The 51,147-nt window shown below is 64.3% G+C and carries 52 protein-coding genes, 1 other RNA gene and 1 riboswitch (1 of these 54 cut by a window edge); of the genes, 22 read left to right on the top strand and 31 right to left on the bottom strand.

Annotated elements, in window-relative coordinates:
• Together AC3A4Z_RS06220 and AC3A4Z_RS06215 are read right to left on the bottom strand one after the other, a co-directional pair.
• Positions 1-530, bottom strand: a 530-nt coding sequence (locus AC3A4Z_RS06220; protein WP_498710788.1) for a transposase, incomplete at its 3' end; no start/stop codon positions are given.
• A 105-nt stretch (positions 531-635) separates the two neighbouring features.
• Positions 636-1,358: a hypothetical protein gene (locus AC3A4Z_RS06215; RefSeq protein WP_498710771.1), complete on the bottom strand. Its 723-nt coding sequence runs from the start codon at positions 1,356-1,358 to the stop codon at positions 636-638.
• Positions 1,359-1,553: 195 nt separating this feature from the next.
• Here AC3A4Z_RS06215 and AC3A4Z_RS06210 point away from each other — a divergent pair, with 195 nt between their 5' ends.
• Both AC3A4Z_RS06210 and AC3A4Z_RS06205 read left to right on the top strand, forming a co-directional pair.
• Positions 1,554-2,597, top strand: coding sequence for a M4 family metallopeptidase (locus AC3A4Z_RS06210; protein WP_498710770.1), 1,044 nt, complete (start codon positions 1,554-1,556; stop codon positions 2,595-2,597).
• A 64-nt stretch (positions 2,598-2,661) separates the two neighbouring features.
• On the top strand, positions 2,662-2,964 hold the full coding sequence (locus AC3A4Z_RS06205; RefSeq protein ID WP_498710767.1) for a protealysin inhibitor emfourin: 303 nt from the start codon (positions 2,662-2,664) through the stop codon (positions 2,962-2,964).
• On the opposite strand, the gene AC3A4Z_RS06200 is transcribed toward AC3A4Z_RS06205, so the two are convergent.
• Positions 2,961-3,929 carry a GlxA family transcriptional regulator gene (locus tag AC3A4Z_RS06200; RefSeq protein ID WP_498710765.1) on the bottom strand — a complete coding sequence of 323 codons (969 nt, stop codon included), beginning with the start codon at positions 3,927-3,929 and terminating at the stop codon, positions 2,961-2,963. The genes AC3A4Z_RS06205 and AC3A4Z_RS06200 overlap by 4 nt on opposite strands.
• A gap of 81 nt (positions 3,930-4,010) precedes the next feature.
• Between AC3A4Z_RS06200 and AC3A4Z_RS06195 the strand changes: the two genes are divergently transcribed.
• Entirely contained in the window at positions 4,011-4,178 is a 168-nt protein-coding gene (locus AC3A4Z_RS06195) for a hypothetical protein (protein ID WP_493970076.1), read from the top strand.
• A 100-nt stretch (positions 4,179-4,278) separates the two neighbouring features.
• Positions 4,279-8,244 carry an ATP-dependent RNA helicase HrpA gene (hrpA, locus tag AC3A4Z_RS06190; RefSeq protein ID WP_498710762.1) on the top strand — a complete coding sequence of 1,322 codons (3,966 nt, stop codon included), beginning with the start codon at positions 4,279-4,281 and terminating at the stop codon, positions 8,242-8,244.
• A gap of 9 nt (positions 8,245-8,253) precedes the next feature.
• Here the strand turns inward: hrpA and AC3A4Z_RS06185 are convergent, their stop codons facing one another.
• The 3 genes from AC3A4Z_RS06185 to AC3A4Z_RS06175 are packed head-to-tail and all read right to left on the bottom strand — an operon-like array spanning position 8,254 to position 10,745.
• On the bottom strand, positions 8,254-8,679 hold the full coding sequence (locus tag AC3A4Z_RS06185) for an HIT domain-containing protein (RefSeq protein ID WP_493970074.1): 426 nt from the start codon (positions 8,677-8,679) through the stop codon (positions 8,254-8,256).
• Positions 8,676-9,869 (bottom strand): NAD(P)-dependent alcohol dehydrogenase, encoded by a 1,194-nt coding sequence (locus AC3A4Z_RS06180; protein WP_498710761.1) that lies wholly within the window; start codon positions 9,867-9,869, stop codon positions 8,676-8,678. The genes AC3A4Z_RS06185 and AC3A4Z_RS06180 overlap by 4 nt, the downstream gene beginning before the upstream one ends.
• A gap of 9 nt (positions 9,870-9,878) precedes the next feature.
• Positions 9,879-10,745, bottom strand: a complete 867-nt coding sequence (locus AC3A4Z_RS06175; RefSeq protein ID WP_498710760.1) for a sulfurtransferase — start codon at positions 10,743-10,745, stop codon at positions 9,879-9,881.
• A 73-nt stretch (positions 10,746-10,818) separates the two neighbouring features.
• Here AC3A4Z_RS06175 and AC3A4Z_RS06170 point away from each other — a divergent pair, with 73 nt between their 5' ends.
• Positions 10,819-11,910, top strand: a complete 1,092-nt coding sequence (locus AC3A4Z_RS06170; RefSeq protein ID WP_498710759.1) for a PLP-dependent cysteine synthase family protein — start codon at positions 10,819-10,821, stop codon at positions 11,908-11,910.
• Here the strand turns inward: AC3A4Z_RS06170 and AC3A4Z_RS06165 are convergent.
• Positions 11,907-12,563, bottom strand: a complete 657-nt coding sequence (locus AC3A4Z_RS06165) for an MBL fold metallo-hydrolase (protein WP_493970070.1) — start codon at positions 12,561-12,563, stop codon at positions 11,907-11,909. The genes AC3A4Z_RS06170 and AC3A4Z_RS06165 overlap by 4 nt on opposite strands.
• Before the next feature lie 93 nt (positions 12,564-12,656).
• Here AC3A4Z_RS06165 and AC3A4Z_RS06160 point away from each other — a divergent pair, with 93 nt between their 5' ends.
• Positions 12,657-13,187 (top strand): Fur family transcriptional regulator, encoded by a 531-nt coding sequence (locus tag AC3A4Z_RS06160; RefSeq protein WP_498710757.1) that lies wholly within the window; start codon positions 12,657-12,659, stop codon positions 13,185-13,187.
• A gap of 1 nt (position 13,188) precedes the next feature.
• Here the strand turns inward: AC3A4Z_RS06160 and AC3A4Z_RS06155 are convergent, their stop codons facing one another.
• The 5 genes from AC3A4Z_RS06155 to AC3A4Z_RS06135 all read right to left on the bottom strand — a co-directional run bounded on the left by AC3A4Z_RS06155 (position 13,189) and on the right by AC3A4Z_RS06135 (position 18,455).
• Positions 13,189-14,064 carry a metal ABC transporter permease gene (locus AC3A4Z_RS06155; protein ID WP_498710756.1) on the bottom strand — a complete coding sequence of 292 codons (876 nt, stop codon included), beginning with the start codon at positions 14,062-14,064 and terminating at the stop codon, positions 13,189-13,191.
• Positions 14,064-14,879 (bottom strand): metal ABC transporter ATP-binding protein, encoded by an 816-nt coding sequence (locus tag AC3A4Z_RS06150; RefSeq protein WP_498710755.1) that lies wholly within the window; start codon positions 14,877-14,879, stop codon positions 14,064-14,066. The genes AC3A4Z_RS06155 and AC3A4Z_RS06150 overlap by 1 nt, the downstream gene beginning before the upstream one ends.
• Complete coding sequence (locus AC3A4Z_RS06145; RefSeq protein ID WP_498710754.1) at positions 14,876-15,856, bottom strand: metal ABC transporter solute-binding protein, Zn/Mn family; 981 nt, start codon at positions 15,854-15,856, stop codon at positions 14,876-14,878. Before AC3A4Z_RS06145 ends, AC3A4Z_RS06150 begins: the two co-directional genes overlap by 4 nt.
• A gap of 179 nt (positions 15,857-16,035) precedes the next feature.
• Positions 16,036-17,106: a hemolysin family protein gene (locus AC3A4Z_RS06140; protein ID WP_498710751.1), complete on the bottom strand. Its 1,071-nt coding sequence runs from the start codon at positions 17,104-17,106 to the stop codon at positions 16,036-16,038.
• Positions 17,103-18,455: a hemolysin family protein gene (locus tag AC3A4Z_RS06135; protein ID WP_498710750.1), complete on the bottom strand. Its 1,353-nt coding sequence runs from the start codon at positions 18,453-18,455 to the stop codon at positions 17,103-17,105. Before AC3A4Z_RS06135 ends, AC3A4Z_RS06140 begins: the two co-directional genes overlap by 4 nt.
• Positions 18,456-18,992: 537 nt before the next feature.
• Between AC3A4Z_RS06135 and AC3A4Z_RS06130 the strand changes: the two genes are divergently transcribed.
• The 5 genes from AC3A4Z_RS06130 (at position 18,993) to AC3A4Z_RS06110 (ending at position 25,292) form a co-directional block, all read left to right on the top strand.
• The gene (locus AC3A4Z_RS06130; protein ID WP_498710747.1) at positions 18,993-22,802 is read left to right on the top strand and encodes a multifunctional oxoglutarate decarboxylase/oxoglutarate dehydrogenase thiamine pyrophosphate-binding subunit/dihydrolipoyllysine-residue succinyltransferase subunit; all 3,810 of its coding nucleotides are present in this window, start codon (positions 18,993-18,995) and stop codon (positions 22,800-22,802) included.
• Between the two features lie 140 nt (positions 22,803-22,942).
• The gene (locus AC3A4Z_RS06125; protein ID WP_493970062.1) at positions 22,943-23,542 is read left to right on the top strand and encodes a GDSL-type esterase/lipase family protein; all 600 of its coding nucleotides are present in this window, start codon (positions 22,943-22,945) and stop codon (positions 23,540-23,542) included.
• An 81-nt stretch (positions 23,543-23,623) separates the two neighbouring features.
• The gene (locus tag AC3A4Z_RS06120; RefSeq protein ID WP_498710746.1) at positions 23,624-24,484 is read left to right on the top strand and encodes a DUF4097 family beta strand repeat-containing protein; all 861 of its coding nucleotides are present in this window, start codon (positions 23,624-23,626) and stop codon (positions 24,482-24,484) included.
• A complete protein-coding gene (locus AC3A4Z_RS06115) occupies positions 24,484-25,098 on the top strand; it encodes a PadR family transcriptional regulator (protein ID WP_498710745.1) in 615 nt (204 codons plus the stop codon). The genes AC3A4Z_RS06120 and AC3A4Z_RS06115 overlap by 1 nt, the downstream gene beginning before the upstream one ends.
• A 119-nt stretch (positions 25,099-25,217) precedes the next feature.
• Complete coding sequence (locus AC3A4Z_RS06110; RefSeq protein ID WP_369299106.1) at positions 25,218-25,292, top strand: 50S ribosomal protein bL37; 75 nt, start codon at positions 25,218-25,220, stop codon at positions 25,290-25,292.
• 111 nt (positions 25,293-25,403) lie between these two features.
• On the opposite strand, the gene rsrA is transcribed toward AC3A4Z_RS06110, so the two are convergent.
• Entirely contained in the window at positions 25,404-25,664 is a 261-nt protein-coding gene (gene rsrA / locus AC3A4Z_RS06105) for a mycothiol system anti-sigma-R factor (RefSeq protein ID WP_050054586.1), read from the bottom strand.
• Positions 25,661-26,428, bottom strand: coding sequence for a sigma-70 family RNA polymerase sigma factor (locus AC3A4Z_RS06100; protein WP_498710743.1), 768 nt, complete (start codon positions 26,426-26,428; stop codon positions 25,661-25,663). Before AC3A4Z_RS06100 ends, rsrA begins: the two co-directional genes overlap by 4 nt.
• A 280-nt stretch (positions 26,429-26,708) precedes the next feature.
• Between AC3A4Z_RS06100 and AC3A4Z_RS06095 the strand changes: the two genes are divergently transcribed.
• From AC3A4Z_RS06095 to AC3A4Z_RS06050, 10 genes are all read left to right on the top strand, one after another.
• Positions 26,709-27,257 carry a DoxX family membrane protein gene (locus AC3A4Z_RS06095; RefSeq protein ID WP_493970058.1) on the top strand — a complete coding sequence of 183 codons (549 nt, stop codon included), beginning with the start codon at positions 26,709-26,711 and terminating at the stop codon, positions 27,255-27,257.
• Between the two features lie 7 nt (positions 27,258-27,264).
• A complete protein-coding gene (gene aroA / locus AC3A4Z_RS06090) occupies positions 27,265-28,656 on the top strand; it encodes a 3-phosphoshikimate 1-carboxyvinyltransferase (RefSeq protein ID WP_498710741.1) in 1,392 nt (463 codons plus the stop codon).
• Positions 28,640-29,755, top strand: coding sequence for a ribosome small subunit-dependent GTPase A (gene rsgA / locus AC3A4Z_RS06085; RefSeq protein WP_498710740.1), 1,116 nt, complete (start codon positions 28,640-28,642; stop codon positions 29,753-29,755). The genes aroA and rsgA overlap by 17 nt, the downstream gene beginning before the upstream one ends.
• A 48-nt stretch (positions 29,756-29,803) precedes the next feature.
• Positions 29,804-30,616: a histidinol-phosphatase gene (gene hisN, locus AC3A4Z_RS06080; protein ID WP_455834775.1), complete on the top strand. Its 813-nt coding sequence runs from the start codon at positions 29,804-29,806 to the stop codon at positions 30,614-30,616.
• A 160-nt stretch (positions 30,617-30,776) separates the two neighbouring features.
• Positions 30,777-30,890, top strand: a riboswitch (SAM riboswitch).
• Between the two features lie 37 nt (positions 30,891-30,927).
• Positions 30,928-32,355, top strand: coding sequence for an aminotransferase class V-fold PLP-dependent enzyme (locus tag AC3A4Z_RS06075; protein WP_498710738.1), 1,428 nt, complete (start codon positions 30,928-30,930; stop codon positions 32,353-32,355).
• A 55-nt stretch (positions 32,356-32,410) separates the two neighbouring features.
• Complete coding sequence (locus AC3A4Z_RS06070; protein WP_498710736.1) at positions 32,411-33,169, top strand: class I SAM-dependent methyltransferase; 759 nt, start codon at positions 32,411-32,413, stop codon at positions 33,167-33,169.
• Between the two features lie 31 nt (positions 33,170-33,200).
• On the top strand, positions 33,201-33,917 hold the full coding sequence (locus AC3A4Z_RS06065) for a metal-dependent transcriptional regulator (protein ID WP_498710734.1): 717 nt from the start codon (positions 33,201-33,203) through the stop codon (positions 33,915-33,917).
• 11 nt (positions 33,918-33,928) lie between these two features.
• On the top strand, positions 33,929-34,354 hold the full coding sequence (locus tag AC3A4Z_RS06060; RefSeq protein ID WP_498710733.1) for a fluoride efflux transporter FluC: 426 nt from the start codon (positions 33,929-33,931) through the stop codon (positions 34,352-34,354).
• Positions 34,351-34,770 (top strand): fluoride efflux transporter FluC, encoded by a 420-nt coding sequence (locus AC3A4Z_RS06055; RefSeq protein WP_498710731.1) that lies wholly within the window; start codon positions 34,351-34,353, stop codon positions 34,768-34,770. Before AC3A4Z_RS06060 ends, AC3A4Z_RS06055 begins: the two co-directional genes overlap by 4 nt.
• A 45-nt stretch (positions 34,771-34,815) precedes the next feature.
• Positions 34,816-35,184, top strand: coding sequence for a hypothetical protein (locus tag AC3A4Z_RS06050; protein WP_498710730.1), 369 nt, complete (start codon positions 34,816-34,818; stop codon positions 35,182-35,184).
• A 58-nt stretch (positions 35,185-35,242) separates the two neighbouring features.
• Here the strand turns inward: AC3A4Z_RS06050 and AC3A4Z_RS06045 are convergent, their stop codons facing one another.
• From AC3A4Z_RS06045 to AC3A4Z_RS05975, 15 genes are all read right to left on the bottom strand, one after another.
• A complete protein-coding gene (locus tag AC3A4Z_RS06045; protein ID WP_498710728.1) occupies positions 35,243-36,226 on the bottom strand; it encodes a S1C family serine protease in 984 nt (327 codons plus the stop codon).
• Positions 36,227-36,451: 225 nt separating this feature from the next.
• Positions 36,452-36,820, bottom strand: a transfer-messenger RNA (tmRNA) gene (ssrA, locus tag AC3A4Z_RS06040).
• Positions 36,821-36,897: 77 nt separating this feature from the next.
• Entirely contained in the window at positions 36,898-37,371 is a 474-nt protein-coding gene (smpB, locus tag AC3A4Z_RS06035) for an SsrA-binding protein SmpB (RefSeq protein ID WP_050054575.1), read from the bottom strand.
• A gap of 84 nt (positions 37,372-37,455) precedes the next feature.
• On the bottom strand, positions 37,456-38,883 hold the full coding sequence (locus tag AC3A4Z_RS06030) for a peptidoglycan DD-metalloendopeptidase family protein (protein WP_498710727.1): 1,428 nt from the start codon (positions 38,881-38,883) through the stop codon (positions 37,456-37,458).
• Between the two features lie 26 nt (positions 38,884-38,909).
• Positions 38,910-39,824 (bottom strand): permease-like cell division protein FtsX, encoded by a 915-nt coding sequence (ftsX, locus tag AC3A4Z_RS06025; RefSeq protein WP_050054573.1) that lies wholly within the window; start codon positions 39,822-39,824, stop codon positions 38,910-38,912.
• Positions 39,821-40,600, bottom strand: a complete 780-nt coding sequence (gene ftsE / locus AC3A4Z_RS06020; RefSeq protein WP_493970048.1) for a cell division ATP-binding protein FtsE — start codon at positions 40,598-40,600, stop codon at positions 39,821-39,823. The genes ftsX and ftsE overlap by 4 nt, the downstream gene beginning before the upstream one ends.
• A 171-nt stretch (positions 40,601-40,771) precedes the next feature.
• Entirely contained in the window at positions 40,772-41,887 is a 1,116-nt protein-coding gene (gene prfB / locus AC3A4Z_RS06015; protein ID WP_050054571.1) for a peptide chain release factor 2, read from the bottom strand.
• Positions 41,888-42,017: 130 nt separating this feature from the next.
• Positions 42,018-42,428, bottom strand: coding sequence for a pilus assembly protein TadG-related protein (locus AC3A4Z_RS06010; RefSeq protein ID WP_498710787.1), 411 nt, complete (start codon positions 42,426-42,428; stop codon positions 42,018-42,020).
• Positions 42,429-42,460: 32 nt separating this feature from the next.
• On the bottom strand, positions 42,461-42,973 hold the full coding sequence (locus AC3A4Z_RS06005; protein WP_498710725.1) for a hypothetical protein: 513 nt from the start codon (positions 42,971-42,973) through the stop codon (positions 42,461-42,463).
• Entirely contained in the window at positions 42,954-43,409 is a 456-nt protein-coding gene (locus AC3A4Z_RS06000) for a TadE family protein (protein ID WP_498710724.1), read from the bottom strand. The genes AC3A4Z_RS06005 and AC3A4Z_RS06000 overlap by 20 nt, the downstream gene beginning before the upstream one ends.
• Positions 43,410-43,412: 3 nt before the next feature.
• The gene (locus AC3A4Z_RS05995; protein ID WP_498710786.1) at positions 43,413-43,709 is read right to left on the bottom strand and encodes a hypothetical protein; all 297 of its coding nucleotides are present in this window, start codon (positions 43,707-43,709) and stop codon (positions 43,413-43,415) included.
• Positions 43,710-43,775: 66 nt separating this feature from the next.
• On the bottom strand, positions 43,776-44,714 hold the full coding sequence (locus AC3A4Z_RS05990) for a type II secretion system F family protein (RefSeq protein ID WP_498710723.1): 939 nt from the start codon (positions 44,712-44,714) through the stop codon (positions 43,776-43,778).
• Positions 44,714-45,571, bottom strand: a complete 858-nt coding sequence (locus AC3A4Z_RS05985; protein ID WP_498710720.1) for a type II secretion system F family protein — start codon at positions 45,569-45,571, stop codon at positions 44,714-44,716. Before AC3A4Z_RS05985 ends, AC3A4Z_RS05990 begins: the two co-directional genes overlap by 1 nt.
• Positions 45,568-46,791, bottom strand: a complete 1,224-nt coding sequence (locus AC3A4Z_RS05980) for a TadA family conjugal transfer-associated ATPase (RefSeq protein WP_498710718.1) — start codon at positions 46,789-46,791, stop codon at positions 45,568-45,570. The genes AC3A4Z_RS05985 and AC3A4Z_RS05980 overlap by 4 nt, the downstream gene beginning before the upstream one ends.
• Positions 46,792-47,092: 301 nt before the next feature.
• On the bottom strand, positions 47,093-47,359 hold the full coding sequence (locus tag AC3A4Z_RS05975; protein ID WP_498710717.1) for a hypothetical protein: 267 nt from the start codon (positions 47,357-47,359) through the stop codon (positions 47,093-47,095).
• A gap of 112 nt (positions 47,360-47,471) precedes the next feature.
• Here AC3A4Z_RS05975 and AC3A4Z_RS05970 point away from each other — a divergent pair, with 112 nt between their 5' ends.
• Entirely contained in the window at positions 47,472-49,517 is a 2,046-nt protein-coding gene (locus tag AC3A4Z_RS05970; RefSeq protein WP_498710715.1) for a lysozyme, read from the top strand.
• Positions 49,518-49,776: 259 nt separating this feature from the next.
• Here the strand turns inward: AC3A4Z_RS05970 and AC3A4Z_RS05965 are convergent, their stop codons facing one another.
• Positions 49,777-51,021 carry a lipopolysaccharide biosynthesis protein gene (locus AC3A4Z_RS05965; protein ID WP_498710785.1) on the bottom strand — a complete coding sequence of 415 codons (1,245 nt, stop codon included), beginning with the start codon at positions 51,019-51,021 and terminating at the stop codon, positions 49,777-49,779.
• A 14-nt stretch (positions 51,022-51,035) separates the two neighbouring features.
• Positions 51,036-51,147, bottom strand: partial view of a glycosyltransferase gene (locus AC3A4Z_RS05960; RefSeq protein WP_493970040.1) — the 3' portion only. 1,010 nt of this gene lie beyond the right edge of the window; only the last 112 of its 1,122 coding nucleotides appear in the window; the start codon falls outside the window, past its right edge; the stop codon is at positions 51,036-51,038.

The raw sequence follows: 51,147 nt of genomic DNA, 5'->3' as shown, positions 1-51,147 counted from the left end.
TTGATGACGATGGCATCCAGGTAGAGGATCGGGTACATCGGATCCAGCGGGCGTTTCTGCCATTCCAGCACTTCATCGAGGACTTCATCGGTGATCTTCGAGATGGTCTCTTGAGACAGCTCAGTTCCAAGGGTGGACTCCAGATGATGGGCGATGTCCCGCACTGTCATTCCGCCGGCGTAAAGGCTGACGATCATGTCATCGAGCCCTGTCGTCCGCCGTGCCCCTTTTGGGACCAACTGCGGACTGAATGAGCCCTCGCGGTCCCGGGGAACTGCCAATTCCACGTCTCCGGCCGAGGTCCCCAAGGTCTTGGCATAAGAGCCGTTTCGTGAATTTGGCAGGAACCGTCCGATGGGATCGCCCTTGTCATATCCCAGATGCCCAGTCAGCTCGGCCTGAAGCCCGCGTTCGAGCGAGGCCTTGATCAGTTGCTGGATGAAGCCGTCCTTGCCATCAAGTTCAAGCTTGCCGGCATCTATTTGCTCCATCAGCTCATCAAAGGCACCGGAGGCCTTCAACGCATCCATGCTTCCGGCCGCCACGGCTCTGCGTGCCAGCTCATCCGGAAGCACTTCACGGCGCTCAGTCATAGCCACAATGATTCTCCAATCACCCCGCTGGCTACATCCCTCTTACACAAACAATCTGACACCCCCCTTGAACCGGTACGCCGGCATCTCCCCGATCGGACACCCGCGTGCCGCGCCCGGGGCGTCCAAGTCCAGGAAATGGGCCTCCAACGCCGCCGCCCCGACCGCATCAAGGCAGGAGGTCTGCTCCACCATGGTCCGGGCATGGGCCCAGGACATCGTCCCGGCCTGCAACGCCGCCAACGCCCGCGGCAACGACGTGGTCAACGCATGCGATTCGGCCAGCAACGCCCCCGCCGCCCGGTCACCGATCGCCAACGCACACCCGACCTCGGCCACCAGGCTCCGGTCCTGCGCCGTGGCCTCCTGCGGAGACGACGCCGGACCATTCAACGCCCTCGTGGCCCCGGCCAGCACCGCCACCGCCAACGCCTTCACCGCCGCGATCTTCGCCTCCGACCGCCCCACCGCCGCGAGAACATCCACCGCCGCATCAGCCAACCGCTGCAACGGATCGTCATCGAGACCGCCAGGGGCAGCGCCTCCCGAAGCGTCCGGGCCGGACACAGCAGCATCCTGGCCTCTCAGCGCAGCCATAAAGGCAGCGACCGAGGCCTCAATAGCTCCCTCGGCCTGCACCACCGCCGAATCCGTTTCCATACCTCCATCATCCTGAAGGGGTATGACAAAACCGGACGCTTCCGAACGCGCAGCGAGCGCACCAATGACGTCCTCCGCCTGCACCACCACCCGGTCCGTTCCCATACCGCCATCATCTTGCGGGGGTCTGACAAAACCGGACGCCTCTGTGCGCCCGATGAAACCGGCCAGCAAACACTTGCAGGCAGCAGGCTCCGACGCAGTGTGCAGATACATTGACGGCGCAGCCGTGCGCGCTCCCCCGCTTTGTCGGTGCCCCCTCGTAGGCTGTTTCCACCAGCAGAAGCAAAGGGGTCTCACATGTACTGCTCCATCATTCCGCCCTACCTGTTGCGTCGCCTTGCCAGGCAGGACGCGCCGGAGTTTTCCGCAGCAGCCAGAGCTGCCAGGGAAGCACTGGGCCACGTCCGCTCGGTCCAGGCAGCACGTACCCAGGCTGCTCCCGAGGCTCCTGCAGGAGTGCGGCAGGCAAAACCGGGACCATCAAACCGTACTGTTTTCGACGCCGAGGGTTCTGAAATCCTGCCCGGCAAACTCGTCCGCAAGGAGGGCGAGCCTGCCACCGGAGATCCCGCCGCTGACGAGGCCTATGACGGGCTGGGCCACACGCACCGGCTCTACGCAGACGTCTTCGGGCGGAACTCGATCGACGGCCAGGGGCTGCCGTTGAACGCCACGGTCCACTTCGGCAAGCTGTATGACAACGCCTTCTGGGACGGCACGCAGATGGTCTTCGGCGACGGCGACGGCGAAGTTTTCGAGCGTTTCACCAGGTCCCTCAGCGTCATCGGCCACGAGCTGGCCCACGGGGTCACCCAGTACTCGGCAGGCCTGGTGTACCGAAACCAGGCCGGGGCGCTCAACGAGTCCATGTCGGACGTGTTCGGTGCCCTCGTCGAGCAGTATGTCCGTAACCAGTCCACCGCCGAGGCAAGCTGGCTCATCGGCGAGGGGCTGTTCACGTCCCAGGTTCAGGGTCAGGCGCTGCGCTCCATGAAGGCCCCAGGCACGGCTTACGACGACGACGTGCTGGGCAAGGATCCACAGCCCGACTCCATGGACTCCTACGTCAGGACAAGCGCTGACAATGGCGGTGTCCACATTAATTCCGGCATCCCCAACCGGGCCTTTTACCTGGTGGCGGAACAACTGGGCGGCAACGCGTGGGACACCCCGGGGCGGATCTGGTACGAGACGCTCACCGAGGGTTCCCTGCCCACAGGCGCCACTTTTACCGTCTTCGCCCGCGCCACGGCGGCCGCCGCCACCGAGCTTTTCGGTTCCGGATCAAAAGAGCATGACGCCGTGCGGAACGCGTGGGAAACTGTGAAGGTCAAGCTTTAACGGGTTGCCTGGCTGTGCCGTACTTCGGGCCAGCAGGCCCGAGGTACCACCCAGGAACCAGGCTATGAAGATCAGTGTGGAGCGCACCGGCGGAATCGCGGCGATGACCCGGGTTTGGACTGTCAACGCTGAGTCCGAGTCAGCAAGGAACCAATGGCAGCCCATTGTGGAAGCCTGCCCCTGGGACGCCGTCCCGCGGACGCCGAGGGCAGCCGCAGCGGAATTCTCAGGAGCCCAGCCGGACCGGTTCATCTACTCCATCCGCGCCGGCCAGCGCCGCGCCGCCCTTCCCGAGCAGGCGGTCACCGGCCCCTGGCGCGTCCTCGTGGACAGCACCAGGGCGGCCGCTGAAGAGACGAAGCGCTAAACCGCTTCCGCCAATTGGCCGCGGAAAGCCCGGCGGTAGGACTGCGGGCTGGTGTCCAGGACCTTCGCGAAATGGTGCCGCAGCAGCACCGGATGGCCGAAGCCGGACTCCCGCGCAATCTCCTCGATATTCAGGTCGCTGGATTCGAGCAGTTCCTGTGCCCGAAGCACCCGCTGGGAGTTGAGCCAGGCCGCCGGCGTGGCGCCGGTTTCGGACCTGAACTTCCGGGCAAACGTCCGGGCAGACATATGCACCCGCGCTGCCAGCTCATTCACCGTGTGCTCACGGTCCAGGTGCTCCACCATCCAGCGGAGGAGCTCCTCCATCGGGGCAGAGCCGCAGGTGGGCATAGGCCTCTCGATGAACTGGGCCTGGCCGCCGTCCCGGTGGGGCGGAACCACCATGTCACGGGCAATCGCGGCGGCCACCTGCGCCCCCAGTTCCACACGGACCAGGTGCAGGCAGGCATCGATGCCCGCGGCCGTACCGGCTGAGGAAATGACATTGCCGTCCTGCACGTAGAGGACGTTTTCGTCCACCTGCACCAAGGGGTATTCGGCCGCGAGCTGGCCGGAATAATGCCAGTGGGTGGTGCAGCGCCGGCCGTCCAGGAGCCCGGCGCGGGCAAGAGCAAAAGCTCCGGAGCAGATGGACATGACCCAGGCTCCCCTGGCATCGGCAGCACGCAGGGCATCAAGGACTGACTCGGGCAGATCATCGTCCCTGCCGTACGGTGCCATGATGACCAGGTCGGCGTCGGCGGTGGCCTCGAGGCCAAGCTCCACGTTCATGGACAGGCCGTTCTTGAGCCGCACGCTGCCGGGGTTGGGCGTACACACGCGGAAGTCAAAGGCGGGGACGCCGCTCCCCCGGCCGGACCTGTCGATCCCGAAGACCTCACAGGCAGTGCCAAATTCAAACATCGAGAAGTTGGGAACCACGATGACTGCTACCGATTTCAGCATGATTCCATTGTGGCAGGAATTTTAGCTTTTTGGGCATTTCTGCCACTTTTTCTTGGTGGCTGACCGGAGAAGCATGGAGGCATGGAAATCCTCATAACCCTCCTCATCGTCCTCCTGCTCGTTATCCTCGCCGCCACCGTTTCAGCGCTGCTGCGCGATGGCCGGGGCCATACGCCTCCCGTGGAATCCCACGAATCCTGGTCCGCCCTGGACCTGCCCAGCTCCAACTACACGCTCCGCATTTTCTAGAACCGCCCTCCAACCACCGCACCAAAAGGCCCTCGCGGGCAGAACGCTGCACGCGGTCGAAACGGGAAGCCCGGGCTCCCGCAGTAGACTTGCAGCAGCCATGACACTTCACATTTCCTATCCTGCCGAGCTGCCGGTCTCCGAGCGCCGCGAAGACCTGATGGCAGCCATCGCAGCGAACCAGGTCACCATCATCGCCGGCGAGACCGGCTCCGGTAAGACCACCCAGATTCCCAAAATGTGCCTCGAACTTGGCCTGGGCGAAAACGGCCTGATCGGCCACACCCAGCCGCGCCGGCTGGCGGCACGTACCGTGGCCGAACGCATTGCCGAGGAGCTCGGCGTGGACATCGGCCAGGAAGTCGGCTTCCAGGTCCGCTTCACCGGTGAAGTCAGCCGCGCCACCAAGGTGAAGCTGATGACCGACGGCATCCTGCTGGCGGAAATCCAGCGCGACAAGCTGCTGCGCAAGTACAACGCCATCATCATCGATGAGGCCCACGAGCGCAGCCTCAACATCGACTTCATCCTCGGGTACCTCAAGCGCATCCTGCCGCAGCGGCCAGACCTGAAGGTGATCATCACCTCCGCCACCATCGATCCGCAGCGGTTCGCCAACCACTTCGGCACGCCCGAAAAACCCGCTCCCATCATCGAAGTGTCCGGCCGGACGTTCCCGGTGGAAATCCGCTACCGCCCTTTGTCGCAGCCGCCGGCCGGTACGGACGAAGAGGACGCCTCTGACGACGAACTCGAGGAAGACCGCGACCCGCTCGACGCCGTCTGTGACGCCGTCGACGAACTCGCCCTGGAGGCGCCCGGCGACATCCTGGTGTTCTTCTCGGGCGAGCGTGAGATCCGCGATGCCGCAGAGGCCCTTAACGCACGCATCCAGTCCAACCGAAGGCTCGCCGGGACAGAAGTGCTCCCCCTGTTCGCACGCCTCAGTTTGCAGGAACAGCACAAGGTGTTCCATCCCGGTAACAAGCGCCGCATCGTCCTCGCCACCAACGTGGCCGAAACATCGCTGACCGTGCCCGGCATCAAATACGTCATCGACACCGGCACGGCCCGCATTTCCCGGTACTCCCACCGCACCAAGGTGCAGCGGCTTCCCATCGAGCGTGTGTCCCAGGCGTCCGCGAACCAGCGGTCAGGGCGTTGCGGCCGCGTCTCGGACGGCATCGCCATCCGGCTGTACTCCGAGGAAGACTTCGAGTCCCGGCCGCTCTTTACCGATCCGGAAATCCTGCGCACCAACCTTGCCGCCGTCATCCTCCAGATGACCGCCATGGGTGTGGCGCGCGGCCCCAAGGACGTGGAGGATTTCCCGTTCGTGGAGCCGCCGGAAACACGGGCAATCAACGACGGCGTCACGCTCCTGCGCGAACTCGGCGCCCTGGCATCGGCCACCCCGCAGAACGGAAAAGGCGGCCCCAAGAGCGGCGGCGGCCTCACCGCCGTCGGGCAAAAACTCGCCCAGCTGCCGGTGGATCCCCGGCTGGGCCGCATGATCGTGGAAGCGGGCAAACGCGGCTGCGTCCGCGAAGTGATGATCCTGGCGGCAGCCCTCACCATCCAGGACCCCCGCGAGCGCCCCACGGACAAGCAGCAGCTCGCAGCCGAAAAACACAACAGGTTCAAAGACGAGAACTCAGACTTCACCGGGTTCCTGAACCTCTGGAACTACCTGCAGGAAAAGCAGCAGGAACTGTCCTCCTCCGCGTTCAGGAGGCTGTGCCGGGCAGAGTTCATCAACTACCTGCGGGTGCGTGAGTGGCAGGACCTGTTTGCCCAGCTCCGCCAGTTGGCCCGGCCCCTGGGCATCAGCCTGGACAACAAGCGCCTCGCGGACCCCGTGGGCAACCACGACGGCGTCCACATCAGCCTTCTGTCCGGCCTGCTGAGCCACATCGGCATCCTGGACGAACGCAAGCGCGAATATGCCGGAGCGCGCGGAACACGTTTCGCCATCTTCCCCGGGTCGGCGCTGTTCAAGAAATCACCCACGTTTGTGATGGCTGCCGAGCTGGTGGAAACCAGTCGGCTCTGGGCCAGGGTGGCGGCAAAATTTGATCCGGTCTGGGCGGAGCAGGTGGCCCCGGATTTGGTGAAGCGCAGCTACAGCGAACCGCACTGGTCAACCCGCCAGGGCGCCGTGATGGCCTACGAGAAGGTCACCCTGTACGGCGTGCCTATCATCGCCCAGCGCAGGATCAACTACGGCAGGGTGGACCCGGTGGTCGCCAGGGAGCTTTTCATCAGGCATGCCCTGGTAGAGGGTGACTGGAAAACGCACCACAAGTTCTTCCACCGCAACCGCGCCCTCCTGCAGGAAGTCGAGGAGCTGGAAGCCAGGATGCGCCGCCGCGACCTGCTGGTGGACGACGAGACACTCTTTGAGTTCTACGACGCCCGGATCGGCCCGGACGTGGTGTCCGAGCGGCACTTTGACAAGTGGTGGAAGGAGGCCCGGCAGGAAAACCCGGACCTCCTCGATTACGACAAGTCCCTGCTCCTGAGCGATGACGCGGACAACCTGGACGTTTCCGCGTACCCGAAGACCTGGCTCCACAAGGGCTTTGAGCTCCCGCTGACCTACGAGTTCCATCCTGTTGCTCCAGGGTCACCGCCGGATCCGTCCGACGGCGTGACGGCCGAAGTGCCGGTCCTGTTCCTTAACCAGCTGGATGACAAGGCGTTCCGGTGGCTGATCCCCGGGCAGCGCGTGGAGCTCGTGACGGCCCTGATCAAGTCCCTTCCGAAGCAGGTCCGCAAGAACTTCGTGCCGGCCCCGGATGTGGCGCGGCAGGCAGTGGCTGTCCTGGAGTCCGATTTTGATCCGGCCTCCGATGACCTTGAGCCATCCCTTGAGCTGGCGCTCCGCCGGATCCGCGGACACGTCATTCCGCCCGGTTCGTGGAACTGGGATGCTGTGCCGCCGCACCTGCGGGTCACCTTCAAGGTTTTGGACAGCAAGGGCCGGGTCCTCGGTGAGGGCAAGGACCTCGCTGCCCTGCAGGAGGAGCTGGCGCCTGCCACCCGCCGCGCCATTGCCGAGTCCCTGGGTGCCACTCCTGCCTCGACCGCTCCGCGCGGCAAGGCGGAGCGTACCGCAGGGAAGGCCGGCGACGGCGGCGCTTCACGCTCGCAGGCACCCGCCCAGGTGCCGGCAGGCTCAGCCCCTGCCGGATTCCGGGAGCAGGAGGGCCTGACCGAGTGGAGCTTCGGAACCATCCAGCGCCAGGTCAGCAACATCGTCAAGGGCCATACCGTCACCGGCTACCCGGCGCTGGTGGACCAGGGCAAGTCCGTGGCGCTCCGGGTATTCCAGACCGCTGACGAGCAGCAGGATGCCATGCGGGGCGGCGTGATCAGGCTGCTGGCCTTGCGCGTTCCGGCCCCGGACCGCTACGTGCTGGAGCACCTGAGCAACACCGAGAAGCTGACGTTCAGCCAGAACCCGCATGGGTCGGTGTCCGCCCTGATCGCAGACTGCGCCCTCGCCGCCATCGACAAGCTCACGCCGGCGGAACTCCCCTGGGACCGGAAGTCCTTCGACGCGCTGTACGAAGTGGTCCGGGCCGAGCTGATCGATACCGTGTTCAGCGTGACCGCCGTGGTGGAACGCATCCTCGCCAGCACCAGGCGGATCGAAAAGCAGCTCAAGGGCACCACCAGCCTGGCGCTCATCAGCGCGCTCAATGACATCAAGAGCCAGCTGGAGCAACTGGTCTACCCCGGCTTCGTGGCACGGACCGGCTACGCCCAGCTCAGCCAGCTCCCGAGATACCTCGCCGCCATTGAAAAGCGGCTGGAGCGGCTGCCGGGCAACGTCCAGCGTGACGCCCTGAACATGGCGGTGGTGCAGCGGCTGGAAGATGACTACGACGACGCCGTGTCCGCCCTGCTTCCGGGCCGGCGGGCCGGGGGCGAACTCGCCCAGGTCCGGTGGATGATCGAAGAGCTCCGGGTAAGCCTGTTCGCCGTCGAACTTGGCACCGCGTATTCGGTGTCCGAGAAGCGGATCCGTGCGGTGCTCAATAAGGCGTTGGCCCCGGCCTAGGAGAACCCCCTAGTCCGGGACGAACTCGCCGTACCCGGCGTCGCGGAGTCCCTGCCGGAGTTTTTCGGCATTGGCGTCCAGGACTTTGGGATCGGGATTTTGGTCCGCGGTGGCGAAGTTGAACTCCGCCATGCTCCTGGAGGGCCATACGTGGACGTGGAGATGGTTGATCTCGTAGCCTGCCACAATCAGGCCCGCTCGTGCAGCGCCGAAGACATCCACCTGGACGGCGCCGATCCGGCGGGCAACTTCCATGACTTTCGCCAGGGTTTCCGGGGAAGCGTCCGTCCAGCGGTCCACTTCCTCGGTGGGGACCACCAGGGTGTGGCCGTCCGCCAAGGGACCCGTGGTGAGGAACGCGGAGACATCGTCTTCGCGCCACACGAAGCGGCCCGGAATTTCGCCGTTGAGGATCCTGGTGAATAGCGTGCTCATGCGTCTGCCTCCTTGGCGGGTGCCTGCAGTGTGCCGGTGTCCAGCACAAACCGGTATTTCACATCGCCTGCAACCATCCGGTCATAGGCCTCGTTCAACTGTTCCGCGCGGACCACTTCGATGTCCGCCACCACGCCGTGTTCGGCGCAGAAGTCCAGCATTTCCTGCGTCTCCGCGATTCCGCCGATCAGCGAGCCGGCGTAGGCGATGCGGCGCCGGACCAGTGCCCGCGGGTTGACGGGCGGCATCGCCTCGGAGGGCAGGCCCAACTGGAAGAGCGCGCCGTCCACCCGCAGGGTGCGGAACAGCGGGTTCAGGTCGTGGGGTGCTGCCACGGTGTCGATGATCAGGTCGATGGTGCGGTTTGCCGCGTCCATCGCCGCTTCGTCCCGGGACAGGACAACCTCGTCCGCGCCAAGTTCCAGGGCGGCCGGCACCTTGGACTCCGAGGTGGTGAACACCACCACTTTCGCGCCCATGGCCTTGGCAAGCTTGACCGCCATGTGGCCGAGTCCGCCGAGCCCAACGACTCCCACAACATCGCCCTCTTCGACGTCGAAGTGCCGCAGCGGCGAGAACGTCGTGATCCCGGCACAGAGCAGCGGGGCGACGGCGGCAGGGTCCAGGGAGTCCGGAACCTGGAGGACGTAGCGGCGGTCCACGACGATGGACGACGAGTAGCCGCCCTGCGTGATCGACCCGCCGTTCCGGCGGTCAACGGCACCATAGGTTCCGGTCATCCCGTTTTCGCAGTACTGTTCCAGCCCGTCCAGGCAGCTCTCACATTCGCGGCAGGAATCCACCATGCAGCCCACGCCAACCCGGTCCCCGGGGGCGAAGTCCGTGACGGCCGAACCGACGCGGCTCACCGTTCCCACGATCTCGTGGCCGGGCACCAGCGGGTAGGCCTGGCCGCCCCACTCGCCCCGCACAGCGTGGACATCCGAGTGGCACAGTCCGCAAAACTCGATGGCAATTTCGACGTCGTCTTCCCGGGGTGCGCGGCGCGCAAGGGTCAGCGGGACCAGGCCGCTGTCCGCCGAGGTTGCGCCGTACGCAGCAGCCAGGACGCCGACGTCGGAATCCTTGGAACCAGCGGCAACGGAACCAGGGGCGGTGGCCTCAGGGGCTGCCGAATCGGGGGCGAGAGGTTTGGCAAGCGGCGGCGGCACGGGGCGTCCAGGAGTCATAGTGCGACGCTACCCTTGCCCGGCCTGGTGTTTCCACTCCGCAGGCCCGTCGCCGCGCGGCCCGGATCCGGTCACCACCGGCAGCAGGGGGTTGCTGGACCATTCCGAGAAGGACCCGGGGTAAAGAGCGGCGCGGAAACCGGCCAGCTCAAGGGCGGCCACCTGGTGCGCAGCAGTGACGCCTGACCCGCAATAGACCCCCACCTCGACGTCGTCGCTGATGCCCAGCGCTTCGAAGCGGCGGCGCAGCTCGGCCGGAGGCAGGAACCGGCCGCTGCTGTCCACGTTCTCTGAGGTGGGGGCGCTGACGGCGCCGGGGATATGGCCGGCCCGCGCATCGAGGAGGAGCCCGTCTGCTGCGGCGCCGTCGCGGGCCGGTTGATTCTCCGTCCAGGCGGTCACGGCGGCTGCATCAAGGACCGGCATCTGCCCGTCAGCCAGCGTCACATTCCCGGCAGGAGGCAGGACCTCCCCTTGCTCGAGCGGCCGTCCTGCGGCACCCCAAGCCGCCAGGCCGCCGTCGAGCAGGTAAACCTCGGCCAGGCCCGCATTCCGCAGCATCCACCACACGCGCGCCGCCGCCATGTTGCCGCTGTCGTCATACGCCACCACTACATCGCCGTTGTTGATGCCCCAGCGCCTCGCAGCATCCTGGAACCTCAGCGGCGACGGCAGCGGGTGCCTGCCGCGCTCGGGAACCGCAGGGTCCGCGAGCTCGGCAGCCAGGTCAACAAACACGGCCCCAGGCAGGTGCCCCTGCAGGTAGTGGTCGTGCCCGTGCGGATCGCCCAGCGCCCAGCGCACATCCAGCAGTACCGTACGCAGGCCCCGCACACGGCGCTCCTCCAGGTCCGCGACATCCAGCAGTGGCTTCACGATGCTCCCTCCGTCAGGCGTCCAACCGTCCCACTCTAACGGCAGGCCTTCGAGCCGCAGGTAGGCTGGTGCGGTGAAGATCGAGCGCAGCGCAGGCCGGGCCTGGGCGGACGAAGCCATCCGGAAAATCACGGCAGAAAACAACCGCTCCGCCGATACCCACCTCTATTCAGTACCCCTGCCGGAACACTGGGGCGTCCAGCTCTACCTGAAGGACGAGTCGACGCACCGCACAGGCAGCCTCAAGCACCGGCTGGCCCGATCGCTGTTCCTGTTCGGCCTGGTCAACGGCTGGATCAGGGAGGACACCACCATCGTTGAGGCGTCCAGCGGCAGCACCGCAGTGTCCGAAGCGTACTTTGCCCAGCTGCTGGGGCTGCCGTTCATCGCGGTCATGGCCCGCAGCACCAGCCAGGAAAAGATTGACCTGATTGAACAGTTCGGCGGCGCCTGCCTGCTGGTGGACCATGCCGCCGAGGTCTACGCAACGGCTGAAGAGGTGGCCGCCACCAGCGGCGGGCACTACATGGACCAGTTCACCTATGCTGAGCGCGCCACGGACTGGCGCGGGAACAACAACATCGCGGAGTCAATTTTCGGCCAGCTCGAACTGGAGGAGCACCCCGTACCGGAGTGGATCGTGGTGGGCGCGGGAACCGGCGGCACCAGCGCCACTATCGGCAGGTACCTCCGTTACCACAGCCACCCCACCCGGTTGCTGGTGGTGGATCCGGAGAACTCGGCCTTCCTTCCCAGCTGGCGCGGCAGCACGTCCGGTCCTGCCACGGGCCTGCCTTCGAGAATCGAGGGAATCGGCCGGCCCCGCATGGAGCCCAGCTTTGTGCCCTCAGTGATCGACCACATGGTCCAGGTTCCCGACGCCGCATCCGTCGCCGCCATGCGCCACCTCCGTACGCTCGCCGGACTCCACGCCGGCCCCTCCACGGGAACCAACCTGTGGGGCGTCTGGCAGCTGGTCGCGGCGATGATCGCCGAGGGCCGCAGGGGCAGCATCGTAACGTTGATGTGCGACGGCGGAGAGCGCTATGCGGGCAACTACTACAACCCGGGCTGGCTGGCATCCAAGGGCCTGGACCCGGCACCTTACGAAGTGATGATCAGGCGCTTCTTTGAAACTGGCACCTGGGATGCGGGTCCGGTTTAGACCTCCACAGACTCCCCGGCCGCCAGGTGCCGGTACTCCGTGCCGTACTTTGCCCCCAGCCGCTTGACGTGGCCTTCAACGATCTTCAGCCCGTTGTCATTGAGCAGGCCGTCGTGAATCTGGAATGCGCGCGTGGCCCGGACCGCGATCACGAAGTCCACCACCTCCGCCGCTTTGCTCCAGGGTGCGTGCAGGGGCACCAGCAGCGTCTGCACCTCGATCCCGTCCGGAATCACGAAGGAATCACCCGGGTGGTAGACGTTCCCGTCCAGGAGATAGCCGATATTGGCCACCACCGGGATCTGCGGATGGATCAGGGCGTGCTGGCCGCCAAAGCTCCGGACGTCGAAGCCTGCCGCTTCAAACGATGAGCCGGGGTCCACCGTGTTGATCCGGGCCCCGGCATCAGGGGCTTCATTGCGCAGGTTCTCCGCGACCACCGCCGGGGCGAAAACCGCCAGGTTCGCGTTCTCCTTCAAAGCATTCACCACTGCCGGCACATCTATGTGGTCGTTATGTTCATGGGTGACCAGCACTGCGGCGGCACCGGCCAGCGCCTCCGCCGATTCAGAGAACGTTCCGGGGTCCAGCACCAGGACCCGGCCGTCCTTCTCGAGGCGGACGCAGGCGTGGGTGTATTTCGTCAGCTTCATAGCGCCAGCCTAGGGTCCGCTCCGGACCGTGTCCACGAAGCTCCGGCTGGTAATCTGGATCTTTGCCACGATCCTTAGGAAGCGAGTTCATCCATGCCGTTCGGCACCAAGGCTGAGTCCACCAAGCCCGCTTCGGCTCCGGCTTCCGGCAGCACTGTCAATGCCGGCGCGGGTACAGCTGGCGCGGTTACAGCGGGCGCAGGTGCCGGTGCCGTCAAGGAGCAGCGGGTCACCAAACAGCGGCTGGCGGTCAGTGCCGCGCTGGACGAACTGGACGACTTCGTCAGCACGCAGGAGCTCTACCGCATCCTGCAGAACCAGGGCGTCTCGGTTTCCCTCGCCACCGCTTACCGGATCCTCCAGTCCTTGGCCGACGAAGGACTCGTGGACGTGCTGCGCAATGGCGATGGCGAGGCGGTGTACCGCCGGTGCGCCGTCACGGGCCACCATCACCACCTGTTGTGCCGGAATTGCGGCAAGGCGGTGGAAGTGGAAGCGCCGGCCGTTGAAACGTGGGCTGCACGGACGGCAGCCGAGCACGGCTACACCGAGGTGGCACATACTGTGGAGATTTTCGGCCTCTGCCCGGAGTGCACGGCCCGGAAGGCCGCCGGCACCCTCTGACTTACCGGGGTTGCAGCACGCGGCCGTTGATTCCCCGGGACATACGGACGGAGCCGATAATCCGGCACACCACGTAGATCAGGAATGACAATGTGGTGACGTAGGGGCTGATGGGGATGCGTCCGCCCAGGGCGAGCAGGATTCCGCCGACGGTAGCCATGATGGCAAAGGCCACGCTGAGCACCACCACCGCCACGGGCGACGACGTCACCCGGAGGGCGGCTGCAGCCGGTGTGATGAGCAGCGCGAGGACCAGGAGCGCTCCCACCACCTGGATGGACAGCGCCACGCTGATGCCCAGCAGGACCATAAAGACTATGCCCAGCGTCCGGACCGGGACGCCGCGGGCCTCGGCAAGTTCGGGATCCACGCTGGCGAAGTTCAGTGGCCGCCAGATGGCCGCCAGGACCACCATCACCACCACGGCCGTTCCGGCCAGCGCCTGGAGCTGGACCGTGTCAACCGAAACGATTTGCCCGGTCAGCAGGCCGAACTTGTTGGCAGCCCTGCCTTCATACAAGGACAGGAACAGGATCCCGAGGCCCAGACCGAAGGGCATGATCACCCCGATGATGGAGTTTTTGTCCCTGGCCCTGACTCCCATCACTGCCAGCAGCAAGGCGGCAGCCACGGAGCCGATGAGCGAACCGAAGACGATGTCTGCGCCGATCAGCAGGGCGAAGGCCGCGCCGGCGAAGGACAGCTCCGAGATTCCGTGGACGGCGAACGCCAGGTCACGTTTCATCACGAACGTCCCCACCAGGCCCCCCAGCAGGCCCAGGACGGCGCCTGCCCAGATGGAATTCTGGACCAGGACCAGCAGCTCGCCGTAGTTCTCGAAACTGAAAATAGCGCCAATAATACTGTCGGCGTCCATCAGGCCACCTCTCCGGCAAGGGCGTGCGCCTCGGCGTGATGGTGCGTGGTGGCGTCCGGCAGACCCACCACCACAATGCGTCCGTTGGCGTGGATGACCTCAACGTGGCTGCCATAGAGGTCGGAGAGGACCTCCGTGGTCATCACTTCCTCCGGGGTGCCCACCTTGAAGCGGCCTCCGGCCAAATACAGCACCCGGTCCACGTAGTCGATGATGGGGTTGATCTCGTGGGTGACAAAAACCACCGCACTGTTCTGATCATGGCACTGTTTGTTGATCAGCGCGCTGACGGCCTGCTGGTGGTGCAGGTCCAGCGAGAGCAGCGGCTCGTCGCAGAGCAGGACCTTCGGATCTGTTGCCAGCGCCTGGGCCACGCGCAGCCGCTGCTGCTCACCACCGGAGAGCTGGCCCACCGGGACCTTGGCATAGTCCGCCGCTCCCACCAGTTCAAGGAGCTCATCAATCCTGCGGTTGGCTTTGGCCGAAGAAAGGCGCAGTCCCCACCGGTGGCCGTCCACCCCCAAGCCCACGAGGTCGCGGGCGCGCATCGGCGTGTCCCGGGCAAACGATTTTTGCTGCGGGATGTAGCCGATCAGGCTGCTGCCGCGCTCAACCGGGTGGCCGCCGAGCGTGGCTGTGCCCCGGTGCAGGGCCTGGAGGCCCAACAGGACCTTAAGGAAGCTGGTTTTGCCGCTGCCGTTGGGGCCAAGCACTGCGAAGAACTCGCCCGGCCTGATCTCCAGGTCCAGGTCCTCCCACAGCGTCCGCTGGCCGAAGGCTAGGGACGCCCCGGCGAGGCTGACCACAGGTTTCAACTATTTGTCTCCAGAATTTTGCTGACGTTGTTCACATTGTCCGTCATCCACTGCAGGTAGGTCTTTCCCTCCGGCAACGTTTCACTGAAATCGACCACCGGGACCCCTGCCGTTTCGGCCGCCTTCTTCAGCGCCTCAGTCTGCGGACCTTCCGTCTGCGCGTTGTAAGCCAGGAACCGGACGGACTTTGAGGCAACCAGGTCGGTTGCGGCCTTGAGCACGGCCGGCGGAACGTCCGAGCCTTCCTCAATCGCAGCAGTGTAGTCCTCGGGGGTGGCGTTCTCCAGCCCGGCATCGGCCAGCAGATAGAGCGGCACCGGCTCGGTGACTGCCACCTTATCCCCGGCAGCAACGGTCTTCAGCCCACCAAGCTTTCCGGCCAGTTCGTCGAGTTCGGACTTGAACGTACCGGCATTGGCCGTGAAAGTAGCGGCCGAGTCCGGCTCCAGCTCGCCAAGGCGTGATGCAAGGTCGTCGGCCAGCCGGCCCATCGCGGCCAGGCTGTACCAGACGTGCTCGTTGAGCTCGCCGTGGTGGTGCTCGTCCTCCCCGGCGGCTGCCGAGGGCGCCGCTTCGCCCGAGGCATCCTCTTCAGGGTGCGCCAGGCCGGAAAGTTCGACGGCGTTCAGCACGTTGTGTGCGTCAATGCTGCCGTCCTCCACCAGGGTGTGGAGGAAGTCGTCGTAGCCCCCGCCGTTTTCCACCACGAGGTCAGCCTTGGAGACGGCCAGCCGGTCCTGGGCGGTGGCTTCGTAGGAATGCGGGTCCTGGCTGGTCTTGTTGATGATGGCGGTCACGCTGACTTTGTCGCCGCCCACCGTCTTGGCAATGTCCCCGTACACGTTGGTGGAAGCCACCACGTTGATTCCGTCAGCAGTATTGCCGGCCGAGGGCTCGGGCTGGGGGCTGCACGCGCTGAGCAGCAGGCCCAGCCCGGCAAGGGCGGCAAGGGACGTTCGGGCGGCGGAACGGCGCACGGAAACCTCGGTTCAGTGGTTAAGGGATCGGAAAGAACCACTCCAGCTTATACCTAAATAGGAATCATTCCTATTTAGGTATAAGACGCGGCGTCCTGGGCCCGCACGCATGTGCGCGGCGGGCCCAGCACGGCCAAGGCGCCCGGTTTTTGGTGCCGGGCTCCGGGAGGCCGCGGGCGCTATGCGCCGTTGGGCTGGCCCAGCCGCCGGACACCCCTGGCCTGCGTGGCGTCCCTGATCTCGCCCACCAGCTGCTCGATCACGTCTTCGAGGAAGAGGACACCCTTGGTGTTCCCGTCAGGGCCGATGACGCGGGCCAGGTGCGAACCCGTCCGCTGCATCACCGACATTGCCTTTTCAATCTCGTCGTCCAGGGCCAGGTTGGCCAGCGACCGGATCCGGCTTTCGGCGATGGGCCGTTCGTAGGCAACCTCCGGGATGGACAGGACGTCCTTGACGTGGAGGTACCCGTAGAGCATGTCGTCGTCATCGAGCATCGGGAACCGGGAGAACCCCGTCCGGCTCACCGCCTTCTCAAACTCCACCGGCGTGGTTGCGGCCTTCAGCATCACCAGCTTCTCGAGCGGAACCATGATGTCCGCGGCACTGTACTCGGAAAATTCGAGCGCACCCGTGATCAGCCCCGCCTCGTCATCCACCAGGCCATGGCGGGTGGACTCCTGCACGATCGACTGCACTTCCTCGAGGGTGAAGGAAGAGTTCACCTCATCCTTGGGCTCAATACGCAGCAGCTTGAGGATGTGGTTCGCGGACCAGTTCAGGACGGAGATGACCGGGTTGACCAGCCGGGCAATGAACATCAGCGGCGGGGCAAGGAAGAGCGCTGCCTTGTCCGCCACGGAGACGGAAATGTTCTTCGGCACCATTTCACCAAAGGTCACGTGCAGGAACGTCACCAGCAACAGCGCCACGGCGAACGCCGCCACGTCAGCGATCTCCATGGGCAGGCCCAGTGTCTCCAGCGGCACCGCCAACAGGTGGTGGATGGCCGGCTCCGCAACAAGCAGGATCAGCAGCGAACACACCGTAATCCCCAGCTGGGCACAGGCCAGCATCAAAGACACATTTTCCATGGCCCGCAACGTGGTCTGCGCCCGCTTGGAACCGGCCTCGGCCAGCGGCTCGATCTGGCTGCGGCGGGCAGACATCACGGCGAACTCAGCCGCGACAAAAAACGCGTTGCCGAACAGGAGGACAACCAGCCACAGTATTCCGGCCCAGTCACTCATCGTTCGGTCCTGTCGTTGTTCGTGCTGCCGGCTTCGTCTCCGGCCCCGGGCTCCGGCCTGGCCGGCCGGAAGCAGATCCGGTCGATCCGCCGGCCATCCATCCGGGTGACACTCAGCGTTCCGCCCTCCACGGGCACGGTGTCCCCCACGTCGGCGATCCGGCCAAGCTTGCTCATCACATAGCCGCCCACCGTTTCGTAGGCTGCTTCGTCCGGAACACTGAGGCCTGGAATCTGCTCGGAAAGTTCATCCGGGCGGAGCAGGCCGGGGAAGTACCAGTCGCCGGAGGCGCTCTGCAGGAGTCCCGGGCGGACCCTGTCGTGCTCGTCCGCCACCTCCCCCACGATTTCCTCCACGAGGTCCTCGAGGGTGGCGATGCCTGCGGTTCCGCCGTATTCGTCCAGCACCACCGCCAGCTGCAGGTTGCCTTCACGCAGTTCTGCCAGCAGGGCATCAAGGTGGATGGTCTCCGGGACGCGGAGCACCTCAGTCATGATGGCCCCGGCTTCGAGGTTCTGCCTGCGGTCCCAGGGCACGGCCACGGCTTTCTTGACGTGGACCAGTCCCCGGATGTCGTCCGCGGATTCCCCAATGATGGGGAATCGTGAGTAACCGGTGCGCCGCGCGGCCGCCAGGATGTCGGACACCGGCTGGTCCGCCTCGATCGTTTCCACGCGGATGCGGGGAGTCATGACGTCGGCCGCAGTGCGGGTGGAGAAATTCAGCGTGCGCGCCACGAAGTTGGCAGTACCGGCATCCAGTGTTCCCATAGCCGCTGAACGCCGCACCAGGGAGGCAAGTTCAGCAGGGGTCCGGGCACCGGAAATTTCTTCTTTCGCTTCGAGCCCAAAAACGTTCAGGACCTTGTTGGAGAAGCCGTTAAGGACCACGATGGCGGGTTTGAACACCGCAGTGAAGACAAGCTGCGGCCTGGCCAGCGCGCGGCCCACGGGAAAGGACAAAGCGATGGCCATGTTCTTGGGCACCAGTTCGCCCAGGAGCATGGACAGCAGCGTGGCCAGGACCATCGCCAGGGCCAGGGAGATGGAGGCCACTGCAACGTCGGGAAGTCCGACGGCGGCCAGCGGGGCTTCCAGGAGCTTGCCCACCGAAGGCTCCATCACGTAACCGGTCAGCAACGTGGTGAGCGTGATGCCCAACTGGCAGCTGGAGAGCTGCGTTGAAAGCGACTTCAGGCAGGCGAGCAACGGGACGGCACGCTCGTCGCCGTCGTCGATGGCCCTTTGGACGGTGGCCTGGTCAAGTGCAATAAGGGAAAATTCGACGGCGACAAAAAAGCCCGTGCCGGCGATCAGCAGCAGTCCTGCTGCGAGGAGAAGCCATTCCATTCAGCATCCCGCCTGGACAGCGGTGGCTACGGAATTTGGTGAAACAGTCAGGGAGCGGCGCCGGACATATCGGTCCGGCGGGGGGTGGTCAGCCGAGGCCGACGCAGTATCCTTTTCAGCTCCTGCCGGCAATGCCAGCGAATGGTGATGGGCGCGTGTTCGGGGTTTGCCGGCTCTTCGGGTGGACTGTGCGGCGCTGCTTTCGCCCCGCTGACAGCCCCCAGGCCGGCACCTAGATTTACTGTCCATAAGAATTTCAGTCTACAGGAGCACGTACCTTCCCCTGGGTGGCGCGCAGGGGTCCCGGCGCCGGCCGGCCAGTGGACGGCAAGCGTCATACGGCAGCCGTCCCCGTCGCCATATTCGGCCCTTTTTACGTCTCATCATGATTTGGGTCACCCTTATTGGCAGTTACCACAAGATGCTCACTAGACTGGCAATGGTCTGGGTTCAGAGGACGCAGAGACCGGTTGAAACGTAGTGCTGACGCACCGTGGGCCGGAGAGAAATCAAACTCATGGAAGAGGCGTATTTCAAGTGCCAGAGCAGCCTAGCCACCGTCTACCAGAGGAATTTGGCGGAAACGAGTGGCTCGTTGACGAACTGTACGAGCAGTATCAAAAGGACAAGAACGCTGTCGACGCCAAATGGTGGCCGCTGTTTGAATCCTTCGGCTCGGGCAGCAGTTCTTCTTCCAACGGAAATTCGGCGCAAGCCACAGCCCACCCCGCAACCAGGGAAATGCCGGCCGTGAATGCGGCTCCCGCGGCACCGGCAGCGCAGCCGGCTGCAGCCCCGCCCGCTCGGCCGTCGACCCCGCCCGCCTCTGCGGCACCTGCCGCCCCCGCTGCCGTCAAGAAGGCTCCCGCCACGGTTGCCCGCGATGGCGGAAAAAAGACCGAGTCCGGCACCGGCTCGCAGCCCATCCCTGCGCAGCTGCCCAAGAACGTCAAGGCGCCCACCGCTCCCGAAGAGGACGTCGTGTCCATCCTCCGCGGACCGGCCAAAGCCATTGCCACGAACATGGTCACCAGCCTCGAGGTGCCCACCGCCACCAGCGTCCGGGCCATCCCCGCCAAGCTGCTCATCGACAACCGCGTGGTCATCAACTCCAACCTTGCCCGCGCCCGCGGCGGGAAGGTCTCCTTCACGCACCTGATCGGCTACGCCGTCATCCGTGCCCTGTCCCAGTTCCCGTCCATGAACGTGTACTACGACGAAGTGGACGGCAAGCCCGTCGCCGTCCAGCCGGCACACGTCAACTTCGGCATCGCCATCGACATGCCCAAGCCCGACGGAACCCGCCTCCTGATGGTTCCGAACATCAAGAAGGCGGAAACCCTCAACTTCTCCGAGTTCTGGCACACCTACGAGGACCTCATCAAGCGTGCCCGCAACGGCAAGCTGACCGCCGAGGACCACCAGGGCACCACTGTGTCCCTGACCAACCCTGGCGGCATCGGCACCGTGCACTCGGTGCCCCGTCTTTCCAAGGGCCAGGCGGCCATCATCGGCGTCGGCGCGCTGGATTACCCGGCCGAATTCCAGGGTGCCAGCGAGAAGATCATCGCCCAGAACGCCATCAGCAAGGTCCTGACGCTGACCTCCACCTACGATCACCGTGTGATCCAGGGTGCCGGCAGCGGCGAGTTCCTGAAGCTGGTCCACCAGCTGCTGCTCGGTGCGCAGAACTTCTACGACGAGATCTTCGAGTCCCTCCGCATCCCGTACGAGCCCGTCCGCTGGAGCGCCGACAAGCAGGTGGACCCTGCTGACGAGATCAACAAGGTTGCCCGGATCCAGCAGCTGATCCACTCCTACCGCGTCCGCGGCCACCTGATGGCGGACACCGATCCGCTCGAATACGTCCAGCGCAAGCACCCGGACCTTGACGTCCTCACCTACGGCCTGACGCTGTGGGACCTGGACCGCGAGTGGCCCACCGGCGGTTTCGGCGGCAAGCCGATGCTCAAATTCCGCGACATCCTCGGTGTCCTCCGCGACGCGTACTGCCGCACCACGGGCATCGAATACATGCACATCCAGGAGCCGGCCGAACGCAAGTGGTTCCAGGACCAGCTCGAGCACCCCTACTCGAAGCCCAGCCGTGAAGAGCAGCTGCGGATTGTCTCGAAGCTGAACGCCGCCGAGGCCTTCGAAACCTTCCTGCAGACCAAGTTCGTGGGCCAGAAGCGCTTCTCCCTCGAAGGCGGCGAGTCCCTGATTCCGCTGCTGGATGCCATCATGTCCGATGCCGCCGATGACGGCCTGGACGAAGTGGCCATCGGAATGGCCCACCGCGGCCGCCTGAACGTGCTCACCAACATCGCCGGCAAGACCTACGCCCAGGTGTTCCGCGAATTCGAGGGCACCCAGGATCCCCGTTCGGTCCAGGGTTCCGGCGACGTCAAGTACCACCTGGGTACCGAGGGCACGTTCACCTCGGACAACGGCAAGGAAACCAAGGTCTACCTGGCAGCCAACCCGTCCCACCTCGAAGCTGTGGACCCGGTGCTCGAGGGCATCGTCCGCGCCAAGCAGGACCGCCTGGACCAGGGCGAGTCCTTCCCGGTCCTTCCCATCGTGGTCCACGGCGACGCCGCGTTCGCCGGCCAGGGCGTGGTTGCTGAAACCCTGAACCTGTCCCAGCTGCGGGGCTACCGCACCGGTGGAACCATCCACATCGTGGTCAACAACCAGGTGGGCTTCACCACTGCCCCATCATCCTCGCGTTCCTCCACGTACTCCACCGACGTTGCCAAGATGATCCAGGCACCGGTGTTCCACGTGAACGGCGACGACCCCGAGGCCGTGGTCCGTATTGGCCAGCTCGCCTACGAGTTCCGCCAGCGGTTCCACAAGGACGTTGTCATCGACATGGTCTGCTACCGCCGCCGCGGGCACAACGAGGGCGACGACCCCTCGATGACCCAGCCGCTGATGTACAACCTGATCGAAGCCAAGCGTTCAGTGCGCAAGCTGTACACCGAGTCGCTCATCGGCCGCGGTGACATCACCGAGGAAGAAGCCGAGCAGCTGCTCCGCGACTACCAGGAGCGGCTCGAGCGGGTCTTCGCCGAAACCCACGCAGCCCAGACCTCCCCGATTCCGATCATCACCGCGGACTCGGCAGCCGTGTCCGACATCGAGCGGCCCATCGCGCAGCAGTCCGATTCCGGCGCCAACGCTCCCGTGTCCACGGCCATCTCCGCTGACACGCTGGCCCGGATTGGCAAGGCGCATGTGGAGATTCCCGAGGGCTTCACCGTCCATGCCAAACTCAAGCAACTCCTCGAGAAGCGTGAGCAGATGTCCCGTGAAGGCGGCATCGACTGGGGCTTTGGCGAGATCGCAGCCTTCGGCTCACTGATCATGGAAGGCGTACCTGTACGACTTGCCGGCCAGGACTCGCGCCGCGGCACGTTCGTGCAGCGCCACGCCGTATTCCACGACCGTGCCAACGGCAAGGAATGGCTGCCGCTGGGCAACCTCTCCGACGACCAGGCCAAGCTGTGGATCTACGACTCGCTGCTGTCCGAATACGCTGCCATGGGCTTCGAATACGGCTACTCTGTGGAACGCCCCGATGCCCTCGTCCTCTGGGAAGCCCAGTTCGGCGACTTCGTCAACGGCGCCCAGACCATCATCGACGAGTTCATCTCCTCGGCTGAGCAGAAGTGGGGCCAGCGGTCCTCGCTGGTGCTGATGCTGCCGCACGGCTACGAGGGCCAGGGCCCGGACCACTCCTCCGCACGGATCGAGCGCTTCCTGCAGCTGTGCGCCGAAGAGAACATCATCGTGGCCAACCCCACCACGGCGGCTTCGCACTTCCACCTGCTGCGCCGCCAGGCCTACAGCCGCCCGCGGAAGCCGCTGATCATCTTCACGCCGAAGCAGCTGCTGCGCCTCAAGGCTGCTGCCTCATCCGTGGAGGATTTCACCAACGGCACTTTCCGCCCGGTGATCGGCGAGCACGAGCAGCTGGCCGCAAACGCCGTCGAACGCGTCCTGCTGGTCTCCGGCCGCCTTTACTACGATCTGCTGTCCACGCGGCAGAAGACCGGGGACACCACCACGGCAATCGTCCGCGTGGAGCAGCTTTACCCGCTGCCGCACGCAGAAATCGCCGCGGAACTGGCCAAGTACCCGAACGCCGAAGTTGTCTGGGCGCAGGATGAGCCCGCCAACCAGGGGCCGTGGCCGTTCATCGGGCTGAACCTTCCGGACGCACTTGACCGCAGGGTCCGCCTTGTGTCGCGCCCCGCGTCGGCGTCCACCGCAGCGGGTTCCATGAAGCGCCACGCCGCGGAGCAGGATGCCCTGCTGAAGCAGGCATTTGCACGGTAACTACCAGTAAGGCTGCCCGGCCGGACGTCGAAATACCAGACTCCGGCCGGGCAGTTCTGTTTAATGGGATGGACAGCGCCCGCCCGGATGAGAAATACCCCCGGGCGGCGGTCGGCAGGCACCGAAGTAAAGAGGAACGTGTGGAAGACAGAAAGCTGCGCATCGCAGCTGTAGGAGATGAACTGCTGGCCGGACTGGGAGACCCCCGCGCGCTCGGCTGGCTGGGCCGTGTACTGGCCCGTACTCCGCAGGACGGCATGGTCCTGGAAAGCTACGCACTCCCGTGTCCGCAGGAAGGTACGGAGGGCCTGGCCGCCCGCTGGCTGGAGGAAACGGGCCGGCGGTTCAGCAACCAGCACGAGAACCGTTTGGTCATTGGGCTCTCGGGCAGGGATATCGAATTCGGCCTTTCCACTGCACGCAGCCGGCTCAATCTGGCCAACATCCTCGACTCTGCCTCGCAGAACCGGCTGGAGGTCTTCGTTGTTGGGCCGCCGCCAACCCTCGATCCGGCACAGAACCGGCGCCTGGACGAGTTGAACACCGCCTTCGCCGACGTCACCACGCGCCGCAAACACCTCTACGTGGACACCTTCTCCCCGCTCCTGAACCACGAACAATGGCGCCAGGACCTGGCCGCCAACGGGGGCACGCCCGGGCAGGCGGGTTACGGCCTGATGGCATGGCTGGTGCTGCACCGCGGCTGGTTCCAGTGGCTGGGGATGGCCGTACCCGAGTAAGTTCGCTTCGCGATATATCTTGAACTCCTTCCGCGCCGGGAGTACGTTGGTCAGACACGATATATCGCCTTTGGAGGAACCATGGCTGGAACGACCGCTGACCAGAGCTGGACTGTCACGGGCGCGGAGACAATCGACGTCGGGTCTGTCGCGTCACTGAAACTGGGGATGGTCCGAGGGCGGTTCGATGTAGTGGCCCACGAGCAGCCCTATACCCGGATCGAGATTTCCGAGGTGCAGGGCGACCCCGTGGCTGTCTCGCTGCAGGACGGCCGGCTGGAGGTGCGGCACCAGCTTCACGGGCCGCAGGGCTGGTTCAAGAACCTCATGGGAACGGTGAACCACCACAGTGAGAACTACGCTGTCATCAGCATTGCCGTGCCCGCCACCGTGGACGTTGAGGCGGGCACGGTCAGCGGCGACGGGCTGGTGTCCGGGATGGCCTCCCGTACGCGCCTGAGCACCGTCTCGGGGTCCGTGATGGCGGACGGCACCGACGGCGAACTGTTCGTCACCACCGTGAGCGGCGAAGTCAACGCCCGGAACCACAGCGGTGTCCTCACCGCCAAGACTGTCTCGGGCGAGGTCACGGCCTCGGGCCTTTTCAGCCACATCCGTGCCAACACGGTCAGCGGCGACATGAATTTCGACCTCCTGGGTTTCACCCAGGATTTCGGCGCCAACTCAGTCTCCGGGGACCTCACCATCCGGATTCCCCACGACGTCGGGGTGGATATCGTCGCCAAATCGGCCACCGGGGCGGTGGTGATCGGCAACCAGCAGTACCACGTTACGGGCGGCAAGGTGGAAACGATCGCCGGCCCCGACGCAAAGCTCATGCTGGTCAGGACCAACTCGGTATCGGGCAAGACCTCCATCCTCCACAGGGCGCCCGGCGAAGCGAACGGAAACACCACAGGGTCCGCGGAAGAACGGCCCTGATGCCCGCTGTCTTTGCCCACGGCGCCCTGCGGCTTTACCTGCTTGCCCTGCTCGAGTCCGGCCCCAAGCACGGCTACGAACTGATCAAGGCACTCAAGGAACGGTTTGGCGGCACCTACTCTCCCAGCGCCGGCACCATCTACCCCCGGCTCGGGAAACTGGAAGAAGAAGGCCTGGTGGTCACCGAAACCGCAGGCCGCCGGACCAACTACCGCATAACACCCGCCGGGCTTGCAGAACTCAACCTGCGCCGTGAAGAACTGGCAGGCGTGGAGCAGGAAATCTCTGCGTCCGTGCGAAGGCTGGCGGACAACCTTCGTGAGGACATCCGCAGCAACATGCGCGGGCTCCGGGCCGATCTTGCGGCCACCGCGGAGGCGGCCAGGGCAGGAGCCGCCTCCGCTGCGTTCAACGCCCTCAAAGGCAGCCCGGCGGCTGACAGCAAAAGCTCGCTGAAGGAAGCCGAGCTGATGCTCCAGGCGTTCCGGGACGATCTTCGTGCCGAACTCAGGCAGCAGGCGGCCAGGCAGCCCCTCAGTCCCGTGGTCCTGGAAACGCTTCGGACCGTGCTGGAGCAGGCAGGCATCGCCATCCGGAACTCGGTCCGGAACTAGTCAGCGCGCCCTAAGCACTGAGCCGCAGGTCATGCGCCGGTTGCCGGTTCGCGGGCCGCCAGATCATGTGGGAGACTTGAGGGCAGCTCTTTTGAGTACCAACAGTAAGGAGGCCAGCTATGAGCAAGCGTGCACGCAAGCGTCGTGACCGTAAGCGTGGCGGCGCGAACCACGGGAAGCGCCCCAACACCTAGGCACATGCCAGGTACAGCGGTTAAAGCAAAGGACCCCGGAAGCCACTCGGCTTCCGGGGTTCTTTGTTCTTTGGGCTGGTTTGGGACGAAGCCCTGTGTGTCGGCTGCGCCCTACGCGTCTACGGGACGGATCGAGTGGATTCGGTCCAGGATGGCGTTCTTCAGGTTCTCCGGAGCAGCCTCGGTGCAGGATCGCTTGACCATGTTGCGGATAACGCACTCAAGGTCGTACTGCTCCGTGCATTCCGGGCACTCATCGAGATGCGTCTTGATTTCCGTGATGTCCTCACGGGTCAACGCGCCGTCAAGGTACTCGTAGATGCGTTGCATCCGGGTATCGTCGCAGTCGCCCAATCCCTGGCAGTCGCTCATTTCCTGTTCTCCTGTTGTATGCTTTCCGCCGCGTCCGGTGCAGCTGCGGCCGTTTTGAATCCGCGCTCGGCGGCGTATTCCGCGAGCATGTCCCGCAGCATTCGCCGACCGCGGTGAAGCCGGGACATCACTGTTCCGATGGGGGTGTTCATGATGTCTGAGATTTCCTTGTAGGCAAACCCTTCAACATCCGCGAAGTACACCGCGAGGCGGAATTCTTCGGGGATGGCCTGAAGGGCCCGCTTGACGTCCGAATCCGGCAGGTGATCCAGCGCCTCTGCCTCAGCGGAACGCAGCCCGCTGGAGGTGTGTGACTCAGCACGAGCCAGCTGCCAGTCCTCAATGGTGTCCGAGTTGGACTGAAGCGGTTCGCGCTGCCGTTTCCGGTACAGGTTGATATAGGTGTTGGTCAGAATCCGGTACAGCCATGCCTTGAGGTTGGTACCCGGCTTGTACTGGTGGAACGCCGAGAAGGCCTTGGTGTAGGCCTCCTGGACGAGGTCCTCTGCATCAGCCGGGTTCCGGGCCATCCGCATGGCTGCCGAGTACAGCTGATCGACGTACTGCATGGCGTCACGTTCGAACCGGACACGACGGTCCTCCGCGGATTCCGTGGAAACGTTGACCGCTTGGTCGGCAGCGTCCGCAGGCTGCCCGGAGACTTCCGCCGGCTCTGCCGGCTCGGGCAGGGTATCAGCGCTGCTCTTGGCCTCGTTCTGCGAAGCCTCATACATGGCCGCAACGGCCGGATCCAGGGTGCTCATTGCCTTCAAGTCTACTGTCAGGCTCTGCACACGCGGCGACCCATACTCTGGAGGTTCTGCCCCTAAAGTGTCCATGGCCACCAGGCCTGCTGCATCGATTCCGTCCAACACCCGCCTCAAGGGCCAACTCCGCTCTGTTGTCCGGTGCTTTGTCTTGTGGGCCCGGCTTTTCAGGTCCAGTTTCCATAACCTGCGGCTCCGGGCAAATATTCCCTAAAAGTGCAAGACTAGAACGGACTCCGCCGCACCAGACGCGGTTCGTCCACCCAGGAGGAAATCCATGTCCTTTGTCCGCACACTCGCACGGCCCATGCTTGCTTCCAGTTTTGTTCTTGCCGGAATGGATAAGCTCAAGAACGCCGACGACACCGCGCAACAGCTCTCGCCCCTGCTGAGCAAGGCAGCGGCCGCGCTGCCTTTCCAGACCGACGAGAAGACACTGGCCCGGATTATCGGCGGCACGCAGGTGGGCGCCGGCGTCCTGTTCGGCTTGGGGAAATTCTCCCGCCTCTCCGCCACCGTACTGACCGTGGTCTCCCTGCTCAACACGTTCGTCGAGTGGCGCAGCGCGGACATCAGCAGCAAGGAAGGCCGCGGAAACCGCCGCAACCAGCTGCTGAAGAACCTGTCCCTGAGCGGCGGGGCGCTGCTTGCTTCAGTGGACACGGCAGGCAAGCCGGGGCTGGTTTGGCGTGCCGAGCACCTGGCGTCCGACGTCCGGAAGGGCGCCGCGCACCTCACGGCGGATGCCCGGAAGACCACCAACAAGAAGCTGCACAAAGCCGACAAGGCCGTCCGCCGCGCCGTCGAACAGGCCACGGGGGCATAAGCAGGACATGACCGCACCAGCTGCCGCCACCCGGGACAACTCCGGAGCATCCCTCCCCCACTGGCCTGCCCCCTTCGCATCCCGTCCGGTGGACGCCACTGTCACGGTGCCGGGTTCGAAGTCGCTGACCAACCGGTACCTGGTGCTTGCTGCACTGGCCGACGGTCCCTCGCGGCTGCGCGCACCGCTGCATTCCAGGGACTCCGCACTGATGATCGAGGCGCTGCGCCAACTTGGCGCCACCATCACGGAGGTGCCGGGGGACGGTGCCTTCGGGCCGGACCTGGAGGTCCTCCCGATCACCGCGGACAGGGCACCGTCCGCCGCCACCATCGACTGCGGCCTTGCCGGAACGGTGATGCGGTTCGTGCCGCCGCTGGCCGCGCTGCGCAACGGCGCCAGCCTGTTCGACGGCGACCCGCATGCCCGGAAGCGGCCCATGGGAACCATCATCGAGGCCCTGAAGGCGCTGGGAGTGGCCGTTTCCGCTGAAGACGGCGGCACGCCGTCGTCCTTGCCGTTTGTGGTGGAAGGCTCAGGCGAGGTGCGTGGCGGCCACCTGGTTATTGACGCCAGCGCCTCCTCGCAGTTTGTCTCGGCTCTGCTGCTGGTGGGAGCAAGGTTCACCGAAGGGCTGCACCTGGAGCATGTCGGCAAACCGGTGCCCAGCCTGGACCACATCAACATGACAGTTGCCGTCCTGCGCGGCGCCGGCGTTGTGGTGGATGATTCAGTCCCGAACCATTGGATTGTTGCTCCCGGGCCTATCCGCGCGTTCGACCAGCAGATCGAGCAGGACCTCTCCAACGCCGGCCCGTTCCTTGCCGCCGCGCTGGCCTCCGGCGGAACCGTCAGGATCCCGGGCTGGCCTGAACAGACGCAGCAGGTAGGCGATCTCTGGCGCAGCATCCTCACCGAGATGGGCGCTGATGTCAGCCTGCGCGACGGCGTCCTCACGGTCACGGGCGGACCGGAAATCAAGGGTGCCAATTTCGCGGATACCAGCGAGCTGGCCCCAACGGTTGCCGCGCTGTGCGCCCTGGCCATCGGACCCTCCCGGCTCACCGGAATCGCACACCTGCGCGGGCACGAAACCGACCGGCTCGCTGCCCTGGTCACCGAGATCAACCGCCTGGGCGGCGACGCCGAGGAGACCAGCGATGGCCTGGTGATCCGGCCCGCCAAGCTGCATGCCGGCGTCGTGCGCAGTTACGCGGACCACCGCATGGCCACTGCCGGAGCCATCCTTGGCCTGGCTGTGGAGGGGGTCCAGGTGGAGGACATCGGCACCACCGCCAAGACCATGCCCGATTTTCCCCGGCTGTGGGCAGACATGCTGGCCCAGACCGGCGTTTCCAATGCGGCGTCGGAAGGTTCAACCGGTGGCGCGGAGCACTGACTCCTGGGACGAGTCGGATGTCCGCATCCGGCCCAGCAAAAAAGGATCGAGGCCCCGCACCAAGGACCGGCCCAGCCACGACGACGCCGTCACCGGCCGCATCGTCACCGTTGACCGCGGCCGCTACACGGCAGTAGTGGGTGAGGACTCCGGCAACGAGCGCGTTGTCGTCGCCGCCCGGGCCCGCGAACTGCGCCGGAACCCGGTAGTGGCAGGCGACTTCGTGTCCCTCGTGGGAGACGTTTCCGGCGACCCCAACACCCTGGCCCGGCTGGTAAAAATCCAGGACCGCAAAACCCTCCTCAGGCGCAGCGCCGACGACACCGATCCCGTGGAACGGGCCGTGGTGGCCAACGCCGACCAGCTGGTGGTTGTGGTGGCTGCCGCCAACCCCGAACCGCGCACCGGCTTTATCGACCGCGCCCTGGTAGCTGCTTATGACGCCGGGATCGAGCCGATCCTTCTGGTCACCAAGGCGGACGTCAAGGATCCGGCGGAGCTGTTGTCCAACTACACGCACCTGGACTTGCCGGTGATCATCAGCCGGACAGCGGATTCGGCAGCGTCAGGCATCGACGCCCGCTCGGACGACGGACTCTCTGCCCGCCTGGACAGCAAAGCCGTGGCCGAGCTGCGGGGCTACCTGGACGGAAAAGTCACCGTGATGCTCGGACATTCCGGCGTGGGGAAATCGACCATGGTGAACGCGCTGACCGGAGCCGAGCGTGCCACGGGCGGAGTCAACGCCGTGACCGGACGCGGCCGCCACACGTCGTCGTCCGCCCTGGCCCTGAGGTTGTCTGATGCCCCATCCGGCAGCTGGATCATCGACACCCCCGGTATCCGCTCCTTCGGCCTGGCCCACGTGGACCCGGACCGGATCCTGCGGTCCTTCCCGGACCTCTCCCCCGGCATCGAGGACTGCGAACGGGGCTGCAAACACACCGCAACGGCGGTGAACTGCGGCCTGGATGCCTGGGTGGCCGGCGGCCATGCCGGAGCCACCGGAGTAGCCCGGCTGGCCTCGCTGCGTCGGCTCCTCGGCACCGATCCCCGGATGGAGGCCCAGGAGGCCAAGGAGCTCGGCAGCGTCAACTGACCACGCCGATCTCCCAGCAGAACCGCGTGAAGACGGTAGTTTGTAACCATGATCCAACCCGCTTCAAGCTACAACGATGACCTGCGCCTGGCCCATGTCCTGGCCGACTCCGTGGACGACCAGACCATGAGCCGCTTCAAGGCCCTGGATCTCCAGGTGGAGACCAAGCCTGACCTGACGCCAGTCACCGACGCGGACAAGGCCGCCGAAGAAGCCATCCGCGGCCAGTTGTCACGTTCCCGCCCGCGCGACGCTGTGCTGGGCGAGGAGTTCGGCAGCACCGGGCACGGGTCCCGCCGCTGGATCATCGATCCCATCGACGGCACCAAGAACTTCGTCCGCGGCGTCCCGGTCTGGGCCACCCTGATTGCGCTGGTGGATGAGGGCGAGCCGGTGGTCGGCGTGGTCAGCGCACCGGCCTTGGGCAAACGCTGGTGGGCCGCCAAGGGCATGGGCGCCTACATGGGCCGCTCCCTCGCCGCGGCCACCCGACTGCGGGTCTCCAACGTTTCCAAGCTGTCCGATGCCTCCCTCTCCTATTCCAGCCTGGGCGGCTGGAAGGAACGCGGAAGCCTGGACAACTTCCTGGGCCTCACCGAGGATGTGTGGCGGACCCGTGCGTACGGCGACTTCTGGTCCTACTGCATGGTGGCGGAAGGTTCCGTGGACATTGCCTGCGAACCTGAACTGAACCTTTATGACATGGCAGCACTGGTGCCGATCGTGGTGGAGGCCGGGGGCCGCTTCACATCCCTGGAAGGGGAAGACGGGCCATTCGGCGGCAACGCACTGGCCACCAACTCCATCCTGCACTCCGAGGTACTCCGCAGATTGAACCCGGACCTGGACGACCTCCTCTAGCACGGCTTTACCGAAGAACTGAGCGGCGGGCACCCCCACGAGGAGGTGCCCGCCGTCGTTTCTTCGGCAAAAGAAGCCCTTTCCAGCGGGCTCGTAACAAAACGCTTAACATTTGTGCCGGCTTCGAACCTTCCGGCCCCATGTTCTACGCTCTTAACCAGGTCACGAGTGCCAGCGCGAAACCCCGGTTTGCTGGCCGGCAACCCTCCAACCGCGGTGGGGTGCCCCGGGTGACGACCAGGCCGGTCCGGAGCGGATGCGGCAAGCGCGGATTCCCCGGGTGTGGGAGTCCTTCTGAAGTGAGGTCTGCCGTGACAACTGCCACCGTCTCCCCCAACGCCACCTTTGAAGCTGCCCCGGCTGGAACCATCTTTGATGCCCGCCGTGCTGCCGCGGGGCGTCCGCTCGCCGCCGTCACCGGCGCAGAAATCCAGGCACCGCTGATCCATGGCGGCCACGTCCGCTACGCCAACCTTGACTACGGCGCCTCGGCTCCGGCCCTCTCCGTGGTCTCGGCGTACCTTAACGAGATCCTGCCGTTCTACGCCAGCGTCCACCGCGGCGCCGGTTACGCATCCCAGATCAGCACCTCCGTGTACGAAAATTCACGCAACATTGTGCGGGAGTTCGTGGGCGGCCGCCCGGATGATTCGGTGATCTTCACACGGAACACCACCGATTCGCTCAACCTGCTGGCCGGGTGCCTGCCCGCAACGGACGGCCGGCCCGACGGCGAAGTCCTCTACCTGGACATCGAGCACCACGCCAACCTGCTGCCGTGGCAGGGTGTCCCGCACCGCAGCATCGTTGCCGCCGACACCATCGCTGGAACCATCGACGCCATCCGCGCGGAACTGAGCCAGGGCGGTGTGAGCCTGCTCGCCGTCACCGGCGCATCAAACGTTACCGGCGAAATCCTCCCCATTCGTGCCCTGGCCGCGCTGGCACACGAACACGGCGCACGGATCGTGGTGGACGCCGCCCAGCTTGCGCCGCACCGCCGTGTGAACATTGCAGCGGACGACGTCGACTACCTCGCCTTCTCCGGCCACAAGCTGTACGCACCTTTCGGTTCCGGCGTGCTCGTGGGCCGCACGGACTGGCTGGACGCCGGAACGCCGCACCTTGCCGGCGGCGGCGCCGTCAAGGAAGCAAGGCTCGACGGCGTCAGCTGGGCCACCGGCCCGGCCCGCCATGAGGGCGGCTCGCCCAACGTCCTGGGCGCGGCGACCCTGGCCCGTGCCACGCAGGTGATTGCCGGGCTGGACCAGGAGCAGTGGCACGCCCACGAATCTGCCATCCGCTCCTTCCTGGTGGAAGGCCTGCAGCAGATCGACGGCGTCACGGTGCACCAGATCTTCAAGGACACCAACCCGGACACCGACACCATCGGCGTGGTCAACTTCTCCGTGGAGGGCTACGACGCCGGGCTGGTGGCCGCCTACCTGTCCGCGGAGCACGGCGTGGGCCTCCGTGACGGCCGCTTCTGCGCCCACCCGCTGCTGAAGCGCCTGGGTTTGCCGTCCGGATCGCTGCGCGCCAGCTTCGGCGTCGGCTCCCGCCTGGAGGACGCCGAGCGTCTCCTTGCCGGCATCGCGGCGCTGCGCAACAACGGGCTGGGCTGGGACTACGTGGTGGACGCCGGGCGCTGGGTTCCCGCCAACGACACCCGGACCTACCCGCACTGGGCTCCCAACACTCCCGGCACCGCGGGTGCCGCTCCCTGCATCGACGACTAGGCACTTGCGGTAAATTCGAAGGATACCCAAGGGCATCAATCGAAGGAGGCCACACGTGGTACGGGGTGGCCCCAAACTTGACCACGGACGGCGGCGGGAGCTCGGCCAAAGCTTCCAGGACGGCGGCCGGCACTACCAGCAGGTCCGCCCGGGCTACCCGGAAGAATCAGCACGCTGGCTGGTCCCTGCCGGAGCCCGGGATGCGCTCGATGCCGGTGCCGGCACCGGAAAGTTCACCGAACTCCTGCTCGGCATGGGACTGTCCGTCACGGCGGTGGACCCTTCCACGGACATGCTCGAACAGTTACGCGCGCATTATCCCGCTGCCACGGCTGTCCAGGCCACTGCAGAGGTCACCGGCCTGCCCGCGGCGGCCTTCGACGTCGTGAGCGTTGCCCAGGCCTGGCACTGGTGTGACGCCCTCGCGGCCAGCACCGAACTGGCACGCGTCCTGCGGCCGCACGGAACGCTGGGCCTCATCTGGAACCAGCTGGACACCTCCGTTCCCTGGGTGCACCGGCTGTCCCGGATCATGCACGCCGGCGACGTGTACAAGCCGGGCTTCCGGCCGCAGGTGGGTCCGGAGTTCCGGGACCTTGAGGGCCACGTAACTCACTGGCAGGACCAAGTCACCACCACCGACCTCGTGGAGCTGGCCAAATCCCGGAGCTATTACCTGCGGGCCGGCGAAACCACCCGCGCAAAGGTGCTGGCCAACCTCGACTGGTATCTCCACGACCACCTGGGGCACCGCCTCGACGAAGAGCTCGAACTGCCCTATCTCACGCTCACCTGGCGGGCCATCAAAGCGTGACGGCGCGCGGTCAGCGGGTAGGCTAGGTGCTGTGAAGACCAGCGCGCCCTCCTCCTCCATCGAGGATTACGTCAAGGTCATCTACTCATTCACTGAATGGCAGGACAAGCCCATCACGTCCTCCCAGCTCGCCCAGCGCCTGGGGGTGGCCAATTCCTCGGTGTCCGAGATGGTCCGCAAGCTGAAAGACCAGGGCCTGGTGGACCACAAGCCCTACAGCGCCATCACGCTCACCGACCAGGGCGTCCGGCTGGCCCTTTCCATGGTGCGCCGGCACCGCCTGATCGAAACCTACCTTGTCCAGCAGCTGGGCTACAGCTGGGACGAGGTCCACGACGAAGCCGAACTGCTGGAGCACGCGGTCTCGGACACGTTCATCGAGCGCGTGGCAGCCAAGCTCGGAGACCCGCAGCGAGATCCCCATGGCGACCCCATCCCCACCGCTGACGGGCAGGTCCTGATGCCCCGCGCCCACCTGATGGGCGAACTGGATCCAGGACACACCGGCAGGATCACCCGGATCAGCGACGAAAACCCCGACCTGCTCCGCTACCTCTCCGCTGAAGAGATAGACCTCGACGCTGAAGTGGAGGTGGTGGGCCGCAAGCCGTTCGGCGGGGCCCTGGTGGTGCGGATCCGGAACTCGGGCAGGACCAGGGACTACGACCTGGCCGACGAGATCACCTCCGCGCTCTGGGTACACACCGACCATCCCCACCCGGGCTGCCTGCTCGGGGCGGCTGAATGAGGCGTGCCGGCATGCCGGCCGGCCGTGCGTGGCTTGCTGTTGCTGCCGGCGGCCTGCTCGGTACTGAACTGCGGTACGGGCTGGGGCTCGCGTTTCCGGATCTCCCGGGTTCCCTGCCGTGGGCCACGCTGTGGATCAACGTTGGCGGAAGCTTTGTCCTGGCGTTGCTGACCACGGTGTGGATGGCCCGGCCGCACACCGCATTCTGGCTGCGCGCCGGCCTGGGCCCCGGCCTCCTGGGATCCTTCACCACGTTCTCGGCGGTAGTGTTCGCGGTGGACCAGCTGGCGCGGGCGGGCTCGCACTTTGTCTGGATCGCCTACCTGGTGCTGTCCTTGCTGCTGGGGCTGGCGGCGGCCGGTGCGGGGTGGCGGTCCGGAAGGGTTGTAGGCCGCCGGTTGAACGGGCGCGATGCCGGCCTTGGTGCGCGCCCATGATGACGGCCGCGTTGGTAGGGGTGTTCGGAGTTGCGGGCGCGCTGCTCCGTTTTGCCGTGGACAGCTGGTTCGCACATCACGCCTCCACGCGTTCTGTGCTGCCTGCCGCTGGTTCCGCGGGCACTGGATCGAGGGGGCGGCTGCACTGGCCCTGGGCCACGCTGGTGGTGAACGTCGTGGGATGCTTCATCATCGGTGCATCGCACGCCCTGACCCTCAGACTTGGGCTAGCTCCCGAATGGCAGGCCGCGCTTGCCACCGGGCTGGCCGGCGGCCTTACCACCTTCAGTTCCTGGACCACTGCCACTATGCGCCTGATGAGTGAAGGACGCTTCGGATCTGCAGCGCTGAACCTGACCGCCAACCTCGTTTTGGGTTTTGGGGCGGCTGCGGCAGGTCTCGCCCTCGCGGCCTGATGCCTTAGGGAGGCGATTTGGCGGCCTCCCGTATCGTGGATGGTGATGATTAGCAGACGCGACGCGGCCATTGCCCTGGATGTACCGATGGAAATGGCACAGCGCCATGGCCTTCCTAAGTGGATGACGGAGGCTGAGCTCGGGGAAATCCTGGACAACCCTCCGCCGTGGCTGGTGCAGTCCCGTGCCAACCGCACGGGCAAGCGCCCGGTTTGGGTGCACCTGGAGTGTGCCGTCTGCGGTTACGAGGAAGCGGCACGCCCCAAGAAGTGGTGGCCGGAGTTCACGTACGTTGTATGCGCGCACCATAATCCCGCCGAGGTTCCCCCGCTGCACCAAGGTTACGTCCGCAGCGAGTTCGACGGCGTTGGCACGCGTTTTGTGGGTATCGCTGACGTGGCGGGCCAGGACTAGGTCCACCCTTTGGCCCGCCGCCGCTCAGTCGCCGTCCAGGCGGTGCGCGGCTGGACGGCTACTTTCCGTTGCTGGTCATTTCTTCCGGTACCGCGATCAGATGGAGTTCCTGCCCGTCCCGCAGCACGGCGAGTTGGAGCGGTTCACCGATGGCGTCGGAGAACAGCAGCCGCTGCAGGCTTTCGGCGTCACTGACGGGCCGGCCGCCTGCCGCGAGGAGGATGTCCCCGGCCGTCAGGCCTGCCTTGGCCGCGGGGGAACCGGCCAGAACCTCCACCACCCGCAGTGCGTCCCGCTGACCGGTCCTGATCACGGCGCTGGGACTGAGCCGGGTGGGTGTGCTGACCAGTCCGAGGTAGGCCCGCCGTACGCGTCCGTCAGCCAGCAGCGCCGAGATGATCCGTTGCGTGGTGGCGTTGATGGGAATGGCCAGGCCGAGCCCGGCACCGGCCACGGCAGTATTAATCCCCACGATTCGGCTGTGGGTATCGGCCAGCGCACCCCCGGAGTTTCCCGGGTTGAGCGCTGCGTCCGTCTGGATCACGTCCTCGATCACCCGCCGGTTGCCTCCGGCCCACACCGGGATGGCACGGCCCAGGCCACTGACCACTCCCGCCGTCACCGACCCGGCCAGGCCAAGCGGGTTACCCACCGCTATCACCAGTTGGCCAACCCGCAGGGACTCTGCGTCTCCGAACGTGGCTGGCGGCATCCGCGGCGGCCTGCCATGGACCACGGCGAGATCGGACAGCGGATCGGCGCCCACCAGTTCCAAGTCCATCCGGCTGCCGTCGGCGAACACGGCGTGCCCGCGGTCCGTGCCGGCCACCACGTGGGCATTGGTCAGCAAGTAGCCGTCCTCAGTGAAGAGCACCGCGGACCCGGCCCCCACCCGGACGCGTCCGTTGCGGCGGCTCGCGGACATCTCCAACGCGGCTACGTGGGGCGTGACGCTGGCCGCCACCCGCATGACTGTCTCTGAATACGAGTCCAGGGCGTCGACGTCGGGCGCCTGCGAAACTGGCTCGCTCCCCTGGTTCATGGGGCACCTCCTCGGTTGCCGGACCCCGGCGGCGCTGTACTTGTCCGGGTCCTACCGGTGACAACGATCGGCCGCGGATCCGTAGTCCCGGCCGGGCTACGCCCTCGGTGAACGGGTACTGCGTGGCCGGCTTTCCTGCCATCCGCCGGGCAAAGAAAAACACCCCGGTCCGAAGACCGGGGTGTTTCTTGATGGACCACTCTTTGTAGGAGCGACGCATCACAAATGTGGAGATGGGGGGAATTGAACCCCCGTCCGATGTCGTGTTGTCAGGGCTTCTCCGGGCGCAGTTTGCTTCGGAGTTTCTCGGCCCCAGCCACGCCGCAAACAGCTGGCTGATCCGGGCCCAGTCATCTAAAAGTCCCGTTCACCCCGATGACGGGGGTAAACAGCAGTGGCTATCTAAATGACGCCAGGAACCGGGGCGATAGCAACCTCGGGCTGACGGACTGTCTTACTGCTTAGGCAGCAAGAGCGAAGTCAGTGCGCTTAGATTCGGCACTTATTGGTTTGCAGAAAGCGTTTACGAGATAATTCTGCATCCTCGGCCCGCTTCACCTGTCGCGACTAACATCGTCGAAACCGATCATCCCCATATTCACTTACCAAACCGGCAGGCGACCCCGCCGGACTACCAACTATAACGCATCGCCCACGGAATTCATTCCAGCCTAGCGGCGGCGGTTGCGCTCCCGCATTTCGCGCTGTGCTTCGCGGTTGTCCTGCTGTTCGCGGAGGGTCTGGCGTTTGTCATATTCGCGCTTACCGCGGGCAACGCCAATCTCCACCTTCGCCCTGCCGTCCACGAAGTACAACTGAAGGGGGACGATTGTGTAGCCGGATTCCCGGACTTTGTGGGAGATCTTGATGAGTTCCTCGCGGTGCAGCAGCAGTTTCCGGCGCCGCCGTGCCGCGTGGTTGGTCCAGCTGCCCTGGTTGTACTCCGGGATGTGGATGGCTTCCATCCACAGCTCGTCGTTGTAGAAGGTGCAGAATCCGTCCACCATGGAGGCATGGCCCTCGCGCAGGGACTTTACTTCGGTTCCCATCAGCGCGATTCCAGCCTCGTAGGTGTCCAGCACATGGTAGTCATGCCGGGCCTTGCGGTTGGTGGCCACCACTTTACGGCCACTTTCTTTAGGCAAGGGAAAGCTCCTCAGTTCAAGAATCGGATGTCCCCCGGGCCTGCCGGGGCGGAGTCATACCAGTGTACGGCAGGCTTGTGCGCCCTACAGCAGCCCCATCGGATCCACGGCAGTGCCGTTCAGCCATGTTTCAAAGTGGGCGTGGCAGCCGGTGGAGTTGCCAGTGTTGCCGGAGTAGGCGATCAACTGCCCCTGCGATACCCGCTGGCCGTTCGACACCACGATGCTGGAGTTGTGGTAGTAGATCGTGTTCAGGGTGTTGCCCTGCACCAGGCCGTGCGAAATCTTCACCCGCCACCCGCCGCCGTCGGCCGAGTTCCAGCCTGAGCTGAAGACCTCGCCCGCTGCTGCGGCGTAGACGGGAGTGCCGCAGGCTGCGCCGAAGTCGATTCCGGTGTGCAGGTAACCGCCCTGGCCGTAGAAATCGATGGTTCCCGGCGGCGTTGCACGCCAGCCAAAGCCGGACGTGATGGGGACGCTGCCGTCAAAAGGATGCCGGAGGCCAAAGGCCGACGGCGATCCGACCGGCGGCACGAACGGCTGCACAGGGGGCGGCGGCTGGTTCCTCGCTGCCGCGGCGGCTGCCGCAGCTGCTGCAGCTTCCGCCGCCAGCCGGCGCTGCTCGGCTTCCCAGGCCTCACGAAGTTTCCGGTCGCGCTCTTCGATTTCAGCCGACACGGCGTTCTGGCTCGCCTGAACGCTGGCCAGTTGTGACTGGATGCCGGGCTTGGCGGCCTGCAGTTCGGCATCGAGGCGGGTGGTGTCGGCGATCAGCCGGTCCACCTCGTCCTTCCTGGCTGCTGCTTCGTCCCTGGCTGCCTTCTCCCGCTCAAGCGCTGCGTCGGCCTTGGCCTTCAGGTCCTTGATTTCCGCCTCAACGGCTTGGAGGCGTGCCTCGGAGTTGACGTTCGTAGCGTTCTGCTGGGACAGCTTGTCCATGGCGGCGTTCTGGCTGCGCATGGCCTGGTCTGCCAGGTCCATGGTCTCCGTCAGGCTTCCGCCGTTGTTGGAGCCGAAGAACAGGGACAGGTTGGAAGGGACTCCCCCGGACTTATAGGCCTGGGTGGCGATCTGGCCGATCAGTTTCTTGGTGTCGGCGATCTTTTGCTTGTCCGTTTCAAGCTGTTGGGTGATCTTGGCCTTGTTCTGCTGGGCCATGTCCACGCGGGCGGACAGTGCCTCAACTTCCTTGACGGCGCCTGCCACGCGGCCCTGGGCTTCGAGCAGTGCCTGCTGGGCGCCGGGCAGCTGGCCCTGGTAGATGACCAGGTCACCGGCGGCCTTCGCGATGCGCGAATCAACGAATTCCAATGACTGCTGGACCCTCGCGGCCTCGGCTTCCAGTGCCTTCTGCTTGTCTTCAAGCTCGTCAGCGAAAGCCACCGGGGTGGAGGATGCGAGCCCCGCGGCGAGGACCACAGCGAGCACGGCGCTCATTATGCCGGCGCGGCGGCGCGCCTTCAGCCGGCTTGTGCGCGGTCGCTGAGGGGACGTTTGATCCGTTACATTCATGGGCATTCCTTGTTCGGTTTGCATACCTAGACGCGAAGGTACCGGCGCAAGGTCAAGAGAGACGAAATTCCCGCCAAGGATCCGCCAAGGATTATCAGGGCCGGTGCCAGGATCAGCGTCTGGCCGGAGGAGATGAAGGCTGTGTCCGGGTATTGCTGGGACATGTATTCGCCGAGGAAGAAGTGCGCCACAGCCCAGAGCGTGGCCGAGGCCAGTGCGGCACCGATGACCGCCGCGATGACACCCTCCAAAATGAACGGCAGCTGGATCACGGTCTTCGAGGCGCCTACCAGGCGCATGATTCCCGTTTCGCGGCGGCGGCTGAAGGCAGACAGCCGGATGGTGGTGGCGATCAGCAAGATGGCGCAGACGATCATGACACCGGCAATGCTGACGGCTACCAGGGACGCCCCGTTCATGACCGAGAACAGCCGCTCGAGGAGCTGGCGCTGGTCAATGACAGTTTCCACGCCCGGCTGGGAGGCGAAGGTCTCGCTGATGATCTGGTACTTTTCCGGGTCCTTCATGTTGATGCGGAAGGATGCGGGCAGCTGGTCCGGCGTCACGGAGTCCACGATGGGAGAATTCGAGAACTGGTCCTTGAAGTGCTTGTAGGCCTCGTCCTTGGACTCGTACTGGAAGTCGTTGATGTACTGGGCAACGGCCGGGGACTCGAGGAGGGAGTTAAGGCTCTCCTGCTGCTCGGCGGTGACGGGCCCGCTGGCGCAACCGGCCGCCGTCGACCCTTCACTGCACAGGAAGATGGCCACCTGGACTTTGTCGTACCAGTAGCCCTTCATCTGGTTTATCTGCATCTGCAGCATGCCGGCCGCGCCCACGAAGGTGAGCGAGACGAAAGTGACCAGGATGACTGAGACAACCATCGAGAGGTTGCGGCGGAGGCCGCTGCCGATCTCGCTGAGGATGAATGCGAGCCTCATTGCTGTCCCTCGCCTTCGCCCGGCTGTCCGGTTTCGGGGGTGTCCCGGCCGCTGGCGTCCTTGAGCCTGCGCGACTGGCCAACCACCGGAATCATGGAGGTGTAGAGTGCCTTGGCCTCGTCGCGGATGACCACACCGTTCTTGAGTTCCACGACGCGTTTGCGCATTTCGTTGACGATGTCGTCGTCATGGGTGGCCATCACTACGGTGGTGCCGTTTTGGTTGATCTTGTCCAGGACCCCCATGATGCCCATCGAGGTGGTGGGGTCAAGGTTTCCGGTGGGCTCGTCGGCGAGGAGGATCCCAGGCCGGTTGACCACCGCACGGGCGATCGCCACGCGCTGCTGCTCGCCGCCGGACAGTTCGTGCGGCATGCGGTGCTCTTTGCCTTCCAGGCCCACAGTCTTCAGGACCTCGGGGACGGTGTCCCGGATGACGCTGCGGCTTTTGCCGATGACCTGCATGGCGAAGGCAACGTTGGCGAAAACGTTTTTCTGCGGCAGGAGCCGGAAGTCCTGGAAGACGACGCCGATCCCCCGGCGGAGCCGAGGCACGCGCCAGCTGGAGATCTTGGCGACGTTCTGGCCGGCGACGTAGACGGCGCCGGAGGTGGCCCGGTCTTCCTTCAGGACGAGCCGCAGGAAGGTGGACTTGCCGGAGCCTGACGCGCCGACGAGGAAGGCGAATTCGCCGCGGTCGATCTCAAGGTTGACAGAGTCCAGCGCAGGCCGGGCTTTCTGGTCGTAGACCTTGGTGACATTTTCGAATCGGATCATGGCCCTAAGTACCCTGCAGGGCATAGCTGATTCTGATGCAGCCCAGTTCTGCAGCCGGTGCGCGGGTTTTCGTTTGGGGGAAGTAGGGCCCCGGCCCCTCGACTATACGCAGGGAAGCCTGTGAATCAGGCGGGTTTCAAGGGGCGTGTCGCCCGATGCTGCGGCTGGTTGCTACTTCTCCGCGTTGCGGTTGTCGGTGCGCCACCGGATGCCGGCGTCGATGAAGTCGTCGATTTCGCCGTCGAAGACTGCAGCCGTGTTGCCGACTTCGTGCTCGGTCCGGAGGTCTTTGACCATTTGGTACGGATTGAGGACATAGGAGCGCATCTGGTCGCCCCAGGAGGCTTTGACGTCTCCGGCCAGCGCCTTCTTTTCGGCGTCTTCCTGTTCCTTCTTGAGGAGCAGGAGCCTTGACTGCAGCACGCGCATGGCGGCGGCGCGGTTCTGCAGCTGCGACTTTTCGTTCTGCATGGAAACCACGGTTCCGGTGGGAATGTGGGTCAGGCGGACGGCGGAGTCGGTGGTGTTGACCGACTGGCCGCCAGGGCCCGAGGACCGGAACACGTCCACACGGATTTCGTTGTCCGGGATTTCGATGGAGTCGGTCTGCTCGATCAGCGGAATGACCTCGACGGCGGCGAAGGACGTCTGTCGCCGGCCCTGGTTGTCGAAGGGGCTGATCCTGACGAGCCTGTGGGTTCCGGCTTCGACACTGAGCGTGCCGAAGGCGTAGGGGGCCTTGACCTCGAAGGTTGCGGACTTGAGGCCGGCTTCCTCGGCGTAGGACGTGTCCATGACGGTGGTGGGATAGCCGTGCCGTTCGGCCCAGCGGAGGTACATGCGCATCAGCATCTCGGCGAAGTCTGCGGCATCAACACCGCCGGCTCCTGCGCGGATGGAAACGACGGCCTCGCGTTCGTCGTACTCACCCGACAGCAGGGTGACGACTTCGAGTTCCTTCAGCGCCTTCTTGATGGACTCCAGTTCGGCGGCCGCATCCGCCATGGAATCGGCGTCGTCCTCGTCCTGTCCAAGCTCCACCAGGACTTCCAGGTCATCGATCCTGGAAACGAGCCGGTTGAGGCGCTCCAGTTCAGACTGGCGGTGTGACAATCGGGAGGTGATTTTTTGTGCCGCTGCGGGGTCGTCCCAAAGGTCCGGCTCGCCCGCCCGCTCGCTCAGTTCGGCGATGTCTTCCTTCAGCGTCTCTACATCGGAGACCCGCTCAATGGAGTCGTAGGTGGCGCGAAGGGCGCGGATTTCAGCGGAAAAATCAATATTGGCCATGGTTGTTTAAGCCTACGCTATCCGGGTGAAGGGCCTGACCCGGTTTGCTTGTCCGCACGGCTTACCCTGCTGCTTGCCCTGTGCCCGCGGCCGCGAGCGCCGGTTGTGCTTTCAGAATTCACGGCGCCGGTCAGCGGGTGAGCCGGGAGCGCGCCGTGGAAGTTGCCTCTATTCTTATGCCGTCCGGCACCAGGAAGTTCACCACCGGCGGGTGCACGGCAGCCGTGAGAACCACGACGGCGGTTGAACCGTCGGGCGTGCCGGTCGCCCCTGTGACGGCGAGCCCGTCGAAGCGCTCCGACGCCGGGCTTCTGGACACGAAGTCGGCTGCCACGTTCCTGACCCTCGCAGGGTTGAGGACCGCCGAGGGGCTGCCGCCCTGAGTTGCCACTTCACCCAACGTGTAGCTGTCGGCGGCGGCAAGGGATGCGCCGTCGGCCAGGGAGAGCAGCCGTTTGTGTTCGAGATATACGGAGGAAATGCCAATGACGGCTGTGGTGACCAGGAGGGCCAGCACGACGTAGCCCAGGATCATCACCATCACTTGGCCGTCTTCGCCTTCCGGGGATCTCCTCACCGGTACCTGCCCACGATTTGAGTGGACGACGCCTCGACCTCGCTGGCGCTGAGCCGGAAGTCGTCGCTGAAGGGCAAAAACGGGAGCGGCACTGTCAGGCTTACCGTCACCGTGACCGCGCTTCCGGCAGCCTGGCAATCTGCGGGATCGCATGACGTCTTCACCCGCGCTGCTTCGGCGGCGTGTCCGAAGTCCGCGAGGGCAATTGCCACCGCCTGTTCGGCTGCAGCTTGTGCTGTGGCTGCATCAGGCTGCGCGATGTAGACCTTGGCGCCCTGGTCTGCTGCGCCCACCACGGCAAAGGAGCCACCCTGGATCTGGCTCATGGTGATGATGAAGTACACCAGCGGAACCATCAGCAGCAGTGCCAGGAAGGTGAACTCAACAACGGCGCTCCCCCGCTCGTGGTGGCGATGGCCGTCACTCTGAAGGCTCCTTGGACCACGGCCCAGAGCTTCGCTTAATCGGGGGAAACTACCCGGCACTGGCTTAGGGCTGTACTGCTGCATGACCCTTCACCTCCAGCATGTCACGGGGACCGATGAGTCCGATCACCGGCATCGGCGCCCGTACAGTTACCTCGAGGGTCCGCAGGCCCTGGTAGGTCACCTCGCTGGTGCTGACGTGTTCGGCGAAACCCGCGTTCAACGCGGTTTGAATGAGGCTGCGGGTTCGTTCCTGGGCATCGGCTGTGCCGCGGTCAGCGAGCGTTCCGTAACGGGCACCTGAGGCTGCAGCATCAATCAGCGTATTCCTCACATGGAGGACCAGGGCCAGCTGGATTATGGCGAGGAAAAACAGGGTGAGCAGGCTGCCCACGAGGACAAAGTCCACCACTGCCGAGCCACGCTCGCCGTCTTCGGCTCTCGGCTCGATGACGCTCTGGGGCTGCCTTCTACTGTTTAGAACGCGGTTGCTGTTCCCGCCGCCGTCGGACGGCGTCATCGCTTAGCTTCCGACCTTGTCCATCGCCTGGTTGAACATGGCCTCCAGGGCGGGACCGGCGAGCGCCAACAGCGCTGCAACTAAGACGGCCGACATCAGAGTGATCATGACCCAGCCAGGAACATCACCCCTTTCAGGATCATCCGCCAATCGGGCATGCCCGGACGGGCCTGCGAGTGATCGCGGGCTTTGGCTTCTTTCCCGCTGCATTGTCCTGCTGCTCCCGACACCCGCCTCCGGAAGCAGCACTGCCACAAGTGACAGGAACAGCACCATGCAGCGAATCCCCAATTTTTCCATCATTTCCGTCCTATTCCTGCTTCTGTTTCCACCGTTAGTTCTTCTTAGTCAATGTTTGTCGTTGTCTCAAAAGCCGAGGTTGATCGCAGCGATGCCGGGGAAGACCGCGAAAACCACGGTCAAGGGCAGCACTCCGAATACGAGCGGCACCATCATGGCGATTTCTTTTTTCCCCGCAGACTCCATCAGGTCGCGCTTGGCCGTATCCCGGACATCCTGGGCCTGTGCACGGAGCACGTCGGCCAAGGGAGTGCCTCGCTCAACCGCAACAACGATGCCGTCCACGAACCGGACGAGAGGCGCGAGGTCTGTCCGTGCTGAGAACTCCTGGAGTGCCTGGACCAGTGGTTTGCCTGCCCTGGTTTCCGCAAGTACCTTGGTGAATTCCCTGGTGAGCTCGCCTTTGGCGCTGCGGCAGACCCGGTCCAAAGCGCCAGTAGCGCTCTCCCCTGCGCTTACTGCCAGCGCCATTAGTTCGGCAAGGCTGGGGAATTCTGCCATCATCCTCGATTCCCTGCGCTTGATCTGAACGCCCAGCCAGTAGTCGCGGAACATAAAGCCGCCGATGGCGCTGCCCAAGACGGCCGTTGCGGCAAGCAAGGGGTTGAATCTGCCGGAGGCTGCGGCGAGAACGATGAAGGCAATTGAGACGGCGAACCCCGCCACTGCCCAGAGGAGTTGTTCTGCCCTGAAATCGACTGTTGACTTATTGATTCCGGCCTGCGCCAATCTTCGGGCGGTAGCTTTCGACGCGGGATTCAGTCTGCCGAGGGCAGCCAGACCGTCGCGCAGCAGGGGGCGAAGGATTCTTTCCAGGGGACCAAAAGGCGTGACATTCTGCTCCCCGCTGCGGAGCAACCTTGATTCGAGGTTTTGCGATTTCAGCTGCGGTTCGATCCGCTGTGAGAGCGTGACGGCGCGCATAAAGGGGGAACGGAAGATGACGAGCCACAGCCCGATGCCCATCAACACTCCGCACACAACAGCGGGAGGTGAAATCTCCATCACCTAAGTACCCTTTCGTCCTGTGGCAGGGCACCAATCCTCAGCATGATCGAGTAGCAGACGAGGGAGACGACCAGGCCGCCAAGCAGGACGCCGGCGCCCACTGGCGTGTTGTAAGCCTGCACTGCCTCCGGTCTTGTTGCCAGCAGCATCATGACGATCCATGGTGCGGCGACGGCGAGCCGTGCGGCGTTTATGGTCCAGGACTGCCGTGCTTCCAATTCGCTCCGTGTCCGGGCATTTTCCCGCAGAAACTCCGCCAGTGTCCCGAGGAGTTTCCCAAGGTCTGAGCCGCCAACTTCCCTTGTCAGGCGGAGGGCTTCGACAATCCGGTCTGCAACGGGGTCAGCCAGCCTGTGCTTGAGCTGGTTGAGCGATGCTTCGAATTGGCCGCCCGCCCGGTAGTCGGCTCCGAAATCGCGGAAGACGTGCCGGAGCTCTTCGGGTCCTTTGTCACCCAGCTGGATCAGAGCTTCGGGCAGGGGCAATCCGGCGCGGATGGCTGAACGCAGGTGGTCTACGACGTCCGGCCAGAGCGTCCGCAGCAATGCGCTTCTCCTCTTTGCTTTCCAGTGCAGGACGGTGACCGGGAGCCAGGCCCCGAAAAGCCCGAAGCAAGATGAGATCGGCCAGGAGCGGGTGACTGCGAAAAAGATCAAGGCGACGAAAAGTCCAAGGCCGATGCACATTCCAAGAAGGCCGGTTGGAGACACTTTCTCGACGCCGGCGCCGGCCAGGAGATCTGCGAGCCGGCTGGCCTTTTCTTTAGGAACTGCCCGTTTCGGTGACAACCAGCAGGACCACCAGATCAGGAAGAACCCTGTGCCCGCCGTTATTCCAAGAAGCGCGGACATCATCGCGCATCCAGCAGCGCGGCGACGTCATATCCTGCCCTGGAAAACTTCTCCTGCGCGGGCATGGAGTTGGCACGTGGCTTCAGCATGCCTTCCACCATGGTGAACACCGGAGATGATTCGATGATGCCGTTCTCCACGCGACGGCCCAGGGAAAGGATTTCGGTAACTTCCCGGCGTCCGTCCGCCCGGCGGCTGCAGTGCACCACGAGGTCAATGCATGACGCGACGGTGGGAACTACGAAGGCGGAGGATATGTTCTCCCCCGCCAACAGGGGTAGCGTGCAGATCTTTGTAACGGCGTCATGGGCCGAGTTCGCATGGACGGTGCACATCCCCGGAAGCCCTGAATTTAAAGCAATCAGCATGTCGAGGCTTTCGGCTTCCCTGACTTCGCCGACCACTAGTCGGTCGGGTCGCATCCGGAGCGCTTCCTTGACCAGCCGGCGCAGTGGAATTTCACCCTCGCCTTCAAGGTTCGGCTGGCGGCACTGCAGGCCGACGACGTCCCTGAGCGGAAACTGTAACTCGAAAATCTCTTCCACCGTGATCACCCGTTCCCGGCTCCCGATGCTCGCTGCCAGGCAGTTCAGCATGGTCGTTTTGCCCGCCTGCGTCGCCCCGGAGACGAGGATGTTGAGCCCGCTGGAAACCGCAGCTCCAAGGAAGCGGGCGGACTGGGGCGTCAGTGTGCCAAGCTCGACCAGATGCTCAAGCCTGCTCGCTTTGACCACGAACTTCCTGATATTGACCGCCCAGTGCCTGCGCGTCACGTCGGGGATGACCACGTGGAGCCTCGACCCGTCGGGCAGGGCAGCATCGACAAACGGTGATGACATGTCCAGCCGGCGGCCGGAACTTTTCAGCATGCGCTCCACCAGATCCCGCACCTGCTGCTCGGTCAGGCTGAGTGAGGTGAGCTCCGATTCGCCGTTCCTGGCGACGTAGATTTCGTTGGGTGCGTTGATCCAGACCTCTTCGATGGTTGGATCGTCCAGCAGCGGCTGCAGCACGCCGAATCCGGCGACCGCGTCAAAGAGGAACTTCCGGGCGGCGTCCAGTGGTCCGATGGGCGGCAGCGGCCCCATCAGGGCACGTTCGTCGTAGTCGGTTACCGCTGCCTCAACGAGGCGGCGTACTTCTCCGGCCTGGTGCAGTGGATCAAGCCCCCGACGACGGATGAGCTCGCGGACTTCGTCCTCGACAATTGCCAGCGCGTCCATAAGTTCCCCAATACAACTGCCGCCCCCGGCGGAGGCAGTGCAACTGGCTAAAGCCTAAGGAGCGTGGTAGACGCTGCCAAGTCATATCGAGAAGCCTGTTGATAACAGTTGCTACCCCTATCACATCAGTAACACAAGAACCACTGGTTCCCTTGGTAACAGCAGTGCTATGGTGAGCGCGTTAATTGTCGAATATCACCTGCCGAGTGACGTCCCTGGGGGAAAAATCTCGGCAGCAACCAAATGAGCGCTCGCCGGAGTGCCACATTGTTTCCGGAGCAAAAATGAAGCGGAACCTGTCTCAGTCCCGTCGCCCCACCCTGCAGACCTTGGGAATATTGCTCCTGGCTGCCTCGCTCATAGCCGGTCCGGGCTTGGTTGGCGTTGCGTCCGCCGTCGAACCTGCTCCGGCGCCGACAGCTTCTTCGACAGCAGGTGCCACAACGGAGACTGTGGCGCCTGCACCGGCGGTTCCTTCGACGTCTCCTTCGCCTGCAGAGGCCGCTCCAGCGGATACGCCGTCCGGCCAGCCTTCCACAGAGGCTACGCAGTCGATGGCGGAAGCCATTGGCGTTGGTGGAGCAGAAATGGGACAGCGTTCCGCTCGGGTCACGGCCTCATCGCCGTCCGGTTCCCTGCGGCGGCTCACTACCGAGTCGCTGTCCACCGAAGGCACGTGGATGCCCACGTTCGGTGTCCAGGGATTGGACGTCAGCGGTCACCAGCCCAGCGTCGACTGGCAGCAGCAGTGGAACATGGGCGCCCGGTTTGCCTATGTGAAAGCTACCGAAGGCAACTACTACACAAACCCTTCGTACAGCTCCCAGTACCAGGGTTCACGCAATGTCGGCATGATCCGGGGCGCATATCACTTTGCCATCCCCAACTGGTCCTCAGGAGCGGATCAGGCCCGTTACTTTGTGCAGAACGGTGGCGGCTGGACCGCGGATGGGTACACGATGCCTCCCGTGCTGGACTTTGAATTCAACCCGTACGAGGGCCGGACCATCAACGGCTTCTATTTCGGCAACACCTGCTACAACATGTCCCCCGCACAGCTCCAATCCTGGGTGCGGGACTTCGGCAATACCATGCGGTCATTGACCGACAGGCTTCCGGTTATCTATACCAACACCAACTGGTGGAACCAGTGCCTTGGCAATCCAGCGGGCTTCGGAGACTACCCATTGTGGGTTGCTGCCTACCCCAGTTCCCCCACAAACAACGCCGGCCCCGTCCCCACGGCCAGCTGGGGTACTTACAGCATGTGGCAGTACAGCAGCACTGGTCCCTTCGCCGGTGACTCCAATGTCTGGAACGGGGACTACAACTCCCTCAAAGTCTTCGCCGGGACACGGCCAATGGGCTCATTCGATTCTGTTGTAGCGGAACGCAACGATACCTCGGCGTTCATCAGATTGCGGGGCTGGGCGGTCGATCAAGCGCTTCCTGGAGCCACAACTGAGGTGCATGCCTACGTAACTCATCCCGGTGGAGCAACAACAATCCACAACTTGCCGGCAACAACGTCTCGACCCGACGTTAACACCGTGACCGGTCTCGGTGATTTTCATGGCTTTGATCAACAGCTTCCAGTCAGCAAATCCGGAACATACGGCGTTTGCGCCTTTGCCATTGGTAAGTTCACCAATACCAGCCTTGGGTGCAAAAACCTGACTGTCACGGGGGCCGAGCCGCCAGTGGGCAACTTTGACGAGATGCTGGAGCGCAGGACTGCCACATCCGTCAAAATTCAGGCCAGGGGCTGGGCAGTCGATATGAGCACGCCGTCCGCCGCGGTTGAAGTACGCACGGACCTTTACTCCCCGGATGGAACAAAATCGTCGGTCACGGCTAAGGCGGCGGATCCGAGGCCTGACGTCGACCACTTGCTCGGCGTTGGTCCGAATCATGGCTACCATTTCGATTTCGACATCAAAAAGGCTGGAGACTATCGAATTTGCACATCTATAGCTGGCCAATATCTGCGCAAGGACCTTGGGTGTAGAACCCTGAATGTGGCGGCCGCGCCCTCACCGATAGGCACACTTGACAGCGTTAGCGTCAAAAAGTCACGGACCCAGGCATCTCTTTCAGTGAGGGGCTGGGCAATTGATTATAGTGACACATCCTCATCAATTGGGGTACACGTCTACGTCCACGCACCGGATGGCTCGGTCAAGGTTCACGCCCTGTCAACGACTTCGGCGCGAGCAGACGTTAATCAAGTTCTCGGGATATCTGGCACTCACGGATATGATCAGGACATACCAATCAATGCTCCCGGGAAACATACGGTTTGCGCGTACGGCATTGCGCTCAGTCCGGTTTCGGCCGGTAACTCCGGCTTAGGTTGCAGGACTATCGATGCAGGATTTGCTGGCTACCCGACTGGCCACCTGGATTCGGTCAGCATCCAGACTTCAGGCGGCATCACCACCCTGTCCGCAAAAGGCTGGGCCTTTGACCCGGATGTACCCGCCACATCAATAGACGTTCACACTTATGTCTATGGGCCCGACGGCACGTCTGTAAATATCCCTACGATTGCAAATCAGACGCGATCGGACGTGAACCAAGTCCTTGGTATTACGGGAAACCATGGCTTCACTACATCAAAGACGATTACTCAAAGAGGCGTTTATAACGTCTGCTCCTATGGGATCTCGGCATCTCCGTTCACTTTGGGAAATGCCGGCCTGGGGTGTAGGAGCATCTCCTATTAGTTGCGGTGCATGCCTATAGAGTTTCTTGAGGGACCTCCTCCGTTCGGGGCTGTCAATCCGAAGGCAGTCAAGGCTGGGGGTCAGGCGTAGGGGCATCTTGCGAATTGAGTTGCCCCGCGTCAACCAGGATGCTTTCGACGGGGTGCTGATCCCGCTTACTACTTCTTCAGGACACCTGACCTACACCTCATTTGATCAGTAAGGAATAAACGGCCCCGCGAATCCTGAAGAGGGGCCTCGACCGCCTCTCAGAATCAACCTAGTGATTGTCCCTATTTCGCATAGAAATCAACTGGCGGATGGCTGGGGGGCTAATAATGATCAGCAGAGCCACTTCGCTTAGCATGAAGCCGGCGGCAACCCCGTCCGGGCCGTCGGACCGGCCGAGAAAGTACATTGCGATTACGCCTGTGACGGCCCCTACGGCAGTACCCATAAGGACGAAGCGTGTCTTCAGAGCAGGGACAAGCAGGTTTCTAATGAGCGGAGTGGAGCAGGAGACCGCAAGAAAAGCGCCGCCATAAAACCACATGGATGATGCTGTCGCCTTGGCCTCGGAACCAAAGAGCAGCAAAGTTGCAAATTCGCCCAGGCTGCCGAGGGCAACCATGCCAACAAGACCCAGAATCGTATGAGCAACAATCGCGCTGACTTGCCGCTTTCTGGCGTTTGGTGCTTCAGGGTCAAGTGTCCATGCCTGAAGCGTGTTCCCCAGGGTCGTGACGGTGATCAGTCCGAATCTGTAGAGCTTGTCAGCAGAGGCGATAATTCCTGCCTCAGCGGTAGTCCCCGTGGCTCCTGCCAGTGGAATCGGGGCCGATACATAGACCCCGCCGAGTCCGTCAACCAGGGCGACCCCCAGTCTCTTTCGGAGCCCGGCCAACGTATCGCGCCAATTCGAGCCTCTAAATATTCTTGGATGTCCAAGGCGGCGCTGCACGGCAATGAGACCTGCCGCCGTCGCAAGGATCCACAATATGGGGTAGGACCACAAGGACTGGGTTAAGAAAATGACCAGTGCGGTGAGCAGTGTCGCAGCGAGCCTTGGCAGCATATCGAACCAGGCGATACTCTTCGGGTCGCCTGCACCGATAAAGAACCAGTTAGGAGTCAGACCACCAAGGCTGAATGCGACAGCCATTGCCACGGTGAAAGTTTCAAAGCCTGGACCCGCGAGATACCCGGAAATCACAGCGCAGACTGGAACAACCAGGAGAGCCAGCACCAGGCGTTCCCTTAAGGATTCGCTCCACAGTTGACGCCGATCCGAGTCCGACACTGCCGTGGCCACCAGCGCGGGCCCGAGGGTATTCCAGCCGTAACTAATGACAATGCTGCCGAAGGTTCCGACTGCCTGCCCCACGGACAGGCTGTACCACCCGTCGATGCCTCCCACGCGGGCTGCGACGGGGAGCAGAAACAGCGGAGCCAGGGTTCCAACAAGCGGGATTACGGTGAATCCGGCGAGCCTCTTTAGCAGCGGAGAACTTTGGGATCCTCTCATTCTCAACTTTGCCGTCACGCTCGGCCCAGGATTGCCGCTTCAAAGCGCGAGGCCGCCAACGTTGGCGTGTTTTGGCGCATTGCTGCCATTCCTTGGGTCGCCAAAGAGCTGCACAATCCGGCATCA

Source organism: Arthrobacter sp. Soil_C_49, assembly GCF_057656635.1.
Note: the sequence above shows the minus strand (reverse complement) of the source record. Positions and strands in the feature narration are given on the sequence as shown.

What these genes read in the sequence shown, in the direction of transcription:
- AC3A4Z_RS06095 (WP_493970058.1), top strand. Translation starts at nt 26,709, where the DNA reads ATGTCCTTTGTCCGCACACTCGCACGGCCCATGCTTGCTTCCAGTTTT.
- AC3A4Z_RS06200 (WP_498710765.1), bottom strand. Translation starts at nt 3,929, where the DNA reads ATGCTGAAATCGGTAGCAGTCATCGTGGTTCCCAACTTCTCGATGTTT.
- AC3A4Z_RS06000 (WP_498710724.1), bottom strand. Translation starts at nt 43,409, where the DNA reads ATGACGCCGTCCGACGGCGGCGGGAACAGCAACCGCGTTCTAAACAGT.
- AC3A4Z_RS05995 (WP_498710786.1), bottom strand. Translation starts at nt 43,709, where the DNA reads ATGGAAAAATTGGGGATTCGCTGCATGGTGCTGTTCCTGTCACTTGTG.
- AC3A4Z_RS06140 (WP_498710751.1), bottom strand. Translation starts at nt 17,106, where the DNA reads ATGAGTGACTGGGCCGGAATACTGTGGCTGGTTGTCCTCCTGTTCGGC.
- prfB (WP_050054571.1), bottom strand. Translation starts at nt 41,887, where the DNA reads ATGGCCAATATTGATTTTTCCGCTGAAATCCGCGCCCTTCGCGCCACC.
- AC3A4Z_RS06030 (WP_498710727.1), bottom strand. Translation starts at nt 38,883, where the DNA reads ATGAATGTAACGGATCAAACGTCCCCTCAGCGACCGCGCACAAGCCGG.
- AC3A4Z_RS06100 (WP_498710743.1), bottom strand. Translation starts at nt 26,428, where the DNA reads ATGAGCACCCTGGATCCGGCCGTTGCGGCCATGTATGAGGCTTCGCAG.
- AC3A4Z_RS06155 (WP_498710756.1), bottom strand. Translation starts at nt 14,064, where the DNA reads ATGGACGCCGACAGTATTATTGGCGCTATTTTCAGTTTCGAGAACTAC.
- AC3A4Z_RS06205 (WP_498710767.1), top strand. Translation starts at nt 2,662, where the DNA reads ATGAAGATCAGTGTGGAGCGCACCGGCGGAATCGCGGCGATGACCCGG.
- AC3A4Z_RS06160 (WP_498710757.1), top strand. Translation starts at nt 12,657, where the DNA reads ATGCCGTTCGGCACCAAGGCTGAGTCCACCAAGCCCGCTTCGGCTCCG.
- ftsX (WP_050054573.1), bottom strand. Translation starts at nt 39,824, where the DNA reads ATGAGGCTCGCATTCATCCTCAGCGAGATCGGCAGCGGCCTCCGCCGC.
- hisN (WP_455834775.1), top strand. Translation starts at nt 29,804, where the DNA reads ATGATCCAACCCGCTTCAAGCTACAACGATGACCTGCGCCTGGCCCAT.
- ftsE (WP_493970048.1), bottom strand. Translation starts at nt 40,600, where the DNA reads ATGATCCGATTCGAAAATGTCACCAAGGTCTACGACCAGAAAGCCCGG.
- AC3A4Z_RS06210 (WP_498710770.1), top strand. Translation starts at nt 1,554, where the DNA reads ATGTACTGCTCCATCATTCCGCCCTACCTGTTGCGTCGCCTTGCCAGG.
- AC3A4Z_RS05990 (WP_498710723.1), bottom strand. Translation starts at nt 44,714, where the DNA reads ATGGAGATTTCACCTCCCGCTGTTGTGTGCGGAGTGTTGATGGGCATC.
- AC3A4Z_RS05980 (WP_498710718.1), bottom strand. Translation starts at nt 46,791, where the DNA reads ATGGACGCGCTGGCAATTGTCGAGGACGAAGTCCGCGAGCTCATCCGT.
- AC3A4Z_RS06055 (WP_498710731.1), top strand. Translation starts at nt 34,351, where the DNA reads ATGATGACGGCCGCGTTGGTAGGGGTGTTCGGAGTTGCGGGCGCGCTG.
- AC3A4Z_RS06005 (WP_498710725.1), bottom strand. Translation starts at nt 42,973, where the DNA reads ATGCAGCAGTACAGCCCTAAGCCAGTGCCGGGTAGTTTCCCCCGATTA.
- AC3A4Z_RS06165 (WP_493970070.1), bottom strand. Translation starts at nt 12,563, where the DNA reads ATGAAGCTGACGAAATACACCCACGCCTGCGTCCGCCTCGAGAAGGAC.
- AC3A4Z_RS06050 (WP_498710730.1), top strand. Translation starts at nt 34,816, where the DNA reads ATGATTAGCAGACGCGACGCGGCCATTGCCCTGGATGTACCGATGGAA.
- AC3A4Z_RS06135 (WP_498710750.1), bottom strand. Translation starts at nt 18,455, where the DNA reads ATGGAATGGCTTCTCCTCGCAGCAGGACTGCTGCTGATCGCCGGCACG.
- AC3A4Z_RS06195 (WP_493970076.1), top strand. Translation starts at nt 4,011, where the DNA reads ATGGAAATCCTCATAACCCTCCTCATCGTCCTCCTGCTCGTTATCCTC.
- AC3A4Z_RS06060 (WP_498710733.1), top strand. Translation starts at nt 33,929, where the DNA reads ATGCCGGCCGGCCGTGCGTGGCTTGCTGTTGCTGCCGGCGGCCTGCTC.
- AC3A4Z_RS06215 (WP_498710771.1), bottom strand. Translation starts at nt 1,358, where the DNA reads ATGGGAACGGACCGGGTGGTGGTGCAGGCGGAGGACGTCATTGGTGCG.
- rsrA (WP_050054586.1), bottom strand. Translation starts at nt 25,664, where the DNA reads ATGAGCGACTGCCAGGGATTGGGCGACTGCGACGATACCCGGATGCAA.
- AC3A4Z_RS06120 (WP_498710746.1), top strand. Translation starts at nt 23,624, where the DNA reads ATGGCTGGAACGACCGCTGACCAGAGCTGGACTGTCACGGGCGCGGAG.
- AC3A4Z_RS06180 (WP_498710761.1), bottom strand. Translation starts at nt 9,869, where the DNA reads ATGACTCCTGGACGCCCCGTGCCGCCGCCGCTTGCCAAACCTCTCGCC.
- AC3A4Z_RS05985 (WP_498710720.1), bottom strand. Translation starts at nt 45,571, where the DNA reads ATGATGTCCGCGCTTCTTGGAATAACGGCGGGCACAGGGTTCTTCCTG.
- AC3A4Z_RS05975 (WP_498710717.1), bottom strand. Translation starts at nt 47,359, where the DNA reads ATGGCTTCCGCCATCGACTGCGTAGCCTCTGTGGAAGGCTGGCCGGAC.
- aroA (WP_498710741.1), top strand. Translation starts at nt 27,265, where the DNA reads ATGACCGCACCAGCTGCCGCCACCCGGGACAACTCCGGAGCATCCCTC.
- AC3A4Z_RS05970 (WP_498710715.1), top strand. Translation starts at nt 47,472, where the DNA reads ATGCCCACGTTCGGTGTCCAGGGATTGGACGTCAGCGGTCACCAGCCC.
- hrpA (WP_498710762.1), top strand. Translation starts at nt 4,279, where the DNA reads ATGACACTTCACATTTCCTATCCTGCCGAGCTGCCGGTCTCCGAGCGC.
- AC3A4Z_RS06010 (WP_498710787.1), bottom strand. Translation starts at nt 42,428, where the DNA reads ATGGTGATGATCCTGGGCTACGTCGTGCTGGCCCTCCTGGTCACCACA.
- AC3A4Z_RS06045 (WP_498710728.1), bottom strand. Translation starts at nt 36,226, where the DNA reads ATGAACCAGGGGAGCGAGCCAGTTTCGCAGGCGCCCGACGTCGACGCC.
- AC3A4Z_RS06185 (WP_493970074.1), bottom strand. Translation starts at nt 8,679, where the DNA reads ATGAGCACGCTATTCACCAGGATCCTCAACGGCGAAATTCCGGGCCGC.
- AC3A4Z_RS06115 (WP_498710745.1), top strand. Translation starts at nt 24,484, where the DNA reads ATGCCCGCTGTCTTTGCCCACGGCGCCCTGCGGCTTTACCTGCTTGCC.
- AC3A4Z_RS05965 (WP_498710785.1), bottom strand. Translation starts at nt 51,021, where the DNA reads ATGAGAGGATCCCAAAGTTCTCCGCTGCTAAAGAGGCTCGCCGGATTC.